The sequence below is a fragment of the Armatimonadota bacterium genome, from assembly GCA_031081675.1.
GTDB lineage: Bacteria > Sysuimicrobiota > Sysuimicrobiia > Sysuimicrobiales > Kaftiobacteriaceae > Calidihabitans > Calidihabitans tengchongensis.
Genome location: JAVHLZ010000007.1, coordinates 1 through 57,671 on the forward strand (window position 1 = coordinate 1; position 57,671 = coordinate 57,671).

Genomic DNA, 57,671 nt, shown 5'->3' on the forward strand with positions numbered 1-57,671 from the left:
CCACGTGCCCGATCGTCCCCACGTTCACGTGCGGCTTCGTCCGCTCAAACTTCGGCTTGCTCATCGCTGGCCTCCCCCGTCTGTCTCCTGCCGTGCCTCCCGCCGGACCCTGGCAGGGTGTGGGCTCTGTCAGCACAATGACTCGTGAGGCGCCGCCCAGCCTTCCCGGCCACGTCTCACGAGTCACCCGCTGGAGCCCACGACCGGACTCGAACCGGTGACCTTGTCCTTACCAAGGACACGCTCTGCCACCTGAGCTACGTGGGCGCTGCTGCACCCGTATTATAGGAGGAGGGTATACCCTTGGCAAGCCTGCGCGGCTGCGCCGCGCGGCGGGAAGGAGCGGGCCGTGGACTGGGTGGGATGGCTGGTGGTCCTGCTGCTGATATACTTTCTCTTCGTCCGCCAGTAGGTCCGGGCGGGCCTTTTGCGGGCCGCCGGACCCGTCTATAATGGAGGCGCGGCCCGGGAGTGGGCTCCCGGGACCGGCGCGCGGGAGTAGCTCAGAGGTAGAGCGTCTCCTTGCCAAGGAGAAGGTCGCGGGTTCAAGTCCCGTCTCCCGCTCCAGGGCGGCGTAGCCAAGAGGCAAGGCAGAGGTCTGCAAAACCTCCATTCCCCGGTTCGAATCCGGGCGCCGCCTCCACACCTGACCGACGAGCCGGTCCACCGCGGGCGGGTGGCGAAACCGGCAAACGCGGGGGCCTTAAAAGCCTCTGGTCCGCAGGGACCCTGGGGGTTCGACTCCCTCCCCGCCCACCATCCCCGGCAGACCGGGTTCCGGACGGTCCTGGCACGCGCCGCCGGAGAGGCGGGTTTACGTCCGGTTGCGGCCCTCCACGATGGCGAAGAACTCGGCCCGGGTGCGGGGGTCCTCCCGGAAGATGCCACGGGTGGCGGAGGTGACCACCTTGCTGCCGGGCTTGCGGACCCCCCGGGCGGTCATGCAGAGGTGCTCGGCCTCGATCACCACCCCCGAGCCCAGCGCGTTCAGGCCGCCCTGGCAGAGGAAGTCGGCGATCTGGCTGGTCAGCCGCTCCTGGACCTGGGGGCGGCGGGCCAGGATCTCCACCAGCCGCGCCACCTTGCTGACGCCCAGGATGCGCCCCTGGGGGATGTACCCGACGTGGGCCACGCCGTGGAAGGGCAGGAAGTGGTGCTCGCACATCGAGTAGAAGGGAATGTCCCGCACGATGACCATCTCATGGTGATCCTCGTCGTCGAACCACGTGTCCAGCAGCTCCCGCGGGTCTTCGGTCAGCCCGCTGAACAACTCCTCGTACATCTCGGCGATCCGCCGGGGTGTCTCCCGCAGGCCTTCCCGGGTCGGATCCTCGCCGATGGCCACGAGGATGCCCCGCACGGCCTGCTCGATGGCTGCCCTGTCCACGCCCTACCCCTCCTTGTCTGCCCGGCCCGAGCGGCCAGACGATCCCGCGGCCGCCGGGGCCGGGGACGCGTGGCCGCAGAAGAACTCCATCATGCGAGCCACCCGCGCCATCGCCCGCACGTCGTGGACCCGCAGCATGTTGGCGCCCTGGGCGATGGCAAACGCCACCGCCGCCGCGGTGCCCTCCAGCAGGTCGTCGGGCGGCAGGCCCAGCAGGTCGCGGATGTAGTCTTTGCGGGATGTGGCGACGAAGATCGGGTAGCCCAGGCTGCGCAGCTCCGGCAGCCGGACCATGAGCTCCAGATCCCGCGACGGGTGCTTGCCGAAGTCGAGCCCCGGATCCACCAGGATCCGGTCCCGCGGGACGCCCGCCGCCACCAGCTCCTCGGTGCGCCGGAACAGGAAGGCCGCCACCCAGTCCATCATGGACGGCACCTCCAGGTCCTGGTAGCGCTGGCGGGGGCGGCCGTGCAGGTGCATCACCACGATGCCCGCTTCGGCGGCGGCCACCACGTCGGCCATCCGGGGGTCGGCGGCCCCGCTGATGTCGTTGACCAGGACCGCCCCCGCCTCCAGGGCGGCCCGCGCCACGTCGGGCTTGTAGGTGTCCACGGCCACCGGCAGGTCATAGCGGCGCACCAGTTCTTCCACCAGGGGCGCCACCCGCCGGATCTCCTCGTCCACGGGCACCGGCGGGCCTTCCTGGGCGGTCTCCCCGCCCACCTCGATCACGTCGGCCCCCTCCCGGACGATCTCCTCGGCCCGCGCCAGGGCCCGGTCCAGCCCGAAGTACCGGCCGCGGTCGTAGAAAGAATCCGGGGTGTTGTTGAGGATGCCGGCGATGTAGACCCGGGAGCTGAAGTCCAGCCGGTGCCGGCCCGCCACCATCGCCGGCGGGGGCGCCTGGATGCGCGACAGGGTGGCACCCACCGCACGCGCCACCGGCTCGGGCACCGCAGGCAGCAGGCGCTGGTACTGCGCCAGGGTGGCGGCCAGCTCGATCTGCCGGTGCGCCTGCAGGGGCGGCGACGCCGCTGCGGGGCCGGAGGCCCACCCGCCCAGCCGGACCAGTTCGGCGGCCGTCTGGCGCAGGTCGGGCTCGGGAGCGATCACCCGCAGGCGCTGGAAAGAGGCCTCGGGCGGGCCACCGCGCGGCGCGAGCGGCACCAGGGCCCATGCCCAGTACAGGGGGTCTGTCGCCATTGTGGCGGTTCCACGCACTTTCTTTCAGTATACGTCCGCCAGGCCAGTATGCGTCCGCAGGCGCGCCCTCGGGCGGCAGGAGGGTGGAGACGCTGAGCCCGTCACCCGGCGACCGGCGGACCGCCCCCTGCCGCGCAGGTCACGGGTGCAGTCTCCGGCCGGTCAGCGCGAAGAAGACGTCTTCCAGGGAGGGCTCGACCACCTGCAGGCGGCGGATCCGCCCGGCGTGCCGGGCGACCTTCGCCGCCAGGGAGAGCGCCCGGCCGGGATCGGACAGGCGGGCCTCGATCTCCCACAGCCCGTCCGCCGCCGTCGGCCGCACGGACACCGCTGCCGCGCCGGGCAGGGTGTGCAGCGCATCGCCCACCGGCCCCTCCGCCACCAGCCGCAGGACGGGACCGCCCCCGTGCGCGCTCTTGAGGGCGGCCGGCGAGTCCAGAGCCGCCAGGCGGCCGCGGTCGAGGATTCCCACGCGGTCGGAGAGCCGGTCGGCCTCGTCCATCTGGTGGGTCGCCAGCAGCACCGTCTTGCCCTCCTGCCGGCACAGCCGGCCGATCAGGTCCCGCACCACGCGCGCGCCCGCCGGATCCAGCCCCGCCGTCGGCTCGTCCAGCAGCAGCACGGGGGGATCGTGCACCAGCGCCCGGGCCAGCGCCAGCCTCTGCCGCATTCCGGTGCTGTAGCGCTCCACCAGGTCATCGGCCCGCGGGGCCAGCCCCACCAGGTCCAGCAGAAAGGCGATCCGCTCCCGGGCCCGCGGCCGCGGGAGGCCGTGGAGGGCGGCCGCGTACTCCAGATTCTCCCGCCCGCTCAGGCGCCCGTAGACGGCCCGCGCGCCGCCCAGGACCACGCCGATGTGCCGGCGCACCTGGGCGCCGGCGGTCGCCACGTCATAGCCCCACACCCGGGCGGTGCCCGCCGTGGGCGCGAGCAGGGTCGCCAGCACCCGCAGGAGGGTGGTCTTGCCGGCTCCGTTGGGTCCCAGCAGGCTCAGCAGCTCGCCGCGGCGGACCTGGAATGTCGCGTCCTCGACCGCGGCGATGGTCTGGGGAGCCGCCGGGCGGAGCCCCCCCGGGGGGCCGCCGTCGGTGATCCGGATGGCGAATCGTTTGGTCAGGCCCCGGACGTCGACGGCCACCTCCGGCGCCGCCGGCGCGACGCTCACCGCGCCCGCCCCCGGGCGGGGCGCCCGCCGAGGTCCACGCCCTCCCGGAGCAGCAGGCGGCGCTTGAGCGCCACCCCGCCCCGGAGAGAGTACCCGCCCGGCCGCCCGTCGCTGCGGATCACCCGGTGGCAGGGGATGATGAGGGGGACGGGGTTGCGGGCGCAGGCCTGTCCCACCGCCCGCGCCGCGCCGGGATAGCCCAGGGCCCGGGCGATGTCCCGATAGGTCCGCACCTCACCGCGGGGGATGGCGCGCAGCAGCTCCAGCACCCGGCGCTCGAACGGCCCCACCAGGCCCAGGTCCACGGGACCGTCGTAGCGCCCCAGGGACCGGAAGAACGCCCGCAGGCGGCGCACCAGGTCGCGGGGCGGACGCGGGTCGCGGGCCGCCGGCAGGCCGAACCGGCGGCGCAGGTGGCGGACAAAGGCGGCCTCGTCGGGTGCCAGGTCCACGGCGCACACGCCCCGCTCGGTGTAGGCGACGTACACGGTTCCGGGGAGGCCCCGCACCGAGGTGACCCGCAGCGCCGCCGGGCGCGCCGGCCGGGGCGCAGGGGCGTGGGCCAGCGCGTGGCGCACCAGCTCGTGGGCGCGGTTGTTCAGGTCCACCGCGTTGGCCACCCGCACGCACCCCGCCTCCCGGACCTCCGCCCGGGGCGGGCCGGGGGAGGTCTCACATGGCTATTCTTCTGGCTCTGTTGTCCTCCCCCTATCCTGCGGGGGATGTCCCGTCCACGCGCACCGCCTCGTCCCGCACGGACACGTCGGGGTGCTCCCGGAGGAACTCGGCCACCCGGCGGGCCAGGCGGGGGCCCAGCACCTCCGCCAGCTGTTCTTCGGAGGCCTGCCGGATCTGCCGGACCGACCCGAAGCGGCGGATCAGCTCCCGCTTGCGCTTCTCGCCGATGCCGGGGATGTCGTCCAGCACCGAAAAGACGATCCGCCGCTCGCGCAGCTTCTGGTGATAGGCGTGGGCGAACCGGTGCGCCTCGTCCCGCACCCGCTGGAGCAGCTGCAGGGCCTGGGACTCCCGGGGCAGGACCAGGGGCTCGGCGGAGCCGGGAAGGAACAGGTGCTCCTCGCGCTTGGCCAGTCCGACGGCGGGCGCGGTCACGTTGTATTCGAAGAGCACCTCCAGGGCGGCGGACAGCTGGCCGCGACCGCCGTCGATGAGGATCAGGTCCGGCATCACCGACCATCGGACGGGCACGGCCTCGTCGCGGTCCAGCTTCTCCTGCTCCTCCCGGCCCCGGGCGAACCGCCGCCGCAGCATCTCCTGCAGGGCCGCGTAGTCGTTGGGGCCGTCGGTCCACCGGATGCGGAACCTCCGGTAGGCGCTCTTGAGGGGGCGTCCGCCCTCGAACACCGCCAGCGACCCCACCGTCTCGCCCGCCTGGAAGTTGCTGACGTCGTAGGCCTCGATCCGGAAGGGCAGGGTCTCCAGACCCAGGACCTCCTGCAGCTCCCGCAGGGCCGCCCCCTCCGCCCCGGCCACCCGCGCCCGCTCCTGGTGGAGGAACAGGGCGGCGTTCTCGGCGGCCATCTGGACCAGGCCGGCCCGCTCCCCCCGCTGGGGCACCACGATGCTCACCCGGCCGCCGCGGCGCTGGGCCAGCCACTCGGCGATGAGGTCACTGTCGGCCACCTCGTCCTGGAGCAGGATCTCCGGAGGCACCGAGGGCGCCTCCTGGTAGTACTGGGTCAGAAAAGCCCCGAGGATCTCGCCGCGGCTCAGACCGCGCACGCCCTCCAGCAGGAAGTGCTCCTGGCCCTGCAGCCGGCCGGCCCGCACGTAGAACATCTGCACGCACGCCGTGTTGCCGGCGTGGGCCACCGCCACCACGTCCCGGTCCTGCAGGTCCGCCCCCGCCGCCCGCTGCCGCTCGGCGATGGCCTCCAGGGCCTGCACCTGGTCCCGCAGCTGGGCGGCCCGCTCGAACTGGAGGGACTCGGCGGCGCGCCGCATCTCCTCCCGCAGCTCCTCCACCAGGGAGGCCTGCCGCCCCTCCAGGAACAGAACCGCCCGGCGGACCTGCTCGGCGTACTGCTCGGCGGTGGCCCCCCAGGCCACGCACGGCGCCGTGCACAGCCCCAGGTCGTAGTCCAGGCAGGGGCGGGGCAGGTCCCGGGTGATCTCGATGGCGCAGGACCGGAGCTTGAACAGCCGCCGGATGGTGCGGATGGTGCGGCGGACCAGTTTGGGCTCGTGGTACGGATACGGCCCGAAGTACTTGGCGCCGTCCCGCACCACCTTGCGGGTCATCAGGATGCGCGGGAACGCCTCGTGGGTGATCTTCACGTACGGAAAGGCTTTGTCGTCGGCCATCCGCACGTTGTAGGGGGGCCGGTGCTGCTTGATGAGGTTGGTCTCCAGGATCAGCGCCTCCACCTCGGTGGCGCAGGCGATCACCTCGAAGTCGGCGATCTTGCCCACCAGGTGGCGGATGCGCGGGCTGTCCGCGTGGGCGCTGTCCTGGAAATACTGGCGCACCCGGGCCCGCAGGGAGGCCGCCTTGCCCACGTAGATGACCCGTCCCTGGGCATCCCGGAACAGGTACACGCCGGGACGGGCGGGCAGGACCTTCAGCTTTTCCTCCAGGGCCGTCAGGTCGGCCGCGCTCACGGCCAGATCACCCTTCCACGGAGCGCAGGAACTCCCCCAGGCGCCGCAGCCCTTCCTGCAGCCGGCGCCCCTCCCCTCCGTAGCCGATGCGGATGTAGCCGTCCATCTGGAAGTGGTCGCCGGGCACCACCAGGACGTCGTGGGTCTGCCGCAGCCGGGTGGCGAGGTCCGTGGAGTTGATGGCCGGCTGGTAGCGCAGGAACGCCACCGCGCCGGCCCGGGGCGGCACCCAGCGGACCAGGCCGCCCAGGCCATCCACCCACTCCCGCAGCACGCCGAGGTTCTCGGTGAGGATCAGGCGGGTGCGGGTGGCCAGGCGGTGGTGGGCCCGGGGCCCCAGGGCGATCCGGGCCAGCTGGTCGCTGAGGGCAGAGGGGGCGATGGTGGTGTAGTCGTGGTACCCCCACAGGGTCTGCACCATCTCGGGGGAAGCCACCACCCACCCGATCCGCAGCCCCGGCAGCCCGAAGGCTTTGGACAGTCCTCCGGTGACGATGGTACGGGGGGAGCGGCCCCAGAAGGACGGGGTCGGGTGACCATCCAGCTCGGCGCCCCGGTAGACTTCGTCGGCCACCACCCAGGCCCCCACCCGGGCGGCGGCGGCGCACACGGCGTTCATCGCCTCCGCCGACAGGACCGCGCCGGTGGGGTTGTTGGGGTTGCACACCACGATGGCCCGCGTGCGGTCGGTGACCAGGCGGGGCAGCTCCTCGGGGTCCGGCGCCCACTGCAGCGACTCCCGCAGCCACCACGGGCGCACCACCGCCCCCCACGACCGCGCCAGCAGGGGGATCTGCATGTAGGTGGGCTGCATCACCACCACCTCGTCCCCGGGCTCCAGCAGGGCCCAGGTGACCAGGAAGTTGGCCTCGGCGCTGCCGGTGGTGACCAGGACGTGCTCGGGCCCCGCACCGTGGTACAGGCCGGCGATGGCCGCCCGCAGCTCCGGGCTGCCGTTGGTGTGCCCGTACCCGATCTGCTCCCGGGCCAGGACCTCGCGGATCCAGGAGTGGTCCACCAGAGCCGCCAGGGTCAGCGGGTGGACGCCGCTGTCGGCCAGGTTGTACTGGACCACCGGCTCCCAGGTCGACTGGTAGCGTTCCATCTCAAAACGCTCGACCTTCATGGCGTCCTCCGGCGGTCAGCCGTTCCTCCGCGGCCGGCGGCGGCGGCCGTTGCCGGCCAGGACCAGGTCCGCCTCGCGGGCCAGGACCCGGCGCAGGAACCGGCCGGTGTAGGAGTGGGGCACCTGCGCCACCTCCTCGGGAGTGCCCTGGGCGATCACCTCCCCGCCCAGGTCGCCGCCCTCGGGCCCCAGGTCGATGACCCAGTCGGCCGTCTTGATGATGTCCAGGTTGTGCTCGATCACCACCACGGTGTTGCCGGCGTCCACCAGCCGGTGCAGGACCTGGAGCAGCCGCTCCACGTCGGCGAAGTGCAGCCCCACGGTGGGTTCGTCCAGGATGTACAGGGTCCGCCCCGTGTCCCGGCGGGACAGCTCCGCGGCCAGCTTCACCCGCTGGGCCTCGCCGCCCGAGAGGGTCGTGGCCGGCTGGCCCAGGGCGATGTACCCCAGGCCCACGTCGTCCAGGGTCTGCAGCTTGCGGCGCAGGCGCGGGATGTGTTCGAAGAACTGCAGCGCCTCGGCCACCGACATCGCCAGGACATCGGCGATGGTCTTGCCCTTGTAGCGCACCTCCAGGGTCTCGCGGTTGTACCGGGTGCCCTTGCACACCTCGCAGGGGACGTAGACGTCGGGCAGGAAGTGCATCTCGATGCGGACGATGCCGTCTCCCTCGCAGGCCTCGCACCGCCCGCCCCGGACGTTGAAGGAGAACCGCCCCGGCGTGTAGCCGCGCATCCGGGCGTCGGGGGTCTGGGCGAACAGCTCGCGGATCAGGTCAAAGGTCTTGGTGTAGGTGGCCGGGTTGGAGCGGGGCGTGCGGCCGATGGGCGACTGGTCAATGTTGATGACCTTGTCGATGTGCTCCAGCCCCTCCACCCGGTCGTGGGCGCCGGGCCGCAGCCGGGCGCCGTGCAGCCGCGCCGCCACCGCCCGGTAGAGGATCTCGTCCACCAGGGTGGACTTGCCCGACCCCGACACCCCGGTCACGCAGATGAACAGGCCCAGGGGGAAGGCCACGTCGATGTTCTTGAGGTTGTGCTCCCGGGCGCCCCGCACCACCAGGAACCGGCCGGTGGGCGGCCGGCGCCGGGCGGGGATCGGGATGCGCCGCCGCCCCGAGAGGTACTGGCCGGTGAGGGAGTCGGGGTGGCGCGCGATGTCCTCGGGGGTACCGGTGACCACGATCTGGCCGCCCTGGGCCCCGGCGCCCGGACCGATGTCCACCACCCAGTCGGCGGAGCGGATGGTCTCCTCGTCGTGCTCCACCACCAGGATGGTGTTGCCCAGGTCCCGCAGGCGCATCAGGGTGTCGATGAGCCTCCGGTTGTCCCGCTGGTGCAGCCCCACGCTGGGCTCGTCGAGCACGTACAGGACCCCCATCAGGCCCGAGCCGATCTGGGTGGCCAGCCGGATGCGCTGGGCCTCCCCGCCCGAGAGGGTGGAGGCGGGGCGGTCGAGGGTGAGGTAGTCCAGCCCCACGTTCACCAGGAAGCCCAGCCGGGCCGTGATCTCCTTGAGGACCTGGCCGGCGATCAGCCTCTCCCGGTCCGACAGGGGCAGGGTGCGGAAGAACTCCAGCGCCTGGCGCACCGTCAGGGCCGTCAGCTCGGCGATGTTCTTGCCCCCCACCCGCACGCTGAGGGACTCGGGCTTCAGCCGCGTCCCCCGGCAGGTCGGGCACGGGAGGGTGGTCATGTACTGCTCCAGCTCCTCCCGCATGTAGTCCGACTCGGTCTCCCGGTAGCGGCGCTCCAGCTGGCGGAGGACGCCCTCAAAGGGGGCCTCGTAGGTCCGCAGCACCCCCCACCGGTTGTGGTAGCGCACCCGGATGGGCTCGGCCGACCCGTGGAGCAGCACGTCGATGAACGCCCGCGGCAGCCTGCGCAGCGGGGTGCGCATGTCCACCCCGTAGTGGGCGGCCAGGGACTGGAGCAGCTCGTAGTAGTAGTCGCTGGTGGACGCCGCCCACGGGACCACGGCGCCGTCGGCCAGGGACTTGTCGCGATCCAGGATCAGATCGGGGTCGAACTCCTGGCGGAACCCCAGCCCGGTGCAGGTGGGGCACGCCCCGTGGGGACTGTTGAAGGAGAAGATCCGCGGCTCGATTTCGGGCAGGACCGACCCGTGCTCGGGGCAGGCGAACAGCTGGCTGAAGACCAGCAGGCCCTTGGTGGGGTCGATGAGGGCCTGGGCCCGGCGGGACGGCTCCTCGGCATCCTTGAGGACGTCCACGTACACCATCCCCTGGCCCAGCTTGAGGGCGGTCTCCACCGAGTCGGCCAGGCGGGAGCGGACATCGGGCCGCACCACGATCCGGTCCACCACCACCTCGATCCAGTGCTTGCGATTCTTGTCCAGGGGGATGGGCTCGCCCAGATCGTAGACCACCCCGTCCACCCGCACCCGGGCGAACCCCTGGCGGCGCAGGTCCTCGAACAGCTGGCGGTACTCGCCCTTGCGCCCGCGCACCAGGGGGCCGAGGATCTGAATCCGCGCGCCCTCGGGCAGGGCCAGGACCTGGTCCACGATCTGCTCCCGGGTCTGGCGGGCGATGGGCTGGCCGCACCGGGGGCAGTGGGGCACGCCGATGCGGGCGTACAGCAGGCGCAGGTAGTCGTAGATCTCGGTGACGGTGCCCACCGTGGACCGCGGGTTGCGGGGGGCCCCCTTCTGGTCGATGGACACCGCCGGGGACAGCCCGTCGATGTGGTCCACGTCGGGCTTCTCCATCAGCCCCAGGAACTGGCGGGCGTAGGCCGACAGGGACTCCACGTACCGGCGCTGGCCCTCGGCGTAGATGGTGTCGAACGCCAGCGACGACTTCCCGGAGCCCGAGATGCCCGTCAGGACCACGAACTTGTCGCGGGGGATCTCGACGGTGATGTTCTTCAGGTTGTGTTCCCGCGCCCCGCGGACGATGATCCGATCCAGCGGCATCGGTGGATACGCTCCTCCCCGTCGGATCCGCCGCCCCCCTCAGCGCCGGCGGTGCCTTCCGCCCCGGCGGGCGCGCGCCCGTCCCCCGGGCCGGGCGCCGGCAAAGTAGGGCTCGCCCAGCCCCTTGCGCAGCTCGGCGATCTGGTCGCGCAGGACGGCAGCCTTTTCAAACTCCAGGTTGGCGGCGGCCCGCCGCATCTCCCGCTCCAGGGCCTCGATGGTCTGCTCCAGCTCCTGGGGCGACAGCATCAGCAGCCGGGCCACGTCCCAGGGGACCCGGGCCCGCTGCTGCTCCGCCAGGGCGATCAGTTCCCGGGCGGTGAGGATCTCGGTGGCCGGCTGGTAGCTCTCCACCTCCTCCGCCACCTGCTCCAGGTCGATCATGTCCCGGATGGGCTTGACCACCGACTGGGGGGTGATCCCGTGCTCTTCGTTGTACCGGAGCTGGATCTCCCGGCGGCGGTTGGTCTCCTCGATGGCCCGGCGCATGGAGTCGGTGACCTCGTCGGCGTAGAGGATCACCCGCCCGCTGATGTGCCGGGCGGCCCGCCCCATGGTCTGGATGAGGGCCGTCTCCGACCGCAGGTAGCCTTCCCGGTCGGCGTCCAGGATGGCCACCAGGGACACCTCCGGCAGGTCCAGCCCCTCCCGCAGCAGGTTGATCCCCACGATGACGTCATAGGTCCCCAGCCGCAGGTCCTTGAGGATCTGCACCCGCTGGAGGGTGTCGATCTCCGAGTGCAGATAGTGGACCCGCAGCCCCATCTCCTGGAGGTAGGCGGTCAGGTCCTCGGCCATGCGCTTGGTGAGGGTGGTCACCAGGGTGCGCTCGCCCCGCTCCACCTGGGCCCGGATCTCCGCGATCAGGTCATCCACCTGTCCCCGGGCCGGGCGCACCTCCACGTGGGGGTCCACCAGGCCCGTGGGGCGCACGATCTGCTCCACGATCTGCTGGCTCACCTGCCGCTCGTACTCCCCGGGGGTGGCGGACACGAAGACGACCTGATGGATCAGGCTCTCGAACTCCTCCCACGACAGCGGGCGGTTGTCGTAGGCCGACGGCAGGCGGAACCCGAAGTCCACGAGGTTCTTCTTCCGGGAGCGGTCGCCCTCCAGCATCCCGTGGATCTGGGGGACGGTCACGTGGCTCTCGTCGATGAACATCAGGTAGTCCCGGGGGAAGTAATCCAGCAGGCACCCCGGCCGCTCGCCGGGCCGCCGGCCGTCCAGGTGGCGGGAGTAGTTCTCGATGCCCGGGCAGTACCCCACCTCCCGCAGGAGCTCCATGTCGTAGCGGGTGCGGAACTCCAGGCGCTGGGCCTCCAGCAGCCTGCCCTGGCTGCGGAACCACTCCACCCTCTCCCGCAGCTCCTCCTCGATGCTCCGCAGGGCGCGCTCCAGGCGGTCCTCGGTGGTGACCCAGTGCTTGGCGGGCCAGATGGCCACCGCCGCCTTCTCCTCCAGCACCTCTCCGGTCAGGGGGTGCAGCTCCAGGATCCGGTCCACCTCGTCCCCGAACAGCTCCACCCGCACCGCCCGCTCCTCGTAGGACGGCCACACCTCGATCACGTCGCCCCGGACCCGGAACCGGCCGCGGGCGAAGTCCACGTCGTTGCGCTCGTACTGGATGTCCACCAGCCGCCGGAGGATGTCCTCGCGGGTGCGCCGCTCGCCCCGCCGGATCAGGAGCATGACCTCCTTGTAGTCCTCGGGCCGGCCCAGGCCGAAGATGCAGGAGACCGACGCCACCACGATCACGTCCCGGCGCTCCATCAGCGCCTTGGTGGCCGCGTGGCGCAGCCGGTCGATCTCGTCGTTGATGGACGCGTCCTTGCTGATGTACAGGTCCGTCTGCGGGACGTAGGCCTCCGGCTGGTAGTAGTCGTAGTAGGAGACGAAGTAGCGGACCGCGTTGTGGGGGAAGAACTCCCGGAACTCGCCGTACAGCTGGGCCGCCAGGGTCTTGTTGTGGGCCAGGACCAGCGTGGGCCGCTGCACCGCCTCGATGACGCGCGCCATGGTGTAGGTCTTGCCGCTGCCGGTGACCCCCAGCAGGGTCTGGTAGCGGTACCCCCGGCGCAGCCCCTCCACCAGCTGGGCGATGGCCTTGGGCTGGTCGCCCCGCGGCTCCAGGTTGGTGACCATCCTGAACTCGGCCATGGGAACCCGCTCCGCCGCGCGCGGCGCATAAAAAAAGTATACCATCGGCCTCCGGACGGGGACCACGGGTCCGGTGCAGGGCCCCGGATGGGGGTCAGCCGGCCAGTTCCTGCCAGAGGATGTCCACCTGGCGGCGGGTGTCCTCCAGGGAGCCCCCGTTGTCGATGACCCAGTCGGCCTCGGCCTCCTTTTCGGCCACCGGCCGCTGGGCCGCCACCCGCCGTTCGGCCTCCTCCGGGGTGAGCCCGTCCCGGGCCACCAGCCGCCGGATCTGCTCCTCCCGGGGGGCGGTGACGACAATCACCCCCTCCAGGTCGAACGCCTCCGGGCCGGTGGTGTCCAGCAGCAGCGGGATGTCGATGATGACCACCGCGTCCGGGGAGGCCTGACGGACCCGGGCGATCTCCTCCCGGATGCGGCGGCGGATCTCCGGATGGGTGATGGCGTTGAGGCGGCGGCGGGCGGCTTCGTCGGCGAACACCAGGCGGGCCAGCGCCCGGCGGTCCAGGCGGCCGTCGGGCTGCAGGATCCCCGGGCCGAAAGCCTCCACGATCTTGCGGTACGCCTCGGTGCCCGGCTCCACCACCTCCCGGGCGATCCGGTCGGCCTCAATGACCACCGCTCCCCGCTCGGCGAACATGCGGGCCACGGTGGTGACGCCGGTGGCGATACCGCCGGTGAGGCCGATGACCTTCATGCCGCCTCCCTCAATCCCCTGCTCCCGGCCTCGGGTCGGGACCGCGGGGAGCTGTTCCCGATCCCTGACCCCCGGCCTGGCCTGGACTCCGGACAGCGGCCGGAGGGTCAGGCCAGCGGCTCCATGTCCCGCCAGTTGGGGCCCGCTTTCAGGTCCACCCGCAGGGGCACCGCCAGAGGATACGTCCGCTCCATGACCTCCCGGACCTCCCGGGCGAGGCCCGGGACGTCGGCCGCCGGCGCTTCGAACAGCAGTTCGTCGTGGATCTGCAGGATCATCAGGGCGCCGGGGTAGCGGGGGAGCACCTGGCGGAACAGGTCGACCATGGCCTTCTTGATGATGTCGGCGCTGCTGCCCTGGATGGGGGTGTTGATGGCCGTGCGCTCGGCGGCCTCGCGGATGGGCCGGTTGCGGGTGTGCACCTCGGGGATGTAGCGGCGGCGGCGGAGGAGGGTCGTGACGTACCCGTCCCGCCGCGCCTGCTCCACGATCTCCTGCATGTACCGGCGGACGCCGGGATAGCGCTCGTAGTAGCGCTCGATGTAGGCCCGGGCTTCGGTCTTGCCGATCCCCAGCTGGGCGGCGACCCCGAACTCGCTCATGCCGTAGGCGACGCCGAAGACGATGGTCTTGGCCCGGCGGCGCAGGTCCGGGGTGACCCCCTCCCGGGGGACGCCGAACAGCTCGCTGGCGGTGACGGCGTGGATGTCGTCCCCGCGGGTGAAGGCGTCCACCAGGCCCGGGTCCCGGGTGATGTGGGCCAGGACCCGCAGGTCGATCTGGGAGTAGTCGGCGCCCAGCAGGAGCCGCCCCGGCTCGGCCACGATGGCCCGGCGGATCTTGCGCCCCTCGTCGGTCCGGATGGGCAGGTTCTGCAGGTTGGGATCGGTGGTGATGACCCGCCCGGTGGCCGCCACCGTCTGATTGAAGGTGGCGTGGACGCGCCCGGTGGCGGGGTGGACCATGGCCGGGAGCACGTCCACGTAGGTGGTCTTGAGCTTGGTGAGCTCCCGGTGGGCGACGATCTTGGCCACGATCTCGTGCTGGGGCGCCAGGTACTCCAGCACCTCGGCGTCGGTGGAGTAGCCGGTCTTGGTCTTCTTCACCGGAGGCAGCCGCAGCTTCTCGAACAGGACAAAGGCCAGCTGGCGGGGCGAGCTGATGTTGAACTCGGTCCCGGCCAGCCGGTAGATCTCGGCGGTCAGCTCCGCCAGGCGGCGCTCCAGTTCCGCCGACAGCTCCCGCAGGTAGGGAACGTCCACCGCCACTCCCGCCGCCTCCATCGCGGCCAGGACGGCCGCCAGGGGCATCTCGATCTGGGTGAACAGGTCGTAGACCTCCCGCTCCCGCATCCGCTCTTCCAGGAGCGGCCGCAGCCGCAGGAGCGCGTCGGCCGCCCGGCAGGCGTCGGCGGCCGGATCCCGGTCCAGGCCCAGCCCCCCGCCCTCGCCGGCCTCCTGCAGCCGCCAGCCCAGGAACTCCCAGGCGGCCGTCTCCAGGCTGTGGGTCCGCCGACCGGGGTTCAGCAGGTAGGAGGCGATGCCCACATCGAAGTCGAGCCCCCGGGGCGAGAGCCCCAGCCGCCGCAGGGTGTGCAGGTCCGCCTTCGCGTCGCCGCTCACCTTGCGCGCCGGACCCTCCAGCAGAGCTCGCACCTCCGCCGGGACGGCGTCGTCCACCGGCAGGTATACCGCCTGCCCGGGGGCCGCGCACACCGCCACGCCCACCAGGCGGGCCGTCAGGGGGTGGCCGGGCTCCCGGACCAGGTGCAGGCCCACCTCCGCCGCGCCGTTCACGGTGCGGGCGAGCGTGGCGGGGTCCACCTGGCGGTACTGCCCCGCCGGCGCCTCGGATACCGCCCCCAGCCGTTCCAGGAGGCTTTTGAACTCCAGGTCGGCCAGCAGGGCCTGCAGCCGCGCGCGGTCCGGCGGCCGCCGCCGCAGGTCGTCCCACGTCCACCGCACCGGCACGTCGGTGACGATGGTGGCCAGCCGGCGGCTTTCCCGCATCTGGTCGGCGTGGGCCCGCAGGACGTCCCGCAGCTTGGGAGGAGCCTGGTCCACCCGCGCCAGCAGCGCGTCCAGGGTGCCGAACCGCTGGATCAGCTGGCGGGCGGTTTTCTCTCCCACCCCCGGCACCCCGGGGAGGTTGTCGGTGGGATCGCCGGTCAGCCCCTTGTAATCGGGCAGCCGGGCGGGCTCGAACCCGAAGCGCGCCCGGAACGCCTCCGCATCGTAGACGGTGGTGTCGGTGATGCCGCGGCTGGTGACCATTACCCGGATGCGGTCGTCCACCAGCTGCAGCACGTCCAGGTCCCCGGTCACGATGAGCACGTCCGCGCCGTCGGCCGCCGCCTGCCGGGCGATGGTGCCCAGCACGTCGTCGGCTTCGTAGCCGTCCACCTCGAAGATGGGCACGGCCAGGGCCTGCAGGATCTCCTTGGCCAGGGCCAGCTGGGGGCGCAGGTCGTCGGGCATCCGCTGGCGGGTCGCCTTGTACTCCCGGTACTGGACGTGGCGGAACGTGGGGGCCGCCCGGTCGAAGGCGGCGGCCACATAGTCGGGCCGCACCTCGTCCAGGATCTTCAGCACCATGGTGGTGAACCCGTAGACGGCATTGGTGGGGCGCCCGTCGCTGGTGGTGAAGTAGGGCAGCGCGAAGAAGGCCCGGTAGACCAGCCCGTTGGCGTCGATGAGGACCACGGTGGGCCGGCGTTCCTGTTCCTCCGCCTGCGGGACGGTTTCGCGTGGTCGCTCGGCGGTCTCGGTCCGGGTCATGGCCCAGGTGGTCTTCGCCCCCGGCGGAGTCCGCCCCTACGCTCCCCCGCGGGCCCGGCCGCGCCCGGACGGGCCGACGGCACCGGGACGGCGCGCCCCCGCCTCGGGCCGACAGGGGGTGGCGCTGGCGGGATGCCGGCCGCCAGGGGTCGGGCAAAGGTCGCGCTGCGTGCGCAGGTCCACCGCCGCTGGTGCCGGGGGTGGGAGTCGAACCCACACGGGCTGTTCAGCCCGACAGATTTTGAGTCTGCCGCGTCTGCCAGTTCCGCCACCCCGGCGCCTGCACCGCTATTATACGGCCCGCGGTCCGGGGGGCTCCACGGCCGCCGCGGGCCCTGCGGGCGCGCCTTGCCCGGGCCGACGGCGCCCCCTATGATGACCCTGGATGGCGCGGGCTGCGGGCCCGCGCGGGCGGACGGCGGACCCTCGGAGGTGCGCCATGAAGGTCAGGATTCGCCACCAGCGGCGGGATGTGGAACTCCCCGACGCCGGACGGGTGCGGGACATCCTGACCCGGCTGGGGATCAACCCCGAAAGCGTCCTGGTCATCCGCAACGACACCCTGCTGCCCCTCGACGCCGAGGTGGGCCCCGACGACACCCTGGAGATCCGGCCGGTGGTCTCCGGAGGCGCCCTCCGCTGCGACCGGTGCGGGGAGCCCGCCGCCGTCGACGTGCGCCGGCACCGGACCACCCTCTGCGGGCCGCACTTCGTCGAGTGGTTCGAGCGGCAGGTGCAGCGGGCCGTGACCTCCGAGCGGATGTTCACCCCGCAGGACCGGGTCCTGGTGGCGGTGTCGGGGGGCAAGGACAGCCTGGCCCTGTGGGATGCGTTGTTGCGGCTGGGCTACCAGGCCACCGGGCTGCACATCCACCTGGGGCTGGGCGGGTACTCGGACGCCTCCCAGCGCGCCTGCGAGGCCTTCGCCCGCGCCCGCGGGGCGCCGCTGCTGGTCGCCCACCTGCCGACGGTGGCCGGGGCGGGGGTGGAGGACCTGGCGCGGGCGACCGGGCGGGCTCCCTGCTCCGCGTGCGGGCTGTCCAAGCGCTACCTGTTCAACAAGATCGCCCTTGACCAGGGTTTTGACGTGGTCGCCACCGCCCACAACCTGGACGACGAGGCGGCCCTGCTGCTGGGCAACCTCATCGCCGGCCAGCCGGACGCCCTGGCGCGGATGGCTCCCGTCCTGGAGGCGGGCCCGGGGCTGGTGCGCAAGGTGAAGCCCCTGTACCGGATCGCCGAGCGGGAGACGGCCGCCTACTGCGTCCTCCGCGGCATCGACTACATCCTGGAGGAGTGCCCCCGCAGCGTCGGCGCGCGCCAGCTGCTGATCAAGGAGGCCCTGAACCTGATCGAGGCGAACGCTCCGGGAAGCAAGCAGGCCCTGTACTGGAACTTCCTCGAACACGTCCGGCCGGCGCTGGAGCGGCAGCGTCCGCCGGTGACCCTGCGGGCCTGCGCGCACTGCGGCCAGCCCACGACCGCCGAGGTGTGCGCGTTCTGCCGCATGACCGAACGGGCCGCCCGCCGGCTGCGCGTCCGCGCGGTGGCGGCCGCGCCGGACACCGCGCAGCCCGCGCCGGCGTAGCCTCGCCGGCCTACCGGAAGATCTCCAGGTACCGGCGCAGGAGGAACGTCCGCGCGGGGGGCCTGCCCGCCAGGGCGGCAGCCGCCGCCAGAAGGCCGGGCGGCAGGGCGATGACCACGTTGTTCAGCCACCGCAGGGCCCGGAAAGACCGGCGGGAGGAGAGCACGTAGGAGCGGTAGGCCCGCCGCGCCTCCTCCGCGGACAGCCGTCCCCGGGCGGCCTCGGCCACGAGGGAGCCGCACGTCCATCCGGCCAGCAGGGCGGTCCGGATGCCCTCCCCCGTCAGGGGCAGGCAGTGGCCCCCGGCGTCGCCGACGACGAACACCCCGTCCCGCACCGGCTCGTCCGGCCCCCCGGCCAGGAATCCGCCGTGGAATCCCCGGGCGCGGAGTCCCCACCGCGCCAGGAACCGCTCCAGGGCGCCGCGCAGGGAGCTGCGGCCGCGGTAGCTGAGAATCCCCACCCGCACCCGCCCGCCGCAGGGGAACACCCAGGCGTACCCGTCGGGGGCCTCCGGCACAAAGTGGAAGTGCAGCCCGGGATCCGCCTGCCCGTCCACCTCGGTCTCCAGGCCGAACGCCCGCCACCGCGGCGCCCGCGGAGATCCCGCCAGCGCCGCCCGCCAGCCGGAGGCGTCGATGAGGAAGCGCGCCCGCACCTCCCCGCCCGACGTGCGCACCGCGCCCGCGTCCCGGCCCCGCACGGCCGCGCGCACCACCGACGCCGACGTCCGATCCAGGGCCAGGGAGCAGAACCGGCGGTAGTCAAACGTGCAGAACGGCTCGGGAAGAGGCCACCGCCAGGCGCGGGTGCCGATGTGGATGACCAGGTCGTGGTGGACCTGCTGGATCGCCCCGGCGGCGCCGGCGGCCTCGATCAGGCGAACCGGGGCCGCGCAGGCCGACGTCACGCCCTCGCCCACCGGCTGCGGGTCCACCAGGGCCACCCGCAGGGAGCCGTCCCCGGCGGGAGCCAGGCGCTGGGCGGCGGCGAGGCCCCCGAAGCTGGCCCCGGCGACGAGCACGTCCACCTGCCGCGGAATCGGCGCGGGAGCGCCGTCCGCGGCACCGTCCCGCCTTCCCGCCTGCCCGGGGTCCATCGTGCGCGGCCGCGCCTCGGTCACTCCACCGGACGGGCGTGCTCGAAGGTGAAGGTCCCCTTGTAGGCCGGGACCACCAGGGCATCCTTGCGGGTGATGGTGATCTGCAGTCCCAGCGCCCGCAGCCCCTCCACCAGGCCGCCGCGGATGGTCAGCGCTCCCTCCAGGGTGTTGGGGTCCCCCAGGGCCACGATGACGAACGGCCCCGTCAGGCGCTGCAGGTTCACCACCACGGTGCCGCCCACCTGGCTGATCCCGGTCGTGGCTGTGACCCGCTGGCCGTTGACGGCCACCGCCTCGGCCCCGGCCGCCCACAGCTCATTGATCACCGCCACCAGGTCCTGGTAGGTGACCACCACCGGCCCGCCCTTGGGCTGCTCCGGCGGATCCGCCAGGCGCACCACAACCCCGGGCCCCCGCATCGCCTTCAGCCCCAGGGCCACCCGCAGCGTCTCCAGTTCGCGGCCCATGGCCTCGGCGAGGCTGCGCCCCTCACTGGCGGCCCTCTCGTAGGTCTCCAGGCGGCGCCGCAGGTCCGTCACCTGGGCCTCCAGGGCGCGCCGGGCCGTCTGCTCTTCCCGCAGGAGCGTGGCCAGGGCGTACACGTTGCGGGTGGGGATCTCCGGCTGCTGGGACAGCGCGCGGCTGGCCCGCAGGTGGGCGACCACCAGAAAGCCCATGGCCGCCAGGGTGACGGTGATCAGCAGGTACGGCCCCCACGGACGCCGCACGGCATCACTCCTGCCAGACACTGCCGGCGCCCAGCAGCTGTTCGATCTCGGCCTGCAGGTCGGCGGAGGGGTGAACCTGCAGGTCGCGGGCGTTCATCACCACTTCCCGCCCGCCGGTGATCAGGTGCAGGAACACCGGGGCGGGCCCGCGCCGCCGGCTCAGGACCTCCCGCAGTCGCAGCAGCCCGTCCTCGCCGCACCGGCGGGTGTCCACCCGGACGTGCAGGGCGGCCGGCCGCGCGGGCTCCGCGCCGTTCCCGTCGGCCTCCGGGACCCCGCCGGACGGGAGCAGGGGCTCCACCTCCTCGGCCTCCTCCAGGGGCACCACCCGGTCGGCCAGGACCTTGGCCTGCTGCTCGGTCACGTCCACCCGCCCGCGCACCACCACCACCGCGTCCCGCTTGAGCACCAGGTGCGCCTGCTCGTAGGTCTTGGGGAAGACGATCACCTCACAGGTGCCGGTGAGATCCTCCAGGGTCACGAAGGCCATGGCCGCGCCGCTGCGCGTGGTGGTCCGCTTCACGGACGTGATCAGACCGCCCACCGCCACCGCCGTCTTGTCCGGCAGCTCTCCCAGCTGGCTCAGGGCCACCGACGTCCGGGCGGCCAGCCGGGCGTGGGCGTGCCGGAGGGGGTGATCGGAGATGTACAGGCCGAGCATCTCCTTCTCCATGGCCAGCAGCTCGTCCCGGGAGAACTCGTCCACCGCCACGGCCTCCGGCTCGGGCCGCGGATCCCCGGCCAGCTCGAACAGCCCCGTCTGCCCCGACGCCCGCGCCCGCTGCACCCGCTGGGCCGCCTCCAGGGTGGCGTCCAGGGCCTGGAGCATCTGGGCGCGCCCCGCCCCCAGGGAGTCCAGGGCTCCCGCCTTGATCAGGCTCTCCAGCACCCGCTTGTTCACCACCCGGGGGTCCACCCGCTCCACCAGGTTGGCCAGGGAGGTGAACGGGCCGCCCTGCCGGCGGGCCTGGAGGATGGCCTCCACCGCTCCGGCCCCCACATTTTTGATGGCCGTCAGCCCGAACCGGATGGCGTCGGGTCCCACGACGGTGAAGGACTCCCCGGACTCGTTGACGTCGGGGGGCAGGACCCGAATGCCCATGCGCAGGCACTCGGCCACCGCGGCGGCCACCTTCTCGGTGTTGCCCGCCTCGCTGGTCAGCACCGCCGCCATGTACTCGGCGGGATAGTTGGCCTTGAGGTAGGCGGTGTAGTAGGCGATGAGCCCGTAGCAGGCGGCGTGGGCCCGGTTGAAGCCGTAGCGGGCGAAGGGCTCAAACTGCTCGAAGATCTGCTCCGCGACCTCGAGGGGGACTCCCCGCTCCACGCAGCCCGCCAGGAACTTGGCCCGCTGCTGCTGCAGGCGGTCGCGGATCTTCTTGCCGATGGCGTACCGCAGGACGTCCGCCTCGGCCGGCGTGAACCCGGCCACGGCCTGGGCCACGGCCATGACGTCCTCCTGGTAGACCATCACCCCGTAGGTCTCCCGGAGGACCGGCTCCAGGGACGGGTGCAGGTAGGTGATGGGCTCCAGGCCGTGCTTGCGCCGGATGTAGGTGGGGATACTGGCCATGGGGCCGGGGCGGAACAGCGCCACCATGGCCATGATGTCCTGGATGGTGGACGGCCGCAGCTCCTTGAGGTACCGGGTCATGCCGGCGCCCTCCAGCTGGAACACGCCCACGGTCTCGCCGGCCGAGAGCAGCTGGTAGGTGCGGGGGTCGTCCAGGGGGATCCGGGCCAGGTCGATGCGCACGCCCCGGGTGGACTCGATGATCTTCAGGGCGGTGTCCAGGATGGTGAGGTTGGCCAGCCCCAGAAAGTCCATCTTGAGCAGGCCGATCTTCTCCACCGCCGTCATGTCGTACTGGGTCATCACCAGGTCGCCCCGGGTGGCTTTCTGCAGGGGCACGTGCTCGATGAGGGGGTCCCGGGAGATGATGAGGCCGGCGGCGTGGGTGCTGGCGTGGCGGGCCACCCCCTCCAGCTTGCGGGCCAGCTCCAGCAGGCGCCGGACCTGGGGGTTGGCCTCCGCCTGGCGCTGCAGTTCCGGCTCGCTGCGCAGAGCCTCGTCCAGGGTAGCGTTGAACGGGATGAGCTTGGCGATGCGGTCCACGTCCCCGTAGGACATCCCCATGACCCGCCCCACGTCCCGCACCGCCTGGCGCGCCCCCATGGTGCCGAAGGTGATGATCTGGGCCACATGATCGGCCCCGTAGGTGGCGATCACGTAGCGGATGACCTCGTCCCGCCGGCTGTCCATGAAGTCCACGTCGATGTCCGGCAGGGTGTAGCGCTGAGGGTTGAGGAAGCGCTCGAAGGGCAGCCGGTATTGCAGGGGATCCACGTCGGTCACGCCCAGGGCGTACAGGACCAGGCTGCCCGCCGCTGACCCCCGCACGGTGGTGAGGATCCCGCGGCTCTTGGCGAACCGGACAAAGTCCTGGACGATCAGGAAGTACGGCGCATATCCCATGCGGGCGATGATGCCCAGTTCGTAGTCCAGGCGCTGCCGGGCCTCGGGGGTGATCCGGCCGTAGATCCGCCGCAGGCCCTGTTCGCACAGCGCCCGCAGGTACGAGTCGGGAGTCTCCCCCTCCGGAACCGGGAAGTGGGGCAGCTTCACCTCGCCCAGGTCCAGCTCCACGGACACCCGCTCGGCGATCTCCCGGGTGCTGGCCAGGGCCTCGGGCAGGTCGGCGAACAGGCGCGCCATCTCCTCCGAGGACTTGAGGTAGAACTCGGGGGTCTGGCCCATGCGGGGCTTGTCGACGGCATCCAGGTTCACGTTCATCTGGATGCACATGAGGGCGTCCTGGGCGTCGGCGTCCTCCCGCATGACGTAGTGGACGTCGTTGGTGGCCACCAGGGGCAGCCCCAGGTCCCGGGCCAGCTGGCGCATGCCCGCAATGTTCTCGCGCTGCTCGGGCAGGCCGTGGTCCTGAACCTCCAGGTAGAAGTTGCCGGGGCCGAAGATGTCCCGGTACTGGGCGGCCAGCTCCCGCGCCTGGGTCAGGTCGCCCCGCAGGATCGCCTGGGTGATCTCGCCCTTCAGGCAGCCGGACAACCCCACCAGGCCGCGGCTGTGGCGGGCGAGCAGCTCCTTGTCGATGCGGGGCTTGTAGTAGAACCCGTCCAGGTGGGCCGCGGTGGTCAGGCGGATCAGGTTGCGGTACCCCTCCAGGGTGGTGGCCAGCAGGACCAGGTGGAAGGTGGTGGCGTCCAGGCGGGGGTCGCGGTCGGTCATGCGCCGGGGGGCCACGTAGGCCTCCACGCCGATGATGGGGGTGATGCCGGCGTCTTTGGCCCGCAGGTAGAACTCCACGACGCCATACATGGCGCCGTGGTCGGTGATCGCCAGGGCCGGCAGACCCAGCTGCACCGCCCGCGCCACCAGGGAGCTGATGCGACTGTGTCCGTCCAGCAGGCTGTACTCGGTGTGCAGGTGCAGGTGGACGAAGGGGTCCGCCATCCTGCCGGCCATTGTAACTCAATCTACTCGATCTACTCAATCTACGCGATCTCCGCGATCTGCGCGATCTGCGCAATCGGATTGAGCAGATTGCGTAGATTGAGGAGATTGCGCAGATTGAGACACCTCCAGCACGCACTCCTCCAGCACGTCCAGGGCCTGGTCCAGCAGGTCGTCGGGAATGACCAGCGGCGTCAGGATGCGGATCACGTTGTTGTACAGCCCCGCCCGCAGCACCAGGACGCCGCGGGAGGCGGCGCGGCGGGTCACCTCAAGGGTTTCCCGCGGGGCCGGCTCGCGGGTGGCGCGATCCCGCACCAGCTCCATGGCCACCATCGCGCCCAGCCCCCGCACGTCGCCCACCAGGGGCACCCGGGCGGCCAGGGCGCGGAACCGCTCCAGCATCCGCGCGCCCAGGGCGGCGGCGCGGTCGGTCAGGCGCTGCGCTTCCATCACCTCCAGGACCGCCAGCGCCGCGGCGCACGCCACGGGGTTGCCCACATAGGTGCCGCCCAGGGACCCTTCCGGCAGCGCGTCCATGATCTCCCGCGCGCCCACCACCGCCGAGAGGGGCAGGCCCGCCGCCAGGGACTTGGCGACCGTCATCAGGTCGGGCTCCACCCCCCAGTGCTCGATGGCGAACATCCGCCCGGTGCGGCCGAACCCGGTCTGGATCTCGTCCACGATGAGCAGGATGCCGTGGCGGTCGGCCAGGGCCCGCAGCTGGGGGAAGAAGTCGGGAGGGGGGACCACGAATCCGCCCTCGCCCAGGACCGGCTCCACCACGAAGGCCGCCACCCGGTCGGCCTGCACGTGGGCGGTGAACAGGTCCTCCAGGCGCCGCAGGACCGTGCGGGTGGCGTCGGGGAGGCGGTAGGGGTCGGGATACGGCACCCGGTAGACCTCGGGCATGAACGGGCCGAAGTTGCGCTTGTAGGGATCGATCTTGCTGGTCAGGGACAGGCTCATGTAGGTGCGGCCGTGGAACGCTCCCTCAAACGCCACCAGGGCGGGCCGCCCGGTGACGGCGCGGGCGATCTTGACGGCGTTTTCCACCGCCTCGGTGCCCGAGTTGAGCAGCAGGGCCTTCTTGGGCCGCGGGCCCGGGGCCAGCTGGCACAGGCGGCGGCACAGCCGGATGTAGCCCTCGTAGGGAGCCACGCTGAAGTCGGTGTGGGTGAACCTGCCAACCTGCTCCACCACCGCGGCGACCACCGCGGGGTGGGAGTGGCCCACGTTCATGCATCCCACCCCGCCGGCCAGGTCGATGAAGGTGTGCCCGTCCAGGTCCTGCAGGATCGCGCCCTCGGCCCGCGCGACGACGGCAGGCAGGTGGATGCCGATGGCGCGGGCGACCCACCGGTCCTTCTCCTCCAGCCAGGCGGCCGACTGCGGGCCGGGCAGCGTGTCATGCGGGGACGCGCGCGTCATGGGTTCCTCCCGGGACTGGTGTGACGTCGGAGGGACGAAGGAAGTAAGGAAGAGGGGATTCGCCAACCCCGGTGGCAGCTTTCCCCCTCTTCCCTCTTCCCTCTTCCTTCTTCCTTCCTCACTCACGCCTCAGGGCCACCACGGCGTGGATGCGGCTGGTCTGGGGCAGCAGGTCCACCGGCTGGACCTCCACCGGCACGAACCCGCACTGCCGGGCCGCCGCCACGTCCCGGGCCAGCAGGGTCAGCGAGTGGCTGGCGCAGGCCAGGCGGCGGGCGCCGGCCCGGGCCGCCTCGGCGAAGACCTCCGGCGCCGTGGGCTCGCCGCGGGCCGTGGCCACCACGGCATCCACCGCCTCCCCCCGCTCCCGGAGCTTGCGCAGGACGCCGGCGGGCGATCGCGTGTAGAAGACGCAGTTGCGGATGCCGTTGAGGTCGGCGTTCTCCCACGCCCGGTGCATCGCGTCGCGGTCCGGGGCCACCCCCACCGCCCGGGACGCCCGGGAGGACAGCGCCAGCGGCACCAGCCCCTCCTCGCAGGCGACGTCCACCACAACCCCGGCGCCGGCGACCGCCCGGCCGATGGCCTCCAGGTAGAGGGGCACCGCCCGCGGGTTGGGAGGCACGGCGGCGGTGGCGTACAGGCGCAGGCGCAGGCCGGCGATCACGTCCTCGATGTAGGGGCGGCCCCACAGCAGCCGCACCGACCCCAGCATCTCGGGCGTCCGCGCGGGCTGCACCGACAGCTGCACGGACACCAGGCCGGGCACGCGGCCCACCAGGGCGCGCACCAGCGCCATCCGGTCGGGCACCTCTCGGGTGGCGCACAGGATGACCATGACCTCGCCGGTGTGGAACCCCACCTGTCCCACCACCCCGCGGACCAGCCCCGCGCCGGTGGTCCGGTCGTACACCGGCCACCCCAGAACGGCCACCGCGTCGCGCACGGCGTGGAGCAGCCGGACGTTGACCTCGGGCTGGATGGGGCACTCCTGGACGTTGATCACCCGCAACTCCCCCGCGCGGGCGTAGTAGCCGGCCACCACCCGGTCGCGGCGCAGGCCGACGGCGGCCTGCACCCGCTGGCGGTACGCCCACGGATCGGCGCCCACGGCCTCGCGGACCACGGCTCCCGTGCCGTCCAGGACCGGGCGCAACGCCTCCCTGACCAGGGCCGTCTTGTAGGCCAGCTGGGCCGGGTACGCGGCGTGCTGCCACTGGCAGCCTCCACAGGCGCCGAAGTGCCGGCAGCGGGGTGGGATGCTGTCGGCCGACCGGCGCACCAGCGCCACGATCGTCCCCTCCGCCCGCCGCCCGGCGCGGGTGATCTCCACCACGGCTTCTTCCCCGGGCAGGGCGAAGGGCACGGCCACCCGCCGGGCGCCCACCGCCCCCACCCCGTCGCCCTCGAGGTTCACGCTCTGGACGGCGACGGTGACCTTCATGCCCACCCGCAGGGTCGCCGGAGCACGCGGGCGGGGGGCAGGCCGCCCCCGCCCCGGAGGGATGCGCCCGGGCGCGGCGGGCGCTCCGCGGTCGCGCCGCGTCGCGCGTTCCCGCATCGCCGCGCCCTGCCTGTCCCGCGCTCCCGGGTGGCCGCGCTCTTCCCTCATGCCCCCAGCCGCTCCCGCAGCAGCCGGTTCACCAGCTCGGGGTTGGCCCGCCCGCGGGTGCGGCGCATCACCTGGCCCACCAGGAACGTGAGCGCCTGGACCTTGCCGGCGCGGTACTCGGATGCCGCCCCCGGGTGCTCGGCCAGGACCTGGTCCACCACGGCCGCCAGGGCGGCCTCGTCGCTGATCTGCACCAGCCCGCGCTCCTCCACCACCGCCCGGGGGCGGGCGCCCCGCAGGACGTCGGGCAGGATCTCCTTGGCGATGCGGCCGCTGATGGTCCCCGCCTCGATGAGGGACAGCATCTCGGCGAGGTGGTCCGGCGTCACCGGCAGCTCGTCCAGCTCCACACCCTCGGCGTGGCAGAAGGCGGCCACGTCCCCCGTCAGCCAGTTGCACACCACCTTGGGCTGAGGATACAGCCGCACCGTCTCCTCGAAGAACCGGGCCAGGGCGGCCGACGACGTCAGCAGGTCGGCGTCGTACTCGGACAGGCCGAAGGTCTCCACGTAGCGCCGGCGCCGGGCGTCGGGCAGCTCGGGCAGCGTGGCCCGGATCTCCTCCAGCCAGCGGGCGTCCACCACGATGGGGACAAGGTCGGGTTCGGGGAAGTACCGGTAGTCCTGGGCCTCCTCCTTGGCCCGGGAGGCGAAGGTGACCTCCCGCCGCTCATCCCAGTGCCGGGTCTCCTGCTCCACCGCCTCCCCCCGCTCCAGCAGCGCCCGCTGGCGGTCCACCTCGTAGGTCAGGGCCCGCTCCACCGCCCGCAGGGAGTTCATGTTCTTGACCTCGGTGCGCGTGCCCAGGGCGTCCCCGGGGCGGCGCAGCGACACGTTGGCGTCGCAGCGCAGGCTGCCTTCCTCCATCCGTCCGGTGCTGACCTCCAGGGCCTGCAGGACCGCCCGCAACCGGCTGAGAAACACCCGGGCCTCCTGGGGGGAGCGCAGGTCGGGCTCGGTGACGATCTCCATCAGGGGCACGCCGCTGCGGTTGTAGTCCACCAGGCTGTGGGTCACGCGCCCGTCCCGCACGGCGTGCACCAGCCGCCCCGTGTCCTCCTCCAGGTGGACCCGCCGGATACCGATGGCCCGCCGGCCGTCGGGGGTGGGGATCTCCAGGACGCCGTCGGTGGCCAGGGGCGGGTGGACTTTGTAGCGGTACTGGGTGATCTGGTAGTTCTTGGGCAGGTCGGGATAGTAGTAGTTCTTGCGGTGGAACTGGCTGGCGGGGTGGACGGTGCAGTTCAGCGCCACCGCCGTTCGCAGCCCGAGCTCCACTGCCCGGCGGTTGATCACCGGCAGCGAGCCCGGCAGTCCCAGGCACACGGGGCAGGTCAGGGTGTTGGGAGGCGCCCCGAAGGCCACCGGGCACGCACAGAACATCTTGGTGCGGGTCAGCATCTGGACGTGAATCTCCAGCCCGATGACCACCTCGTAGCCCACCGCCACGCCCCGCGCCACCGCCTAGGCCCCTCCTCCCCGCAGCGTCTCCACCAGGGGCGGCCGCCGCCGGTGCCAGTCGGTGGCCTGCTCGTAGGCCCGGGCCACCTTCAGGACCGTGGCCTCGTCAAACGGCCGCCCGATCAGCTGCAGGCCCACGGGCAGCTCGGCGCCCCCGGCGTCGGGGCGCGCGAACCCGCAGGGCACCGAGATCCCCGGCAATCCCGCCAGATTCACGGGGATCGTGTAGACGTCGGCCAGGTACATCTGCAGGGGATCCTCCACCCGCTCGCCCAGGCGGAACGCCACCGTCGGCGACACCGGCATCAGGACCAGGTCCACGGCGTCCAGCACCCGGGCGAAGTCCCGCCGGATCAGGGTCCGCACCCGCTGGGCCTTCAGGAAGAACCCTTCGTAGTATCCCGCCGACAGGGCGTAGGTGCCCAGCATGATCCGCCGCTTCACCTCGGCCCCGAACCCCTCCCGCCGGGTGCGGGCGTACATGGTGTCGGGGTCGGGTCCCGGGACCCGCAGGCCGTACTGCACGCCGTCGTAGCGCGCCAGGTTGGCGCTGGCCTCGGAGGTGGCCAGAAGGTAGTAGGTCGGCAGGGCGTAGTCCAGCGTGGGCAGGGAGACCTCCTCCACCACCGCCCCCAGGCCCTCCAGGACCGCCGCCGCCGCCAGGACAGTGTCCCGCACCCCCGGCTGGATGCCCGCCCCGAACGCCTCCCGGACCAGTCCCAGGCGGATGCCCCGGATCTCACCTTCCAGGGCTGCCCGGTAGTCGGGAACGTCCCGGGGGACCGACGTGGAGTCGCGGGGATCCCACCCGGCGATCACCTGGAGAAGGAGGGCCGCATCGCCCACGGTGCGGGTCATGGGACCGATCTGGTCCAGAGACGACGCGAACGCCACCAGGCCGTAGCGGGAGACCCGGCCGTAGGTGGGCTTGAGGCCCACGGTGCCGGTCAGCCCGGCGGGCTGGCGGATCGACCCGCCGGTGTCGGTGCCCAGGGCCAGAGGCGCCAGCCCCGCGGCCACGGCCGCCGCCGACCCTCCGCTGCTGCCTCCGGGGACCCGCTCCAGGTCCCAGGGGTTGCGGGTCGGCCCGAACGCCGAGTTCTCGGTGGACGAGCCCATGGCGAACTCGTCCAGGTTGGTCTTGCCCAGGACGATGGCGCCGGCTCTGCGCAGCCGCTCGATCACGGTGGCGTCGTACGGCGGCACCCACCCCGCCAGGATCCGGGATCCGGCGGTGGTGGGCATCCCGGCGGTGCAGATGATGTCCTTGACGGCCACCGGCAGCCCGGCCAGGGGCGGGAGATCCTCGCCGCGGGCATAGCGATCGTCCCACTCCCGCGCCGCCCGCAGCGCGCCGTCGGCGTCGACGTGCAGGAAGGCGTGCAGGAGGCCGTCCAGGCGCTGGATCCGGTCCAGGCACGCCCGGACCAGCTCGCTGGGGGCCATCTCGCCCCGGCGCAGATCTCTCAGCAGGTCGGTGGCGGGGGCGTCGATCAGGGCTGCGGCTCCCACTCCAGGATGGGGGGGACCTTGAAGAACCCGTCCTCGTGCTCCGGCGCCGACGCCAGGACGACCTCCCGGGGCAGCGGCGTGCCGGGGACGTCGTCCCGGAACACGTTGCTCATCTCCACCACGTGGGACGTCGGCTCCACGCCCTCGGTGTCCAGCCGGTCCAGGCGGGCGAAGTACTCCAGGATGTGGCTGAGCTGCCGGGCCAGGCGCGCCCGTTCGTCCGCGGTCAGCTCCAGGCGCGCCAGCCGCGCCACGTGGTCCACCACCGAGGGGTCAATGGCCATGCGGACTCACCCGGGGAACATCCTAACACAGGAGGGGAGGAACTCAATCTACCCGATCTCCTCAATCTACCCGATCTCCTCAATCGGCCCGATCGGGGGGAGTGGGGAGATTGGGGAGAGGGCGCAGCCTCACCTCACCTCCACCGTCAGCACGAACTCCTGCGAGCGGGGGGCCAGGGGCATGCGCACCCGGATCGTGTACGTCCCCGGGCGCCGCGCCCGGTAGCCCTGCTCGACGAGGTCCAACCGGGAATCCGGCACCACCAGCGCCGAGACTCCCCCGCGGCCTCCCACCACCCGCAGCGGCTGGCGGAGGTGCAGGATCACCCGGTCCGTGGCGGCCACCACCGCGTCCCCGCGGAAGCCGTAGTGCCAGCTGACGGCCGGCCACGGCCCGGACGCATCCGCCGGCGGCGGGCGCCGGCGGAACGCGCGCCCGTCCCACGCCCACGCGGTGTCCGTGGATTCGATGATCCACCGGCCGTCCACCCGCAGCCGGTCCGGGGTGCGGCCCTCGCGCAGCACCGACACCCGCCCCCGGGTCACGCCGACCACCCGGTAGGCGGTGACGCCGTCCTCGCCCCGCCCGCTGAAGACCGCCGCCTCCCGCCCGGCTCCCAGGTCCACGGCGTCCGCCGACAGGGGCAGCGGAGCCGGCAGGAGGTCGCGGTACAGCACCGCGGGGCGGCGGCGCAGGCGGCCGGATCCCACCAGCAGGGCCACGTGGGTCACCGTGCGGCTGCCGGGAGCGGTGGGGATGGCGGCGACCACGGCCGCCTCCTGGGGAGCCCCGCCGTCCAGCTCCAGGCGCACCACGCTGTGGATGCTGGCCCCGCGGGGGAGCAGGTCCAGGATCGCCCCCGTGGAGACGGCGGGGACCGGCACCGCCAGCCAGGCCGCGCCGGCGGCCAGGGCCGACGCCGCCCCGAGGGCCAGGGCGGACGCCGCGGCCCGCCGCGCCCGGCCCCACCCCACCGCTACCGGGACCCGCGCAGCCGCGGGTCCAGGATGTCCCGGAACGCGTCGCCGAGCAGGTTCCACCCCAGCACGAACAGGGAGATGGCCGCACCCGGGAAGACGAAGGTGAACCAGTACTCCAGGGCGTGTCCCGGGCTGCCGATGATCCACGACCGGGACAGGTTGATCAGCATGCCCCAGTCGGCGTAGCCCACCTCGGCCCCCAGGCCCAGGAAGGAGAGGGCGGCGGCGGAGATCACCACGCTGGCCATGTCCAGCGACCCGTACACCACCACCGGGTAGATGGTGTTGGGGATGATGTGCCGGACGAAGATGCGCAGGTCGCCGGCCCCCAGCGCCCGGGCCGCCTCCACGAAGTCGCGCTGGCGGATGGACAGGATCTCGCCCCGCAGCAGCCGGGCGTAGGTGGGCCAGGAGACCAGGGAGAGGGCGATGAGGACCTTGTCCAGCCCCTTGCCCAGGATGGCCACGATCACCACGGCCAGAATCAGCCCCGGGAAGGCCAGGAAAATGTCCGTCAGCCGCATGAACACCTCGTCCACCCGCCCCCCGCGGTAGCCGGCCAGCCCGCCCACCACCAGGCCGATGGCCACCGAGATGCCGATGACCGTCAGGGACACCCGGAAGGCGGTGCGGGTGCCCCACACGATGCCGTAGTACAGGTCAAACTGCTCGGTGGTGGTGCCGAAGGGGTGCCCCGGGTGGGGCGGCCGCGGGTCGGGGGCGAACGACTCGTGGGGGATCTGGTACGGATCCCGGTGGCCGGGAGGGGGCGGGGCCAGGACGGGCGCCAGGAGGGCCACCAGCACGAAGAAGGTGATCAGCCCCACCCCCGCCAGCGACAGGGGGTTGCGCCGCAGCCGGCGCAGCAGGTCCAGGGTGCCGCTGCGCCAGGCCGCCATCCGGGTCGGGGCCGGCAGGGTGAGGGTCGAGGTGGTGGTGGCGCGCACGTCGGGCATGGTCAGTAGCGGATCCGCGGGTCCACCAGGGCGTACAGGATGTCGGCGGCCATGTTGCCCAGGACGGTGAGGACCGCCACGAACAGCGCAAACCCCGTCACCGCGGCGATGTCCAGCTGGGCGGCCGCCTGGGCCCCCCACCGCCCGATGCCGGGCAGGTCGAAGATCGTCTCGGTGATGACCGCCCCCGACAGCAGCCCGACCAGGACCAGGCTGCTGAGGGTGATCACCGGAATCAGGGCGTTGCGGCGGGCGTGCTTGCGGATCACCGTGCGCTCGTCCAGCCCCTTGGCCCGGGCAGTGCGCACGTAGTCCTGCCGCAGGGTCTCCAGCATGGACGACCGGGTCACCCGGACCAGGACCGCCGCGATGAAGTAGGCCAGGGTGAGGGACGGCAGGACCAGGTGGCGCAGGGCGTCCCAGAAGATCCACCACTGGCGGTTCAGCAGCGCGTCCACCGTCATCATGCCCGTGTAGCGGCGGAACTGGTCCGAGTGGACGAACAGGTCGGCCTCCAGGGACAGCCGGCCCGGCGGGAACCACGGCAGGATGCCGTAGAACACCAGCAGCAGCGCCAGCCCCCACACAAAGGTGGGCAGCCCGGTGCCGGCGATGGACAGGACCCGGGAGAAGTGGTCGATCCAGCGGTCCTTGTGCACCGCCGACAGGGTCCCCAGCCAGATGCCCACCCCCACGATCAGGCCGAAGGACAGGACCGTCAGTTCCACCGTCATGGGGAAGTAGCCCCGGATGGCCTCGGCCACCGTCTGGCGGGCCACGAAGGAGTAGCCCAGGTCCCCCCGCAGCACCCCCCGCAGCCACGTCCAGTACTGCTCGTAGAAGGGCCGGTCCAGCCCGTACTTGCGGATGATGGCCGGCAGATCCCGCATCTGGTTGGCATCGCGGACGAACAGGCTGGCCCGCATGGCCGGGGAGAGCAGCTGGGTGAGGGCGAAGATGAGGATGGTCGTCCCCAGGACCACCAGGGGGAGCAGCAGCAGCCGGCGGAGGATGAAGGTCAGCACGGCGGGCAGTCAGGGCGGGGAGGCGGTGTGCGCCGCCTCCCCGCCGGGAACGTCAGGCGTCCCTCCCCGGGGCGGTCACTGCCCCTTGCTCAGGGTGTACAGGTACCCGGTGGGGACGAAGAAGATCGGGTTCCAGTACCAGCCCCGCACCCACGTGCGCATCACCGTAAAGCCCGTCGGGTAGCCCAGGTAGATGGTCGGCACGTCGCTGTAGGCGATCTCCTGCAGCCGGAAGTAGATCTGCCGGCGGCGCTCCGGGTTGGCGGTGCGCTGGGCCTCCTCGATCAGCCGGTCCACCTCGGGGTTCTTGTAGGACTGGGCGCCGGTGAAGGTGCCGTTGCTGTGCATGAACGGGTAGACGAAGTTGTCCGGGTCGGCGTAGTCGGCGGCCCACCCCAAAAAGTAGATGGGCAGCTTGCCCTCGTTCTCCTGGGCCAGGTAGGTGGACCAGGCCAGCCCCTGGGTCTCCACCTTGAACTTGGGGTTGAGGGCCTCCAGGTTGCTCTTGAGGATCTGGGAGGCGATGCGGCGGGCCGTGTTGCCGCTGTTGAACAGGACCGTCATCTTGAAGCCCTGGTCCCACACCCGGCCGCCCCAGGCCTCCCGCCACTCGGCGATGGCCCGGTCGCGGTTGGTGGTGTACCACTGGCCCCGCGGGTTGTAGCCGAACATGCCCCGGGGGATGGGCCCGTTGCCCAGGGTGATCTTGCCCCGGTAGGCGTCCCGGGCGAACGTGGCGTAGTCGAACGAGTAGGCGATGGCCCGGCGCACGTGCACGTCGCTGAAGAAGTCGGGCGGGATGCCGTTGCCGTCCAGCTTCCCGCTGCCGATGTAGGGGTTGCCCTCGGCGCTGATCTTCAGGTTCATGAACAGGGCCTGGGTGACGAAGGTGGCCAGGTCGTCCACGATCCGCACGCCGGCCAGCCCCTCCACCTGGGACTGCTCGGCCCGTCCCACATCAATGACGTCCGCGTCGCCCTGCTGCAGCATCAGCCGGCGGGTGGCGAACTCCTCCACGGTGCGGAAGATGACCCGGCGCAGCGCCGGCGGGGTGCCGCGCCAGTAGCGGTCGTTGCGGACCAGGACCACGGTCTTGTTCTGCCGGTCCCACCGCTCGATGACGAACGGCCCGGAGCCGATGGCGCCGTCAAACAACTTGGTGTCCGAGTTGGTCTTGGGGTTGTTCAGCTGGGCCACCGTGGCCTTGGTGCCGTCCCAGTCGCCCTTGGCGATGGCCGCCCGCTTGCTGATCACCATGGACCAGCTGGCCATGATGTTCAGGAAGGGCGCATAGGGCCGGTGCAGGGTGATGACCACGTTGTTGCCCCGCACCTGGATGGCCCGGTTGACCTTGTCGTAGATGTCGGGCTTGAGGTTGCCGTCCTTGTCCCGGGTGGTGTCCTCCCCGATGATGGTGGACAGCAGGATCCACGACGGCCCCCCATCCCGGTCCATGAGCATGAAGCGCATCAGGGAGTACTTCACGTCCTCGGCGGTCACGGGCGTCCCGTCGCTGAACCGCGCCCGCTCGTCGATGGGGAAGGTAAAGGTGCGGGCGTCGGCCGAGATCAACCCGTTCTGCAGGCTGGGCACCTGCTTGGCCAGCAGCGGCACGTAGTCGCCCACCGAGATCCCCCGGAAGAAGATCAGGGTCTCGTAGACGTTCCACAGGGTCGTCCCGCTGCTGAGGGTGTCGTACTGCCACGCCGGGTCCAGGGAGTCGTGGTCGCCGGCGTGGGCGTAGATGAGCGTGTCGGGGTTCTTGACCGCCTGGCCCTGGGCGACCCCGGGCACGCCCACCAGGGCCAGCGCCAGGAGCAGGATCAGGTACAGCAGCCACCGTCGCGTTCCGCTCATGCTTCCGGCCTCCTTCGTCTGTCCCGTGGCATTGTGATCTGCCGTCGCCCCGCGTGGTGCGCCCTCGTCCGCTCCTCCGGCCACCACCCCCTCTCCCCCCGCCTCAGGATGCCGGCTGCTTCAGCACCGCCGCCTTGCTGCGCTGGTGGCGGAACGGCTGCACCTCGCAGGCCACATAGTGTCCGGTGCCGGTGACGTCCACCAGGTGCTGCTCGTTGACCCGGCAGCTCTCCCGGGCGTACAGGCAGCGGGTATGGAAGCGGCAGCCCGACGGGGGGTTCACCGGGCTGGGGACGTCGCCGGGCAGGATGACCCGCTCCCGCCGCAGGCCCGGATGCGGAATGGGCACGGCCGACAGCAGCGCCTCGGTGTACGGGTGCTGGGGGTTGCTGAACAGTTCGTCGGCGTCGGCGATTTCCACGATCTTGCCCAGGTACATGACGGCGATGCGGTCGCTGATGTGCTTGACCACCGACAGGTCGTGGGCGATGAACAGGTAGGTCAGCCCGAACTCCTTCTGCAGTTCCTCCAGCAGGTTGAGGACCTGGGCCTGAATGCTCACGTCCAGGGCCGAGACGGGCTCGTCGCAGATGATCAGCTTGGGGTTGACCGCCAGGGCCCGGGCGATGCCGATGCGCTGCCGCTGGCCGCCGCTGAACTCGTGGGGGTAGCGGTTCATGTGGTAGGGCGACAGCCCCACCACCTCCAGCAGCTCCTGGACCCGGCGGACCTTCTCCTTGCCCCGGGCCAGGTTGTGGATCTCCAGGGGCTCCCCGACGATGTCCCCCACCGTCATGCGGGGGTTCAGGGACGAGTAGGGGTCCTGGAAGATGATCTGCATGTTGCGCCGCATCCGGCGCAGTTCTTCCTTGCTGAGGGTGAAGATGTTGCGGCCCTCGAAGTACGCCTCGCCGCTGGTCGGCTCCATCAGGCGCAGGATGACCCGCCCCAGCGTGGTCTTGCCGCAGCCCGACTCCCCCACCAGGCCCAGGGTTTCCCCCCGGCGGATGGTGAACGACACCCCGTCGACCGCTTTGACGGCTCCCACCTGCCGCTGGAAGATGAACCCCTTGGTGACGGGAAAGTGCTTGACCAGATTGCGGACGTCCAGGATGACGTCGTTGCCCGTGGTGCTCACGCGTCCCTCCCCGATGGCGGCGCCGGCTCGCGCCTCTTCTCTATCATACAGGGAAATGTCACACCCATGGGAACGCCCGGCCCGCCCCGTCACCGGTAGCGGGAGGCGGCCAGGCCCGCGGCGGCCGCCGCCTTCTTCTCCTCCTCGGTGGCGTGCTCGCTGTGCAGGTAGCACCGGGACGTGTGGTCCGGCCCCACCGGGTACTCGGGGGGATCGGCCTTCACGCAGATCTCCATGGCGAACGGGCACCGGGGAGCGAACGCGCATCCCGGCGGCAGGTCGATCAGGCTGGGCGGCTGGCCCTCGATGGGGATCAGCCGCTCCTTGCGCTCGTAGAGCTTGGGGATGGAGTGCAGCAGCCCCCAGGTGTACGGGTGCTGGGGGTTGTTGAAGATCTCCTCCACCGGCGCCCGCTCCACCGGCCGCCCGGCGTACATCACCACCACGTCGTCGCACATCTCGGCGACCACGCCCAGGTTGTGGGTGATCAGGATCACCGACATGTGGAACTCCTGCTGCAGCTCGCGGATCAGGTCCAGGATCTGGGCCTGGATGGTCACGTCCAGGGCCGTGGTGGGCTCGTCGGCGATGAGGATGCTGGGATTGCAGGACAGCGCCATGGCGATCATGACCCGCTGGCGCATCCCGCCGCTGAACTGGTGAGGATAGTCCCGCACCCGCTCCCGGGCCAGGGGGATGCGCACCTTCTCCAGCATCTCCACCGCCCGATCCCAGGCGTCCTTCTTGGACAGGCCCTGGTGCAGCATCACCGCCTCGGCGATCTGCTCGCCGATGGTCAGGACCGGGTTGAGGGACGTCATGGGCTCCTGGAAGATCATGGCGATCCGGTTGCCGCGGATGCGCCGCATCTCCTCTTCGGACAGGCGCAGCAGGTCCCGGCCCTCGAACAGGACCTGGCCCTCCACGATCTTGCCGGGCGGCTGGGGAATCAGGCGCATGATGGAAAGGGCGTGCACGCTCTTGCCGCACCCCGACTCGCCCACGATCCCCAGGGTCTCCCCCTTGCGCAGGTCGTAGGAGAGACCGTCCACCGCCTTGACCACACCTTCGTCGGTGTAGAAGTAGGTCTTCAGGTTGCGCACCGACAGCAGGACATCCGCCATCCGGTCCTCCCCGCGCTCACCGCATCGCTGACGCACCCGAGCGCGTTCCTTTCCTTCTTCCCTCGTCCTTCTTCCCTCTTCCTTCTGTGGATCGTTGCACCGGTGAAATGTTGACCGGGGGTGCCGGACCGCCGACCCCCAGCCGATCCGGTCGCCAGACCCCGGACGCATCCTTTTTCGCCAGCGCGCCCCCTCTCCCTCCCCTCAACGGTCGGCCCACGCCCACTCCCAGGCGTTCCAGGGCAGGAAGGAGCCCACCAGCCCCGTGGGGCGGATCCCCCGGATCTCCCGCCGGGCCGCGGTCAGCGACAGGCCGAAGTACAGGGGCAGGGACGGCAGGTCCTCGGCAAACACCTCCTGGTGCCGCCGCAGCAGGGCGGTCCGGCGGTCGGGGTCCAGCTCGGCGACCAGCTGTTCCATCAGCCGGTCGCTGTCGGGGTTGCGCCAGCCGGTCCGGTTGTTGCCCTCCCAGTTGTTGGCCGCCGAGGGGATCTGGCTGCTGTGGAACCGGTCGAAGGCGGTGGACTCGGGCGAAAAGACGCTGGTGTACATGGCCAGATGGGGGAACTGCCGGCGGGGGACGATGGTACCCAGGAAGACCGACGACGGCCGGTTGTCGATCCGCACCTCCACCCCCACCGCCCGCAGCTGCTCCCGGATCAGCTGCTGGACCTGCTCGCGGGCGGCGTGGCCGGCGGTGGTCATGAACACCAGTTCCAGCCGCCGCCCCTGGCCGTCCCGCAGGACGCCGTCCGGCCCGGGGGTGAACCCCGCCTCGGCCAGCAGGGCCCGGGCGCGCGCGGGGTCGTAGGGGTAGCGGCGGACCCGGGGGTTGTGGGCCGGGTGGCGGGGCGGCAGCCAGGAGTGGGCCACCGGCTGGCGGCCCCCGAACAGGGCGGCGGCGATCCCCTCCCGGTCGACGGCGTAGGCCAGCGCCTGGCGGACCCGCCGGTCGCGCAGCCACTCGTCGTCCAGGTTGAAGTCAATGCGCTCCCACCGCAGGGACTCGGTGTAGTGGGCCGCCATCCAGGGCGCCCGGCGCTCGACCTCGGCCATCTGCTCCAGGCTGAGGTTGCCGATCTCGACGGCGTCCACCTGGCCGGCCAGGACGTTGGCCAGCAGGACGCTGCTGTCCAGGATGAACCGGAACACCAGGCGGCGGATCCGCGGGCGGCCGAGGGGCCAGCGGTCGGAGGCCTCCACCGTGATGTGGCTGCCGGGCACCCACTCCACGAACCGGTAGGGCCCGTTACCCACCGGCGCCCGCCAGTACGGGTGCGCCCGCAGGGCCGCGGGGTCCTTCAGGTAGGCCGCCTCCAGCAGGTGGCGCGGGTAGACCACGTCGGTGCCGAAGGGCGACGAGCCGGCAAACGGCCACGGCTCGTTCCACGTGACCACCAGGGTGTACGGGTCGGCCGGGGTGGGGACCAGGACGTTGTCCACCTTGCGCAGGATGAACCGGCTGACCTGCGGCGTGCGGGGGTGGCGCAGCATCCCGTAGGTGAACCGGAAATCCAGGGCCGTCACGGGGCGGCCGTCGTGCCAGGTGAAGCCGCGGCGCAGCCGCCAGGTCACCCGCATCCGGCCGCCCGGCAGGACCTCCCAGTCGCCGTCCCCCACCCGGGGCAGCTTCTCCACCAGCACCGGCATCCGGACCCACCGGTCGGTAAAAGGCGCCACGGCGGCCCACAGGACGTTGCCCACCACCGCCGAGGCGGACATGATGGAAAACTCCCCCAGCACGTCCGGCTCCTGGCCCATGCCGATGACCACCGTGTCGCGCGCCGGCGCGGCGGCTGCCCCCCCGAGGACGGCCGAGATCCCCAGCACCAGGACCCCGCACCCGCAGGCCACCTTCCTCACCCTGTCCCACCTCCACTCCTCGCCATCAACGCTCCCGCGCTCCAACGTTTCAACGCTTCACGTTCCTAACGCCCCGCCTTGACTGTGAACCTTCAACCCCCAACGGCCTACCGGTGCCACCGCGGGTCCAGGGCATCCCGCAGCCCGTCTCCCAGCAGGTTCAGACCCAGCACCGCCAGGGCGATGGCGCACCCGGGCGCCACCGCCAGCCAGGGGGCGGTCCACAGGGCGTCCTGGGCCCGCTGCAGCATGTTGCCCCACGACGCGGTCGGCGGAGCGATCCCCAGGCCCAGGTAGCTGAGGGCCGACTCGCTGAGGATGGCGTGGGCGGCCGCCAGGGTCGCCGCCACCGCCACGGGCCCGGCGGCGTGGGGCAGGACGTGGCGCATCAGCACCCGCCCATCCGAGGCGCCCGACGCCCGCGCCGCTTCCACAAACGTCTCCTCCCGCACGGTCAGGACCTGCGCCCGCACCAGGCGGGCCACCGGGGGCCAGCCGAACGCGGCCAGGATCAGGACGACCTGGCCGGGCCCGCCTCCGGGCAGGAGAGCCGCCAGGATCAGGTACAGGGGGAGGGTCGGGATGGCCAGAAGGACGTCCACGGCCCGCATCAGGACCGCGTCCACCGCCCCCCCGTGGAAGGCCGCCAGCGCCCCCACGGCCGTGCCCGCCGCCGCAACGAGCAGCGCCACCCCATAGCCGACAGCGAGGGAGATCCGGCCGGCGTACAGCAGCCGGGACAGGACGTCCCGGCCCAGCTCGTCCGTTCCCAGCGGATGCCCCGGGCCCGGCGGCATCCACCGCTCGGGCAGCCGGGACCGGTCGGGAGGGGCCGGCGCCACCCAGGGGGCCAGCAGGGCCAGCGCCGTCAGCGCTCCCGCCACCACAGCCCCCGTCACCGCCAGGCGGTGGCGGCGCAGGCGGCGCAGCGCGAGCCGCCACGGAGGCGTCACACCCACCTGGCGCACCACGGGAGCGGGAGACCGGACGTGCCCGGGACGGAAGACCTGCGGCCCTCGGGTGCGCGGGGACGCCTCCCCGTTCTTCCACTCCACCGTGCCCACGGTCCCGCGCTCCACCATCATCGGCGCTCATCCGTACCGGATTCGCGGGTCCACCGCGGCGTAGGCCACGTCGGCGGCCAGGTTGGCGAGGACCGTGACCGCCGCCAGCAGCATCAGGACCGCCATGGCCACCGGGTAGTCGTGGCCCAGCACCGCCTGGTACAGCAGCAGTCCCATCCCCGGCCAGCTGAAGACCGTCTCGGCCACCACCGCCCCGTCCAGCAGACGCGGCACGGCCAGCGCCGCCAGGGTCACCAGCGGCAGCAGCGCATTGCGCAGGGCGTGGCGGCGCATCACCGCGCCGTCTGCCACCCCCTTGGCCCGGGCGGTGCGGATGTAGTCCTGCCCCAGAGCCTCCAGCACCCCGGCGCGGGTGTAGCGCGCCCACGCCGCCATCCCGCCGGCGGCCAGGACGACCGTGGGCAGGACCAGGTGCCGCGCCCGGTCCGCCAGCGCCGGCAGGCCCGCCTCGACCCCCGGGGTCATCATCCCCCCGGCCGGCAGCCAGCGCAGCCACACCGCGAACGCCAGGATGGCCACGATCCCCAGCCAGAACACGGGAACGGAGAGGCCCGCCACCGACAGGCCGGTGGCGGCGTAGTCCCACGCCGAGCGCGGCCGGGCGGCGGCCAGAATCCCCAGCACCACGCCCCCCAGCACCCCCAGGGCGAACGCCGCCCCGGCCAGCTGCATGGTGGCCCCCAGGCGGCGGGCCACCAGGGTCGCCACCGGCTCGCTGTAGGTCCGCGAGTATCCCAGGTCGCCCCTCACCACGCTGCGCAGCCACTTCAGGTAGCGCACCGGCAGAGGATCGTCCAACCCGTACTGGGCGCGCAACCGGGCCACGTCCTCGGGCAGCAGGTCCGGCCGCTGGGAGGCCAGGACCTCCAGCGGGTCTCCCGGCGTCGCCGCCAGGAGGGCGAAGAACACCACCGACAGGCCCGCCAGGACCACCAGGCTCTGGACGAGGCGCCGGATGAGGTAGGAGATCATGCCTCACTCACGGGGTTCGGGAACGCCGCGGCCGCCGTCCTCCTGCGCTCCCCCGGCCTGTGGTCCCGGGCGCCGCCCGTCAGATCTTCAGCCGGGGGTCGAGGGCGTCGCGCAGGCCGTCGCCGAAGAAGTTGAAGCACAGGACCGTGAGGAAGATCATCAGGCCGGGCCAGAAGGCCAGCCAGGGGTCGGTCCACAGGTAGCTCTGGGCGTTCTGCAGCATGTTGCCCCAGGAGGGGATGGGCGGCTGGATGCCCACCCCGAAGTAGGAGAGGGCGGCCTCGGTCAGGATGGCGCCCCCCACATCCAGGGTGGCGGCCACGATGATGGGCGCCATGGCGTTGGGCAGCAGGTGGCGGAAGATGATGCGGGTCTCGCTGGCGCCCAGGGCCCGGGCGGCGTCGGCGAAGTCCTGGGTCTTCAGACGCAGGATTTCCCCCCGCACCAGCCGCGCCGCCACCGTCCACCCGAACAGGCCGATGATGACCACGATGGGCAGGATGCCTCCGCCAAAGTAGCGCCCCAGCAGCAGCAGGACGCCGAAGACGGGGAGGGTGAGCACGATGTCGGTCAGGCGCATCAGGACGTTGTCCAGCAGGCCGCCGTAGTAGCCGGCCACCACCCCCACCAGGGTGCCCAGCGCCACCGCCGAGAAAGCCGCCGCGAACCCCACCACCAGCGACACCCGCCCGGCGTACAGCAGCCGGGTGAAGACGTCGTGGCCCAGGTCGTCGGTGCCCAACCAGTGCCGGCCGACAAACGGGGGGGCGAACCTGTTGGTGAGGTCGATCTGCTCGAACCGGTACGGCGCGATCCACGGGGCGAAGACGGCCGCCAGGATCAGCAGAGCGATGACCGCCAGCCCCCCCATGGCCAGCCGGTGGCGGCGCAGTCGCCGCCAGGCGATCTGCCAGTAGCCTTCGCCGGCGCGGGCGGCCTCAGCCGCGGCGGCCGCGGGCGCAAGGGTGACCGCGGGGCGGGCCATGCCTCTACCCCCGTCCCGCCGGGGCGCGAGGGTGGGGAGGCCGGGACGGCAGGGACGGCTGCCGGACCCCGAGCGCCCACCCCCGGTCAGTCATACCGGATCCTCGGGTCGAGCACCGCATACGCCACGTCGGCCAGCAGGTTGAACACGAGGACCAGGACCGCCAGGAACATGAGCACGGCCTGGGCAGCCACGTAATCGCCGTTGAGGACCGACTCCACCAGCAGCCGCCCCACCCCGGGCCAGGCGAACACGGTCTCGGTGATGGGGGCGCCGGCGAAGAGGTTGGCGATGGACAGGGCGATGATGGTGACCAGAGGGATCAGGGCGTTGCGCAGGGCGTGCTTGTTGATCACCACCGGCTCCGCCAGTCCCTTGGCCCGGGCCGTCCGCACGTAGTCCTGGCGGATGACCTCCAGCATGCTGGACCGGGTGTAGCGGGTGTAGGTGGCCATGGACAGCAGCGCCAGCACGATGGACGGGAGGATCATGTAGCGCAGGCGGTCCAGGATGAACGGCAGCCCCGGCGGCACGCCCGGGGTGCTGATGCCGCCGGGCGGCAGCACCAGCCAGCCCAGCCCCGGGATGGCCGTCCAGGGGTGCCAGACGGCGAACACGTAGATGGCCATGATCCCGAACCAGAACACCGGGATGCTGACCCCGAAGAACGTGAACGTGGTCGCCACGTAGTCCAAGAGGGAGTACTGGTGCAGGGCGGAGTAGATGCCCACCGGCACCGCCACGGTCACCGCCAGCACGAACGCCGTCACCGTCAGCCACAGGCTGTTGGCGATCCGGTCCCGCAGCAGGTCGGTCACCGGCTGCTTGTAGGTCCGGGAGAAGCCCAGATCGCCCTGCAGGGTGCGGCCCAGCCACTTCAGGTAGCGCACGTGGATGGGCTGGTCCAGGCCGTACAGGCGCTTCAGGCGCGCCACGTCCTCGGGCCGGACCCGGGGGTCGGAGGCGATCAGCAGGTCCACCGGATCCCCCGGCGCCAGGGTCAGCAGGGTGAACAGCAGCACGGAGATCCCCAGGGCGATGGGGACCATCTGGAGGATGCGCCGGAGGATGTACCGCTGCACGGAGGATCACGGGGCCGGGGCGGGAGATCGAATCCCCCGCCCCGGCACCCCTCAGGTCACTGCCAGAACCACCGGTGGGCGTTCCACGTCTCGTAGGTGCCGCTCAGCTGCACGGCGGTGAAGCCCTGCAGCCCCACCTTGGCGGCGGCGACCGACGCCCGGACGTACAGCGGCAGGGCCGGCAGGTCCCGGGCGAAGATCTGGGCGCTCTGCTGCAGCAGCCGGTTCCGGGCCGCCTCGTCCACCTCGCGGCTGGCGGCCTTGCACACCCGGTCCATCTCGGGGTTCTTGTAGCCCGGGTAGTTCTGCCCGGCCCACCCGTTGGCCTCGGTGGGGATGCCGTCGGAGGTGTACAGCTGGTCGCAGTCGGAGGTGGGCGACATCACCCACGCGTACATGGCCAGGGCCTTGAACTTGCGCTGGTTGGTGATCTCGCCGAACAGGACCCGGGCCGGGAAGTTCTGGATGGTGATCTCGATGCCGACCTCCCGCAGGTTCTGCTGGATGATCTGCTCCACCTGCTCCCGCACCCGGTTGCCGGCGGTGGTGTTGATCTCCAAGGACAGGCGCTGGCCGGCGGCGTTGCGCATGATCCCGTCGGGGCCGGGGGTGAAGCCGGCCTCCTGGAGCAGCGCCCGGGCCCGCGCCGGGTCGTAGGGGTACTTCTGCACGTTGTCGGTGTAGCCGGGGTGCCGCGGCGGCAGGTAGGTGTGGGAGACGGGCTGCTTGCCCTCAAACAGCTGCTGGGAGATGGCCTCCCGGTTGATGCCGTGGGCGATGGCCCGGCGCACCCGCACGTCCTGCAGCAGCGGGTTGTCCAGGTTGAAGTCGATGTGCTCCCAGATCAGGCCCGGCTCGAAGAACACCCGGAACCGGCCGGCGGCCTGCTTCTCCAGCTGCACCGCCTGGTCGAAGGAGATCCCGATGGTGCTGATGGCGTCGATGGCCCCCGACAGCATGTTGGCCACCAGGGCGTTGGTGTCGGGGATGAAGCGCCAGATGATGCGCCGGATCCGCGGCGTCCCGAAGAGGGGGTGGTTGGGCACCGCCTCCACCGTCAGGGACGCCCCCTTGCGCCACTCCACCAGCCGGTAGGCGCCGTCGCCGACGGTGATCCGGGGGTCGTTGCCGTACGGCGCCTCGTTGAGCTTGCTGGGGTTCTCCCGGTAGTACCGCTCCACCACGTGCCGGGGCAGGGCGCCGTACTCGGTGATGGTCAGGTTGGCGTAGGCGTAGCGCTCTTTCCAGTTCACCTGGATGTCCAGCCCCTCGGCGCCGCGGGTGCACAGGACGTTGGCGATGCGGTTGGTCAGGTCCCGCACCACCACCGGCACGTTCACGTTGCGGGCCACCGTGTGGCCGAAGACGTAGTCGGCGCAGGTCACGGGGCGCCCGTCATGCCAGTTGCGGGCCTTGAGCTTCCAGGTGAGGGTCATCCGGTCGCCGTCCAGCTTCCAGGTGCCGTCCCGGAGGTTGGGGATGTACTGGACGCCCTGGGCGAACAGCTTCCAGGTGTTGTCCCGCTCCACGTCGCTGACGAAGATGGTGTCCATGACGGAGACCGCCGCCGCCATCTCCGCGAACAGCGGGTTGAGGAAGTCGGGCTCCTGCTGGATACCGATGACGACGGTGTCCCGCCCGGCCGCCGGCTGCTGGGCCTGCACGGCCCCCGCCGGCCACAGGGTGATGGCTACCGCCGCCAGCAACAGGACCGCCTGCTGCCATCGCGCGCGCATCTCACTCCCCCTCCGTGTCCAGAGTCTCGGGACAGTCCGTCCCGAGTGTCGCGTGCTCGCTCGCGTCCACGCACCCCCTCCCGCGCCCTAGTGCAGGCTGTGCAGGACCCACTCCAGCGGGTTGAGGCTGAACAGCATCCGGTCCCGGACGGGCAGGCGGGGCGGCTGTCCCCCGGCCGGATCCCCGGACGGTGTGACAGCGGCGTCCGACCGCCGCGGGGGCACCGGAGAGGCCCCGGGCACCCGGTGCCTGTCCAGGAACGCCTCCAGGTCCGCCCGGCGTACCCGGTAGACCCTGCCCACCCTGGCCGCCGGCAGCCGCCCGGACCGGATGTACCTGTACACGGTCATCCGGTGCACCTGGAGGTAGGCCGCGACCTGTTCCACCGTCATCAGGTCCGGCCACCGCTCGGCCGGCTCGCCAGACACCTTCGCCTCCCTGCTCACGGAAGCATACTATTGTTACGCCAAGGTAACGCAGTTCCCCTGTCGGAAGTTCTCCCCCGGCGCTCCGACCGGCCACCCCGGTCCACACTCCCGGGACCTGCTACGGCCCCAGCCGGCGCCTGAGCAGCCCGGCGGCTCCCACCATACCCACCGCCAGTCCCGCCACCGCGACCCCGTAGGCCGCCAGGCCAAGTCCCAGGGAGGGGGGGATCCAGCGGAGGACCATCGCGAAGACCGTCACCCAGCCGACCGCCAGCAGCGCGGCTCCCGCAGCCACGAGGCGATGTGGGCGCTCCAGCCTCACCCCGTCCGATCCCCATCCCGGCGGCCGGGCACCGGAGCGGCAGGCACCGGCGCCACGGCGGGGGCGTACAGCCAGCAGGCGACCCGGTGGGCGGGGTCGGGCTCCCAGAAGGCGGGGTCGCGGACCTCGCACACGCCCCGCACGATGCGGGGGCAGCGGGGGTGAAACCGGCAGCCCGCGGGAGGAGCCAGCAGGCTGGGAGGCTCCCCCGGCGGCACGTCCCGGAACCGGGCGGCGTTGTCCGGGTCGGGGTCGGGGATGGCCGCCAGCAGGGCCTGGGTATAGGGATGCCGGGGCGACCGGATGAGCCGGTCCACCGGGGCGTCCTCCACGATCCGGCCCGCGTACATGACCAGCACCCTCTCGCAGAAGTACCGCACCGTGGACAGGTCGTGGGTGATGTAGATCACCCCCAGCCGGTAGCGGGCCTGCAGGGCCCGCAGCAGCTGCAGGATCTCCACCCGCACCGAGGCGTCCAGCATGGAGACGGGCTCGTCGGCGACGAGCAGGTCCGGCCGCAGGATCAGCGCCCGCGCCACCACCAGCCGCTGCTGCTGCCCGCCGCTGAGCATGTGGGGGTAGCGGGGGAGAAAGTCGTCCACGGGGGTGAGCCCCACGTCCTCCAGGACCGTCCGCACCCGCTCCAGGCGCTCGCGGGCGGACGCCACGCCGTTGACCAGGAGCGGCTCTTCCAGAATCCGCCGGGCGGTCATGAACGGCGGCAGCGCCCCGTAGGGGTCCTGCTGGACGTACCCCACCCGCGCCCGGTACCACCGCAGGGCGGTGCCGTCCAGGGCGCGGCCGTCGAAGACGATCTCGCCCCGGGTGGGCGGGTGCAGGCCCAGCAGGGTGCGGGCCAGGGTGCTCTTGCCGCACCCGCTTTCGCCGACGATGGCCACCGCCTCGCCCCGGCGCAGCTCGAAGCTCACCCCGTCAACCGCCCGCACCACCCCGGCGCGCAGAAACCCCCACCGGCGCAGCTCGAACCACGTGTGCAGATCCCGGACCGACAGCAGCACGTTGTCGGACATGGCCCCCTCACGCATACAGCCAGCACCGGACCTGCCGGCCGTCCACCTGCAGCAGCGGCGGTTCCTCGCTGCACCGGCCGAACCGCGCCGGGCAGCGGTCGGCGAACCGGCAGCCGGCCGGCGGACGGACCAGGCTGGGGGGTCGGCCGGGAATGGCCGCCAGGGCCTTCTCCTCCCGCAGGGCGGGGACGCTGGTCATCAACGCCCGGCTGTAGGGGTGCAGCGGCTCCCGGTAGAACTGGCCCGCGGTGCTGACCTCCACCACCTGGCCGGCGTACATGACCGCGGCGTCGTCGGCCAGCTCGCTGCTGGTGGCGATGTCGTGGGTCACCAGCAGGAAGGTCACGCCCATCTCCTTCTTGACGGCCTTCAGCACGTTCAGCACCGCCGCCTGGGTCAGCACGTCCAGCGCCGAGGTGGGCTCGTCCAGGATGATCAGGTCGGGCACCATGATCAGGGCCATGGCCAGGGCCACCCGCTGGCGCATGCCCCCGCTGAGCTCGAAGGGATACCGCTCCACGAAGTCCAGCGGCACCCCCACCTGCCGGAAGACGTCCAGGACCGCCCGGCGGGCGTCGGCGGCCGTCTTCGCCCGGCCGTGCACCAGCAGGGGCTCGGCCACCTGGTCTCCCACCGGCAGGACGGGGTTGAGGGCGTTCATGGCCGCCTGGGGGACCAGGGCGATCCGGACCCACCGGATCTCCCGGCGGAACTGGTCCTCGGGCAGCGCCATGATGTCCTGACCGTCCAGCCACACCCGCCCCGCATAGGTGTGGACGTTGCGGGGCAGCAGGCGCAGGATGGCCCGCACCAGCGAGGACTTGCCGCACCCGCTCTCTCCCACGATGACCAGGCTGCGGCCCCGCCGGACCACCAGGTCCACTCCGTCCACCGCCTGCACCGGCCCCCGGTGGGTGCGGAAGTACAGCCGCAGGTCCTCGGTGCGCAGCAGCGACGGGACGGACGGGGCGGTCGGAGGTCTGCGCTCGTCCACGGTCACATCTCCCGCAGGCGCGGGTTGAAGATGCGGTCCAGGGCGTAGCCCAGCATGGTGAACGCCAGGCCGCTGAGCATGAGCAGCGCCGCCGGCTGCAGGACCCAGTAGTAGTGGCCCGTGTACAGGGCTCCCTGGCGGTAGGCGTCCTCCAGGACCTTGCCCCAGGTGGGCAGGACCGGGTCGCCCAGGCCCAGCACCGCCAGGGTCGCCTCCAGGAAGACGAACGCGGGAATCAGGGTGACGAACTGGGGGATCAGCACGGGGATGGCCCGGGGGATCATGTAGGTGAACACCATGCGCAGGCCCCGGACCCCGTAGGCGCGGGCGGCCTCAATGTAGGGAGTCTCCTTCACCTGCAGGAACAGGGCCCGGTAGGTCTTGATCCCCGCTCCGAACACCCCCAGCAGGATCACCGCGCCCAGGATGGCCCAGATGCTGCGGGAGTACAGGGTCCCGATCATGATGAGGATGGGCAGCACCGGCAGGATCAGGTTCACCTCGGTGATCCGCTGGATCAGCCCGTCCACCCACCCCCCGTACCACACGCCGACGGCGGCGATGATGAGGGTGCTGACCGTGGACCCCACCGCCGCCAGCAGCCCGAACGCCAGGGCGACGGGTGTGCCCCACAGCAGCGCCACCGTCAGGTCGCGGCGCTGGTGGTCGGTGCCGGCGATCCCGTAGACCTCCCCGTAGACCACCAGCCGCGCGTCCAGCCGCGCCTCCGGCTCGAACAGGAAGGCGCTGACCTCCAACGCGTAGCGCCCGGGCCGGGCCTGGCCCGGGCGGGCGGGGTCGGCAAAGAGCACCGCCTCCGGGGGACCGCCCAGCTGCTGGCGCAGGTCCGGGGTGGCCGACATGCGGTAGGCGTACCGCCGGCGGTCCACGGTGAGCTCCGCCAGGGGGATCTGCCGGCCGTCGGGGAACCGCCAGGCCAGGGCCACGTGGGGAGCGCGCTCGCTGAACTCCGCCTCCAGGAATGCCGACAGCTCCGGCGGCGGGGTCTGGTAGGGATACGCGAAGGCCAGATCGGCGGTCATTTGGCGGACGCCGCCGCCCAGGTCGTCCTGGCGGCGCAACGCCCGGCGGCTGTCCACCACGATGGTGGCCGCCCGCCGGCGCGTCCCGGGAATCCAGTTGGTCCACGCCGGCCAGGCGTTGCGGGGGACGTCCAGCCACAGGTCCTCCCCGCCCTGCCACAGGCGGACCGCCTCGGGCAGAGGCAGCCGGACCGCCGCGTACACCGACAGCAGCACCAGCAGCCCGATGATGGCCAGGCCGGCCACCGCCGCGGGGATGCGGCGGATCTCGGCCAGAGCGTCCCTCACCGCCGCTCCTCCCCGCCCACCTTCACCCGGGGGTCCACCACCGCGTAGACGATGTCCAGGACAAAGACGGTCAGGGCCAGCAGGTAGGCGTAGATGATGGTGACCCCCACGATGACCGGGGTGTCAAACGCCCCGATGGCCTGGTACAGGGCCCGGCCCAGCCCCGGCCAGGTGAACACCGTCTCCAGGACGATGGCGCCGGTCCACGCGCCGATCAGGCCCAGGGCGAAGCTGGTGATGATGGTGGGCAGAGTGGGGCGCAGGATGTACCGGCGCTCGATCATCGCGGGCGGCAGCCCCTTGGCCTGGGCCATCTCCACGTAGTCTTCGCTGCTGAAGATGAGGAAGAACGTCCGCCACGAGTACACCGCCAGAAAGATGGTGCTGGCCCACAGGGCGGCGGTGGGAAGGATCATGTGCTTGAGCACGCTGAGCGCGTAGCGCACCGGGTGCTCGGGTGGCGGGGCGTCCACCATGCCGCCGAACGGCAGCACCCGCAGCAGGGCGGCGAAGATGAGGATGAGGAAGATGCCGTAAAACCACGCCGGGGCCGCCGAGGTGGGCGCCAGGGCGATGATCAGCCGGTCCGCCCGGCTGCCGTACCGGCGGGACAGCGACAGCGCCGCCACGACCGACGTGACGAACAGGAGGACCTGGGCCGTGACGAACAGCAGCAGGGTCGGCGGCAGCCGGTCCAGGATGATGTTGCGGACCAGGCGCGAGCCGGTGTCGCTGGTGGTGTGCTCGGCGAACCCCAGCCGCAGCAGCAGCGCCTCCCGCAGGAAGGTCACGCTGCGCACCAGGAACGGCCGGTCCAGCCCCAGCCGCTGCTCCTCCAGCCGCACCAGCTGCTCGACAAGCCGCTGGCGTTCTTCCGGAGGCCGCATCCGCATCTGGGGGTCCAGCAGCACCTGCAGGGAGACCTGCTCGCGGATCTCGGCGCGCTTGATCCGGTCCACGTACCCGCCCATGTTGGCCACCAGGATCGTCAGGTAGACGCCGGCCACCACCGTCAGGAACAGGGCCAGCAGGCGGGTGCCCGCATAGGTGGCCACCCGCGCCAGGGTGCCGGCCGCCCTCGTCCTGGGGACCGCGGGAACGACGGCCTGGGCCATAGGGGTCCGCGCAGGCGGGAGGGGGCGCCCGGCAGCGCCCCCTCCGCCTGCGCGCTGCTTTCTATCCTACATGACCCGGCCGGGTCACGGCAGGGTGGTGAAGCTCAGGCTGCTGAAGGCGGGGATGCTCACCACCTTGGAGACCACCACCACCTCCAGGCGGTTGGAGCCCGGGGCCAACCGGGCCGTGGTGGCGGCGGGCAGGACCACCCTCCACAGGTCCCCCGCCCGCTGGGCGGCCCCCTGGGCCGCCAGCTGTCCCCGGGCGTCGAACAGCAGGTACTTGACCTCGTCGATCTCCGCCGCCGGGTAGGGCTGGTCCCGGAAGGTGATGCGCACCTCAAACGCCGCCTCGGTGCCCACCTTCACCGAGCGCGGACCGCTGGTGGACACCACCGGGATCTTGGGCTCGCCAAAACGCAGCCACTTGGTGGAGGGGTCGGGGAAGCGCGGGAACCGCCGCAGCTCCACGATCTTCTCCACCGGGGACACCCGCTGGATCTGGAACGGCCCCATCCCCACCCAGAAGTGGCCGCGGCCGGTGCGCCAGTGGGTCAGGAAGGTGTACCGCTGCCGGGCCTCCTCCGGGCTGATCACCGCCCCCAGGGTGGGCGCGTAGGGAATGTAGTTTTCGGCCCGGGCGGCTTCCAGCTGCCGGTCCAGGACCGCCAGCGTGGGCCCGGCCACGTAGTTGAGGTGCTCCACCTTCCGCTTGGTGGACTTGTCCCGGCTGAACGCGGCCTGGCCGGCCGCCTCGGCCCGGATCCCCAGGCCCACCGCATGCCAGGCGCCGGGGCCGAAGCCGTAGTTGGGCATGAAAGCCTCGGCGGCAGTGGAGGCGACCAGCTCGGCGTCGATCTGCCAGGTGTCGGTGTAGTACTCGGCCACCAGCGGGTCCTTCGAGACGATGCGGAACCCGCGGAAGGTCTCCTGGAACGACTCAAACGAGGGCACCACCGACTCGTCGAAGATGGCGCTCTCCTTCTTGGCCCGGTCAAAGCCCAGGATCATCCCCAGCATGATGTCGCCGAGGGACAGGCGGCTGCCGTCGTGCCACTGGACCTTGCGGAACAGGTCCCGTTCGAAGTACACGACCGTCTTCACGTTGGCCGCCAGGCCCTGGGGGTGCTTCTCGCCCACCGTGATCCACCGCTGGGCCCGGGCATCCCAGTCGATGTAGGCGTCGGGGGGTACGGGGATCCGCGGCGCGAACCGCAGGGTCACCCAGTCCAGCGTCCTGGTGACCGGCAGGCCCTGGCGGACGGTCACCTCCGCCCGCTCCACCCGCTGGGGGTGGAACAGGCCGGTGTAGGGGTCGGGGATGGTGGCCCAGTCCTGGGTGGCGCGGATCAGCGCCTGGTCGAAGATCCAGTTGGACCCGCCCACCGGGTTCCAGGGCTGGGTGAGGATGCTGGGGAGGGCGATCTTCATCGTCCCGCCGACCCGGTCCCGGTAGCGGAGGGTGTACGGCCACAGCCGCGCCCCCGAGTACCCCGCCGACAGGTCGGCCACCAGCTCCACCTCCGCCCGCCGCGGCCAGATGGAGGTCCGGGTGACCAGCCACACCCGCACCGAGTCCTTCAGGGCCAGCTCCAGCGCCGTGGCCATCATCCGCCGGCGCTCCTCCACCGAGCGGAACTTGCGCTGGGCCAGCGCCTCGGCGATGCGGTCGAACTCGGGGTCGGGCTTGTAGGCCTGCCACAGGGGCTCGGTCAGGCCGCGCCTGGTGTAGAAGAAGTCGAAGTTGTCGGCCTCGTCCCGGCTGATGAGGGTGGTGATCCACCCGCCGGTGTACAGGTGCCAGCGTCCCTCGGCGGGGTCCCCGCCGATCCACAGGGGCGCCAGGTCCCGGGAGGTCCCGTAGCGGCGCTCCACGGTGAACCCCAGGCCCTCCAGCAGCCCGGCGATGTAGTCGCCGATCCGGCGGCGCTCGTCCTCGGTGCGGATCAGGAAGGTCAGGGTCACCGGCGCTCCCCGGAACTGCCACTTGCCGCCCACCAGCGTGGCGCCCAGCTTCTGCATCTCCTCGGTGATGACGGCGCGGGCGCGCTCGGGGTTGGGCGCGTACGCCAGCTCCAGCCGCCGGGCGACGTCGGCCAGGCGGGCGTAGTCGGGGAAGACGGTGGCGATGGGGAAATACCGGGGCGAGCCCAGACCGCCCATGATCTCGCTGGCGATGTACCGGCGGTCAATGAGCCAGTTCAGCGCCTCCCGGATCCGGGGCACGGCGAACGGGTTGAGCCTGTCGGTGTTGGGAAAGACCGGGCCCACCGGGTTGAGGGTCAGTTCGTGGTAGAGGCCGTAGGAGGTCGCCGACGTCAGCCCCCGCAGACGCTCCAGGCGCGTCCGCTGCTCGGGGTTGGAGGTGCCGGAAAACCACGCCTGGATGTCGTTGGCCTCCAGCCGGGTGATGGCCGAGGCGTCGCTGGGCTCCTCCACCGCCAGGACCACGTCCACCCACGCCCCCACCCGGGCCTGGGCGCCGGTCCCGGCCGGCAGGGTGGCCACCAGGACCAGGGCCGCCAGCGCGGCCGGGAGGGCCCGGAGGAACGGGACGGCATCCCTGCGCGTCCGAACGACCATGTCTCTCCCTCCTCGCTCCGGGGCCCGATCGCCACTGTGCCGGGCTCCCCGGACATGGCTACCGCACACGGGTCACGGGAGTATCATTCACCGATTTTGGCGGACGCCGGGGGCGACTCCTGCCCGGGGGGCGCCTGCCGCCGCGCCGGCGGATCCCCTCAGACAACCACCTACTTCGGCAGGACCTCCAGCGGCGCGTAACCCACCGCCAGCCGCTTGACGCCCTGGGCGAACTGCACGGTGATCACCGCCCGGGCCCCCTCCCCCTCGACCTCCAGGACGCGCCCCTCGCCGAAGTGGGCGTGGCGCACCCGGTCCCCCACCGAGGGGACGGACACGTCCCGGTCGAGGTCCACCTCGGCCGGCGCCGGCGGCACCTGGAGGGGGACCAGCAGGTCCGGGGGAATTTCGTCCAGGAAGCGCGACGGCACCCCGGGCAGGGCGCTGCCGAAGGCGGCGCGCATGCGGGCATGGGTGAGGTACAGACGGCGGCGGGCCCGGGTCATGCCCACGTAGCACAGACGCCGCTCTTCCTCCAGCCCGCCCTCCTCTTCCAGCGCCCGGGCGTGGGGGAACAGCCCCTCTTCCAGCCCCACCAGGAACACCACCGTGAACTCCAGCCCCTTGGCCGCGTGCAGGGTCATCAGGGTGACCCGGTCGACCTCCTGCGTCCAGGTGTCCACGTCGGTGATCAGGGCCACGTGCTGCAGGAACGCCTCCAGGCTGTCCTCCCCCGACACCTCCTGGAACTCCCGGGCGACGGTGACCAGCTCCCGGAGGTTTTCCAGCCGGCTGTGGGCCTCGTCGGTCCCCTCGGCCTCCAGCATGGCCTGGTAGCCGGTCTCGGCCAGGGCGATCTCGATCAGGTCGGCAGGCGGGACCCGGCGCGCCCGGTCGGCCAGCCGGGCCATCAGGGCGGCGAAGTCGGCGGCCGCGGCGCGGGCCGGCCGCGGCAGGTCCTCCAGGGCGTCGGGGCGGCCCATGGCCTCCAGCAGCGCGATCCCGTGGGCGCGGGCGTAGGCCTCCAGCCGCTGCACGCTGACCTCGCCGATGCCGCGGCGGGGCACGTTGAGGACCCGCCGCAGGCTGTCGTCGTCGGCAGGGGTCAGGGCCAGCCGCAGGTAGGCGAGGATGTCGCGGATTTCCTTGCGCTCGTAAAAGCGCAGCCCGCCCACGATGGTGTAGGGGATGCCTGAGCGCAGGAACTGCTCCTCGAACAGGCGCGACTGGGCGTTGGTCCGGTACAGGACCGCCACGTCCCGGTAGCGCAGGCCGTCGGACCGCACCAGGCGCAGGATCTCGTCGGCCACAAAGCGCGCCTCGTCGTGGCCGTCCCGGGCTTCGTAGCGCACCACCGGGTCTCCGGGGGGATTGGCCGTCCACAGGACCTTGCGGTGGCGGTGGGGGTTGCGCGCGATGACCTCCCCCGCCACCCGGAGGATGGCCTGGGTGGACCGGTAGTTCTGTTCCAGGGTGATGACGGTGGCGTCGGGGTAGTCGCGCTCGAACTCCAGGATGTTGCGCACGTCGGCCCCCCGCCAGCGGTAGATGGCCTGGTCGTCGTCACCCACCACGCACAGGTTGCGGTGCCGGGCGGCCAGGGTCCGGATGAGGAGGTACTGGGCGTGGTTGGTGTCCTGGTACTCGTCCACCAGGATGTGGAGGAAGCGCTCCTGGTACTCCTGGAGGACGTCGGGCGCCTCCTCGAACAGGCGCAGCGTCTGCAGGAGCAGGTCGTCGAAGTCCAGCGCGTTGCGCTCGGCCAGGGCCTTCTGGTAGGCCTGGTAGACGCGGGCCACGGTCTCCTCGTACCACCCCGATGCCCGCCGGGCGAACGCCAGGTGGTCCAGGGCCTCGTTCTTGGCCCGGTCGATCAGGGCCAGCACCACCCCGGGCGGGAACCGCCGCTCGTCCAGGCCCAGGTCCCGCAGGCACTGGCGCACCACCGCCCGCTGGTCGTCCTCGTCGTAGATGAGGAAGTCCCGCGCCACCCCCACCCGCTCCCCGTGGCGGCGCAGGATCCGGCTGCAGATGTGGTGGAAGGTGCCGATCCACGCCGCCCGGGCCACCGCCGCGCCCAGCAGCCGGTCCACCCGCTCCCGCATCTCGCCGGCGGCCTTGTTGGTGAACGTCACCGCCAGGATGCGGGAGGGCGGGACGCCCTGGTGGCGCACCAGGTACGCCAGGCGGTAGGCCAGGACCCGGGTTTTGCCGCTGCCGGCGCCGGCCAGGATCAACAAGGGGCCGCCCGGGTGCAGGACGGCCCGCCGCTGCGGTTCGTTGAGGTCAGCCAGGAGATCCACCGACGACAAATCTACGCGATCTACGCGATCTGCGCAATCTGCGCGATCCACACCTCCGTTGGGGGGCGAGGCATGTGAGCGTGAGCGTCAATTCCTGAGCATCGATTCCGCGAGACGGCTGACGGCCATTGGCCCATGACGGCCATGGCGCCGGGCGAAGGCCCCGCTAGACAATAGAGGCGCCATGACCTACAAGCGGTTTGAGGACCTACCCGTATGGCAAGCGGCCCGGAGACTTGTGCGGGCTGTCTACGAGGTCACGTCCGCGGGCTGGGACCGCAGCCTGCGAGATCAAATCCGACGGGCAGCGCTTTCGACGATGGCCAACGTCGCCGAGGGATTCTCCCGCCGGTCAGACAGAGAGTTCCTACAGTACCTGTTCACGGCCAAGGCGTCCGCAGCCGAAGTGCAGAGCCACCTGTACGTGTCCCTCGACCTCGCCCATATTGACGCATCCACCTTCCACTCCCTGTTTCGCTGCACAGAGGATTTCAAAAAACAGGCGTCTGGACTCATTGCCTACCTGGCCCGGGAGCGAGCGCGCAAGCGGCACCGGCCGTGAGGGCGATGTGCGTAATCTACGCGATCTGCGCCATCGGCGCAATCGCGCAATTCAACAGGCCTCCGATTGCGTAGATCGCGCGATCGCGTAGATCGCGCAGATGCCCGTCACTCCCACTCAATCGTCGCCGGGGGTTTGGAGGTGACGTCGTACAGGACGCGGGTGACGGCGGGGACCTCGCGGGTGAGCCGCGACGCGATGCGCTCCAGCAGGTCGTCGGGCAGCCGGGCCCAGTCGGCGGTCATGCCGTCCTCGCTGGTGACGGCGCGGATCACCACCGTGTGGCCGTAGGCGCGGGCGTCGCCCTTCACCCCCACCGACGGCACCGGCAGCAGGACGGCGAACGCCTGCCACAGCTGCCGCATCAGGCCGGCGTCCTGCAGTTCCTCGATCAGGATGGCGTCGGCGGCCCGGGCCAGCTCCAGGCGCTCGGGCGTCACCTCCCCCACCACCCGGATGGCCAGACCCGGGCCCGGGAACGGGTGGCGCCACACCAGGGCGTCGGGCAGGCCCAGCTGGCGGGCCACCTCCCGCACCTCGTCCTTGAACAGCTCCCGGAACGGCTCCACCAGGCGGAACGGGAGGTCGGCCGGCAGCCCGCCCACGTTGTGGTGGGTCTTGATGCGCGCGGCGGTGCGGGTGCCGCTCTCGATGACGTCGGGATACAGGGTCCCCTGCACCAGGAACTGCACGTCGCCCAGGCGGCGGGCCTGCTCGCGGAAGACGGCGATGAACTCCTCGCCGATCAGCCGCCGCTTGGCCTCGGGGTCGGCGACCCCGGCCAGCCGGGCCAGAAAGCGCTCCCGGGCGTCCACGTGGACCAGGGGAACCCGGAAGTGGTCCCGGAACGTCGTGACCACCTGCTCGGCCTCTCCCCGGCGCAGCAGGCCGTGGTCCACGAAGATGCAGGTGAGCCGGTCGCCGATGGCGCGGTGCACCAGCGCGGCGGCCGCGGCCGAGTCCACGCCCCCGGACAGGGCGGCCACCGCCCGGCCGTCACCCACCTGGTCCCGGACGGCCGCCACCTGGGTGTCGATGAACGACGCCATGGTCCACTGGGGGCGGCAGCCGCAGACCGCGTACAGGAAATTCTGCAGGACCTGCCGGCCCCAGGGCGTGTGGGTGACCTCGGGGTGGAACTGGACCCCGAAGCGCCGGCGATCGCGGTCGGCCATGGCGGCCACGGGGTTGTGGTCGGTGCGGGCCAGGGACACAAACCCCGGCGGCAGCTCCACCACCGAGTCCCCGTGGCTCATCCAGCACATCAGCCGCGCTTCCAGCCCGCTGAACAGGTCGGCCCGGTCGTCCACGAACAGCCGGGTCCGGCCGTACTCCCGCCTGCCCGCGGCGGCGGTGCGGCCCCCCAGGACGTGGGCCATCAGCTGCATCCCGTAGCAGATGCCCAGCACCGGCAGCGCGCCGTCGAAGATCCGCGGGTCGCACCGGGGCGCCCCGGGTTCGTACACGCTGGCCGGCCCGCCCGAGAGGATCAGTCCGCGGGGACGCAGGGCCAGGATCTCCTCGTAGGAAGTGTCGTGGGGCACGATCAGGCTGCGCACCCGGCACTCGCGCACCCGGCGGGCGATGAGCTGGGCGTACTGGGCGCCGAAGTCGACCACAAGGACGGTGTCCACGGAACTGACGGGATGGGGGGTTCGGAGGTCGGGATCCGGGGCGGGCGAGGCCGGAGTCGAGCGTTCGAGCCGCGCCGGGCTCACGGGAGCGGCCGCACCCCCGCGGCCGGCGCGGGGAGCCTCCGGCCGATCCGCCTGTGTGCCGCGTCCGGTTCCGTCCATCCGTCCACGCTCAGGTACCCCCGGGATCCCCCTCAACGACGGCACCGCTTTCGCGGCCTGAGGGCCACGGACCGCAGTGCAGACGCGCCCCGGACGCCGGCTCCCCGGTGCCGGACCCCGTCGCTGTGTTCCCTCACCGCCCCTGCCCCACGCCCTGGGCGAACTGCCAGCCCTTGCCCTCGGTGGCCAGCGACGGGGCCAGGACGATCTCGGCCTGGTGCATCTCGACGACGGTGCGCGCCCCGCACATGCCCATGGCCGTGCGCAGGGCCTCGGCCAGGTTCTGGGTGCCGTCGTCGGTCCGCGCCGGCCCCAGCAGGATCTGCCGGAGGGTGCCCGCGGTCCCCACGCGGATGCGGGTCCCCCGGGGCAGCGCCGGATGCGGCGTGGCCATCCCCCAGTGGTACCCTCGCCCCGGCGCCTCCTCGGCCCGCGCCAGGGCCGATCCCAGCATGACCGCATCGGCGCCGCAGGCGATGGCCTTGGCCACGTCGCCCCCGGTGGCGATGCCGCCGTCGGCGATCACCGGCGCGGAGCGGCCGGTCCGGCGGGCGTGGGCGTCCCGGGCCGCCGCCACGTCGGCGATGGCGGTGGCCTGGGGCACGCCCACCCCCAGCACCCGGCGGCTGGTGCACGCCGCCCCGGGCCCGACGCCCACCAGCAGGCCGGCGGCCCCCGCCTCCAGCAGGCTCAGGGCCGCCTCGTAGCCGACGCAGTTGCCCACCAGGACCGGTACGTCGGTGCGGGAGATCAGGTCGCGCAGGGACACCGCCCGCCCGCGGGACGACAGGTGCCGGTCGGTCACCACGGTGGACTGGATCACCATCACGTGGGCGCCCGCCTCCACCGCCACCGGGAGCAGCCGCGGCGCGGCCGCAGGGGTGACGGCACCGCAGGCCACGGCCCCGGCGGAGCTGATGGCGCGAATCCGCTCCGCCACCAGGTCTTCCCGGACCGGCGCCTGGTACACCCGCTGCAGGACCGCCACGACCTCCTCCGGAGCGGCGGCCGTGATCTCCTCCAGGGGCTCCTCCGGATCCGGGTAGCGGGTGCTGAGGCCTTCCAGGTTCAGCACGCCCAGGCCGCCCAGTTCCGACAGGGCCACCGCGGTCCGCACGTCCACCACGCTGTCCATGGC

The 57,671-nt window shown here is 72.0% G+C and carries 43 protein-coding genes and 5 tRNA genes (1 of these 48 running past the window's edge); 5 read left to right on the forward strand and 43 right to left on the reverse strand.

Features of this window, described 5'->3' with window-relative positions; all coding sequences use genetic code 11:
- Both RB150_03870 and RB150_03875 read right to left on the reverse strand, forming a co-directional pair.
- Positions 1-64: hypothetical protein (locus RB150_03870; GenBank protein MDQ7819678.1), on the reverse strand; the 64-nt coding region annotated here is incomplete at its 3' end.
- A 127-nt stretch (positions 65-191) separates the two neighbouring features.
- A tRNA-Thr gene (locus RB150_03875) sits at positions 192-267 on the reverse strand.
- Positions 268-492: 225 nt separating this feature from the next.
- On the opposite strand from RB150_03875, the gene RB150_03880 reads away from it, so the two are divergent.
- From RB150_03880 to RB150_03890, 3 genes are all read left to right on the forward strand, one after another.
- Positions 493-567 (forward strand) — tRNA-Gly (locus RB150_03880).
- A gap of 1 nt (position 568) precedes the next feature.
- Positions 569-643, forward strand: a tRNA-Cys gene (locus RB150_03885).
- Between the two features lie 27 nt (positions 644-670).
- Positions 671-759, forward strand: a tRNA-Leu gene (locus RB150_03890).
- 55 nt (positions 760-814) lie between these two features.
- On the opposite strand, the gene folE is transcribed toward RB150_03890, so the two are convergent.
- The 11 genes from folE to RB150_03945 form a co-directional block, all read right to left on the reverse strand.
- On the reverse strand, positions 815-1,387 hold the full coding sequence (gene folE / locus RB150_03895) for a GTP cyclohydrolase I FolE (protein ID MDQ7819679.1): 573 nt from the start codon (positions 1,385-1,387) through the stop codon (positions 815-817).
- 3 nt (positions 1,388-1,390) lie between these two features.
- Positions 1,391-2,590 (reverse strand): dihydropteroate synthase, encoded by a 1,200-nt coding sequence (gene folP / locus RB150_03900; protein ID MDQ7819680.1) that lies wholly within the window; start codon positions 2,588-2,590, stop codon positions 1,391-1,393.
- A 139-nt stretch (positions 2,591-2,729) separates the two neighbouring features.
- Positions 2,730-3,755, reverse strand: coding sequence for an ABC transporter ATP-binding protein (locus tag RB150_03905; protein ID MDQ7819681.1), 1,026 nt, complete (start codon positions 3,753-3,755; stop codon positions 2,730-2,732).
- Complete coding sequence (locus RB150_03910; GenBank protein MDQ7819682.1) at positions 3,752-4,381, reverse strand: MGMT family protein; 630 nt, start codon at positions 4,379-4,381, stop codon at positions 3,752-3,754. The genes RB150_03905 and RB150_03910 overlap by 4 nt, the downstream gene beginning before the upstream one ends.
- Before the next feature lie 82 nt (positions 4,382-4,463).
- Positions 4,464-6,377 (reverse strand): excinuclease ABC subunit UvrC, encoded by a 1,914-nt coding sequence (gene uvrC, locus RB150_03915; GenBank protein MDQ7819683.1) that lies wholly within the window; start codon positions 6,375-6,377, stop codon positions 4,464-4,466.
- Between the two features lie 7 nt (positions 6,378-6,384).
- Positions 6,385-7,503, reverse strand: coding sequence for an aminotransferase class I/II-fold pyridoxal phosphate-dependent enzyme (locus RB150_03920; protein ID MDQ7819684.1), 1,119 nt, complete (start codon positions 7,501-7,503; stop codon positions 6,385-6,387).
- Between the two features lie 15 nt (positions 7,504-7,518).
- Positions 7,519-10,440 (reverse strand): excinuclease ABC subunit UvrA, encoded by a 2,922-nt coding sequence (gene uvrA / locus RB150_03925; GenBank protein ID MDQ7819685.1) that lies wholly within the window; start codon positions 10,438-10,440, stop codon positions 7,519-7,521.
- 39 nt (positions 10,441-10,479) lie between these two features.
- Complete coding sequence (gene uvrB, locus RB150_03930) at positions 10,480-12,600, reverse strand: excinuclease ABC subunit UvrB (GenBank protein ID MDQ7819686.1); 2,121 nt, start codon at positions 12,598-12,600, stop codon at positions 10,480-10,482.
- Positions 12,601-12,694: 94 nt separating this feature from the next.
- The gene (gene coaE / locus RB150_03935) at positions 12,695-13,297 is read right to left on the reverse strand and encodes a dephospho-CoA kinase (protein MDQ7819687.1); all 603 of its coding nucleotides are present in this window, start codon (positions 13,295-13,297) and stop codon (positions 12,695-12,697) included.
- Positions 13,298-13,404: 107 nt separating this feature from the next.
- Entirely contained in the window at positions 13,405-16,074 is a 2,670-nt protein-coding gene (gene polA / locus RB150_03940) for a DNA polymerase I (GenBank protein ID MDQ7819688.1), read from the reverse strand.
- Positions 16,075-16,263: 189 nt separating this feature from the next.
- Positions 16,264-16,352 (reverse strand) — tRNA-Leu (locus tag RB150_03945).
- Between the two features lie 161 nt (positions 16,353-16,513).
- Between RB150_03945 and RB150_03950 the strand changes: the two genes are divergently transcribed.
- Complete coding sequence (locus RB150_03950) at positions 16,514-17,662, forward strand: ATP-binding protein (GenBank protein MDQ7819689.1); 1,149 nt, start codon at positions 16,514-16,516, stop codon at positions 17,660-17,662.
- A 10-nt stretch (positions 17,663-17,672) separates the two neighbouring features.
- On the opposite strand, the gene RB150_03955 is transcribed toward RB150_03950, so the two are convergent.
- The 28 genes from RB150_03955 to pcrA form a co-directional block, all read right to left on the reverse strand.
- Positions 17,673-18,692 (reverse strand): hypothetical protein, encoded by a 1,020-nt coding sequence (locus RB150_03955; GenBank protein MDQ7819690.1) that lies wholly within the window; start codon positions 18,690-18,692, stop codon positions 17,673-17,675.
- Between the two features lie 89 nt (positions 18,693-18,781).
- Positions 18,782-19,492 (reverse strand): DUF881 domain-containing protein, encoded by a 711-nt coding sequence (locus tag RB150_03960; GenBank protein MDQ7819691.1) that lies wholly within the window; start codon positions 19,490-19,492, stop codon positions 18,782-18,784.
- Positions 19,493-19,496: 4 nt separating this feature from the next.
- Positions 19,497-22,976 carry a DNA polymerase III subunit alpha gene (locus RB150_03965; protein MDQ7819692.1) on the reverse strand — a complete coding sequence of 1,160 codons (3,480 nt, stop codon included), beginning with the start codon at positions 22,974-22,976 and terminating at the stop codon, positions 19,497-19,499.
- Between the two features lie 24 nt (positions 22,977-23,000).
- The gene (gabT, locus tag RB150_03970; GenBank protein ID MDQ7819693.1) at positions 23,001-24,395 is read right to left on the reverse strand and encodes a 4-aminobutyrate--2-oxoglutarate transaminase; all 1,395 of its coding nucleotides are present in this window, start codon (positions 24,393-24,395) and stop codon (positions 23,001-23,003) included.
- A 118-nt stretch (positions 24,396-24,513) separates the two neighbouring features.
- Complete coding sequence (rlmD, locus tag RB150_03975) at positions 24,514-25,839, reverse strand: 23S rRNA (uracil(1939)-C(5))-methyltransferase RlmD (protein ID MDQ7819694.1); 1,326 nt, start codon at positions 25,837-25,839, stop codon at positions 24,514-24,516.
- A 164-nt stretch (positions 25,840-26,003) separates the two neighbouring features.
- Positions 26,004-27,467 carry an Asp-tRNA(Asn)/Glu-tRNA(Gln) amidotransferase subunit GatB gene (gene gatB, locus RB150_03980; GenBank protein ID MDQ7819695.1) on the reverse strand — a complete coding sequence of 488 codons (1,464 nt, stop codon included), beginning with the start codon at positions 27,465-27,467 and terminating at the stop codon, positions 26,004-26,006.
- A 3-nt stretch (positions 27,468-27,470) separates the two neighbouring features.
- Positions 27,471-28,913: an Asp-tRNA(Asn)/Glu-tRNA(Gln) amidotransferase subunit GatA gene (gene gatA / locus RB150_03985; GenBank protein MDQ7819696.1), complete on the reverse strand. Its 1,443-nt coding sequence runs from the start codon at positions 28,911-28,913 to the stop codon at positions 27,471-27,473.
- Between the two features lie 47 nt (positions 28,914-28,960).
- Positions 28,961-29,263, reverse strand: coding sequence for an Asp-tRNA(Asn)/Glu-tRNA(Gln) amidotransferase subunit GatC (gene gatC / locus RB150_03990; protein ID MDQ7819697.1), 303 nt, complete (start codon positions 29,261-29,263; stop codon positions 28,961-28,963).
- Positions 29,264-29,392: 129 nt separating this feature from the next.
- Entirely contained in the window at positions 29,393-30,238 is an 846-nt protein-coding gene (locus RB150_03995) for a hypothetical protein (GenBank protein ID MDQ7819698.1), read from the reverse strand.
- A 2-nt stretch (positions 30,239-30,240) separates the two neighbouring features.
- Positions 30,241-31,143 (reverse strand): ABC transporter permease, encoded by a 903-nt coding sequence (locus RB150_04000; GenBank protein MDQ7819699.1) that lies wholly within the window; start codon positions 31,141-31,143, stop codon positions 30,241-30,243.
- 59 nt (positions 31,144-31,202) lie between these two features.
- A complete protein-coding gene (locus RB150_04005) occupies positions 31,203-32,225 on the reverse strand; it encodes an ABC transporter permease (protein MDQ7819700.1) in 1,023 nt (340 codons plus the stop codon).
- Between the two features lie 75 nt (positions 32,226-32,300).
- Entirely contained in the window at positions 32,301-34,082 is a 1,782-nt protein-coding gene (locus RB150_04010) for an ABC transporter substrate-binding protein (protein MDQ7819701.1), read from the reverse strand.
- A 103-nt stretch (positions 34,083-34,185) separates the two neighbouring features.
- A complete protein-coding gene (locus RB150_04015; protein MDQ7819702.1) occupies positions 34,186-35,220 on the reverse strand; it encodes a dipeptide ABC transporter ATP-binding protein in 1,035 nt (344 codons plus the stop codon).
- A gap of 89 nt (positions 35,221-35,309) precedes the next feature.
- The gene (locus RB150_04020) at positions 35,310-36,344 is read right to left on the reverse strand and encodes an ABC transporter ATP-binding protein (protein MDQ7819703.1); all 1,035 of its coding nucleotides are present in this window, start codon (positions 36,342-36,344) and stop codon (positions 35,310-35,312) included.
- A 204-nt stretch (positions 36,345-36,548) separates the two neighbouring features.
- On the reverse strand, positions 36,549-38,207 hold the full coding sequence (locus RB150_04025) for a peptide ABC transporter substrate-binding protein (GenBank protein MDQ7819704.1): 1,659 nt from the start codon (positions 38,205-38,207) through the stop codon (positions 36,549-36,551).
- A 107-nt stretch (positions 38,208-38,314) separates the two neighbouring features.
- Positions 38,315-39,292, reverse strand: a complete 978-nt coding sequence (locus RB150_04030) for an ABC transporter permease (protein MDQ7819705.1) — start codon at positions 39,290-39,292, stop codon at positions 38,315-38,317.
- Positions 39,293-39,298: 6 nt separating this feature from the next.
- Positions 39,299-40,264: an ABC transporter permease gene (locus RB150_04035; protein MDQ7819706.1), complete on the reverse strand. Its 966-nt coding sequence runs from the start codon at positions 40,262-40,264 to the stop codon at positions 39,299-39,301.
- A 79-nt stretch (positions 40,265-40,343) separates the two neighbouring features.
- Positions 40,344-41,249, reverse strand: coding sequence for an ABC transporter permease (locus RB150_04040; protein MDQ7819707.1), 906 nt, complete (start codon positions 41,247-41,249; stop codon positions 40,344-40,346).
- Between the two features lie 86 nt (positions 41,250-41,335).
- Complete coding sequence (locus RB150_04045; protein MDQ7819708.1) at positions 41,336-42,331, reverse strand: ABC transporter permease; 996 nt, start codon at positions 42,329-42,331, stop codon at positions 41,336-41,338.
- A gap of 56 nt (positions 42,332-42,387) precedes the next feature.
- Positions 42,388-44,067, reverse strand: coding sequence for a peptide ABC transporter substrate-binding protein (locus RB150_04050; GenBank protein MDQ7819709.1), 1,680 nt, complete (start codon positions 44,065-44,067; stop codon positions 42,388-42,390).
- A gap of 87 nt (positions 44,068-44,154) precedes the next feature.
- Positions 44,155-44,496, reverse strand: coding sequence for a helix-turn-helix domain-containing protein (locus tag RB150_04055; GenBank protein MDQ7819710.1), 342 nt, complete (start codon positions 44,494-44,496; stop codon positions 44,155-44,157).
- A 118-nt stretch (positions 44,497-44,614) separates the two neighbouring features.
- Complete coding sequence (locus RB150_04060) at positions 44,615-44,818, reverse strand: hypothetical protein (GenBank protein MDQ7819711.1); 204 nt, start codon at positions 44,816-44,818, stop codon at positions 44,615-44,617.
- On the reverse strand, positions 44,815-45,849 hold the full coding sequence (locus tag RB150_04065) for an ABC transporter ATP-binding protein (protein ID MDQ7819712.1): 1,035 nt from the start codon (positions 45,847-45,849) through the stop codon (positions 44,815-44,817). The genes RB150_04060 and RB150_04065 overlap by 4 nt, the downstream gene beginning before the upstream one ends.
- 7 nt (positions 45,850-45,856) lie before the next feature.
- Positions 45,857-46,843 (reverse strand): ABC transporter ATP-binding protein, encoded by a 987-nt coding sequence (locus tag RB150_04070; GenBank protein MDQ7819713.1) that lies wholly within the window; start codon positions 46,841-46,843, stop codon positions 45,857-45,859.
- 2 nt (positions 46,844-46,845) lie between these two features.
- Positions 46,846-48,174 (reverse strand): ABC transporter permease, encoded by a 1,329-nt coding sequence (locus tag RB150_04075; protein ID MDQ7819714.1) that lies wholly within the window; start codon positions 48,172-48,174, stop codon positions 46,846-46,848.
- Positions 48,171-49,289, reverse strand: a complete 1,119-nt coding sequence (locus tag RB150_04080) for an ABC transporter permease (GenBank protein MDQ7819715.1) — start codon at positions 49,287-49,289, stop codon at positions 48,171-48,173. The genes RB150_04075 and RB150_04080 overlap by 4 nt, the downstream gene beginning before the upstream one ends.
- Positions 49,290-49,373: 84 nt before the next feature.
- Positions 49,374-51,872, reverse strand: coding sequence for an ABC transporter substrate-binding protein (locus RB150_04085; GenBank protein ID MDQ7819716.1), 2,499 nt, complete (start codon positions 51,870-51,872; stop codon positions 49,374-49,376).
- A 170-nt stretch (positions 51,873-52,042) separates the two neighbouring features.
- On the reverse strand, positions 52,043-54,175 hold the full coding sequence (gene pcrA, locus RB150_04090) for a DNA helicase PcrA (protein ID MDQ7819717.1): 2,133 nt from the start codon (positions 54,173-54,175) through the stop codon (positions 52,043-52,045).
- A gap of 184 nt (positions 54,176-54,359) precedes the next feature.
- Between pcrA and RB150_04095 the strand changes: the two genes are divergently transcribed.
- Entirely contained in the window at positions 54,360-54,737 is a 378-nt protein-coding gene (locus tag RB150_04095) for a four helix bundle protein (GenBank protein ID MDQ7819718.1), read from the forward strand.
- A 107-nt stretch (positions 54,738-54,844) separates the two neighbouring features.
- On the opposite strand, the gene guaA is transcribed toward RB150_04095, so the two are convergent.
- Both guaA and RB150_04105 read right to left on the reverse strand, forming a co-directional pair.
- Positions 54,845-56,371, reverse strand: a complete 1,527-nt coding sequence (gene guaA, locus RB150_04100) for a glutamine-hydrolyzing GMP synthase (protein MDQ7819719.1) — start codon at positions 56,369-56,371, stop codon at positions 54,845-54,847.
- A gap of 295 nt (positions 56,372-56,666) precedes the next feature.
- A protein-coding gene (locus RB150_04105; GenBank protein ID MDQ7819720.1) for a GuaB3 family IMP dehydrogenase-related protein crosses the window boundary here: on the reverse strand, positions 56,667-57,671 show its 3' portion. The gene runs 153 nt beyond the window's last position; the window shows 1,005 of its 1,158 coding nt (coding positions 154-1,158); its start codon lies off the right edge, out of view; it ends in the stop codon at positions 56,667-56,669.

Coding starts and splice junctions, on each gene's coding strand:
- uvrB (MDQ7819686.1), bottom strand. CDS start 12,600: ATGGCCGAGTTCAGGATGGTCACCAACCTGGAGCCGCGGGGCGACCAG.
- uvrA (MDQ7819685.1), bottom strand. CDS start 10,440: ATGCCGCTGGATCGGATCATCGTCCGCGGGGCGCGGGAACACAACCTG.
- RB150_04010 (MDQ7819701.1), bottom strand. CDS start 34,082: ATGAGCGGAACGCGACGGTGGCTGCTGTACCTGATCCTGCTCCTGGCG.
- RB150_04065 (MDQ7819712.1), bottom strand. CDS start 45,849: ATGTCCGACAACGTGCTGCTGTCGGTCCGGGATCTGCACACGTGGTTC.
- RB150_04050 (MDQ7819709.1), bottom strand. CDS start 44,067: ATGCGCGCGCGATGGCAGCAGGCGGTCCTGTTGCTGGCGGCGGTAGCC.
- RB150_04040 (MDQ7819707.1), bottom strand. CDS start 41,249: ATGGCCCGCCCCGCGGTCACCCTTGCGCCCGCGGCCGCCGCGGCTGAG.
- RB150_04080 (MDQ7819715.1), bottom strand. CDS start 49,289: ATGGCCCAGGCCGTCGTTCCCGCGGTCCCCAGGACGAGGGCGGCCGGC.
- folP (MDQ7819680.1), bottom strand. CDS start 2,590: ATGGCGACAGACCCCCTGTACTGGGCATGGGCCCTGGTGCCGCTCGCG.
- RB150_04085 (MDQ7819716.1), bottom strand. CDS start 51,872: ATGGTCGTTCGGACGCGCAGGGATGCCGTCCCGTTCCTCCGGGCCCTC.
- RB150_04095 (MDQ7819718.1), top strand. CDS start 54,360: ATGACCTACAAGCGGTTTGAGGACCTACCCGTATGGCAAGCGGCCCGG.
- RB150_04020 (MDQ7819703.1), bottom strand. CDS start 36,344: ATGGCGGATGTCCTGCTGTCGGTGCGCAACCTGAAGACCTACTTCTAC.
- RB150_04000 (MDQ7819699.1), bottom strand. CDS start 31,143: ATGGCGGCCTGGCGCAGCGGCACCCTGGACCTGCTGCGCCGGCTGCGG.
- RB150_04035 (MDQ7819706.1), bottom strand. CDS start 40,264: ATGATCTCCTACCTCATCCGGCGCCTCGTCCAGAGCCTGGTGGTCCTG.
- polA (MDQ7819688.1), bottom strand. CDS start 16,074: ATGACCCGGACCGAGACCGCCGAGCGACCACGCGAAACCGTCCCGCAG.
- RB150_03920 (MDQ7819684.1), bottom strand. CDS start 7,503: ATGAAGGTCGAGCGTTTTGAGATGGAACGCTACCAGTCGACCTGGGAG.
- RB150_03950 (MDQ7819689.1), top strand. CDS start 16,514: ATGAAGGTCAGGATTCGCCACCAGCGGCGGGATGTGGAACTCCCCGAC.
- gabT (MDQ7819693.1), bottom strand. CDS start 24,395: ATGACGCGCGCGTCCCCGCATGACACGCTGCCCGGCCCGCAGTCGGCC.
- gatA (MDQ7819696.1), bottom strand. CDS start 28,913: ATGGCCCCCAGCGAGCTGGTCCGGGCGTGCCTGGACCGGATCCAGCGC.
- RB150_04030 (MDQ7819705.1), bottom strand. CDS start 39,292: ATGATGGTGGAGCGCGGGACCGTGGGCACGGTGGAGTGGAAGAACGGG.
- RB150_03965 (MDQ7819692.1), bottom strand. CDS start 22,976: ATGGCCGGCAGGATGGCGGACCCCTTCGTCCACCTGCACCTGCACACC.
- rlmD (MDQ7819694.1), bottom strand. CDS start 25,839: ATGAAGGTCACCGTCGCCGTCCAGAGCGTGAACCTCGAGGGCGACGGG.
- gatC (MDQ7819697.1), bottom strand. CDS start 29,263: ATGGCCATTGACCCCTCGGTGGTGGACCACGTGGCGCGGCTGGCGCGC.
- coaE (MDQ7819687.1), bottom strand. CDS start 13,297: ATGAAGGTCATCGGCCTCACCGGCGGTATCGCCACCGGCGTCACCACC.